The following is a 57,671-nucleotide window of genomic DNA, read 5'->3' on the forward strand; positions in this document are numbered from 1 at the left end:
TTTTTTTTTTTTTTATCTCTTCTCGTGTTGTTTGTCGCGTTGTGTTTCTCCCCGGGGGGGCGCCCTGACTCGGCGCCCCCCCGCCACTGTTTTCCGGAGTTTCGTGCAGCTCGGGTCAAGCTGCGCGGGCGCGGCTCACGATGCCCAGGCAGAGCGCGCACCCGGCGGCGAGGACGCCGAACATGGCCGGGTAGCCGATGCCGGTGCTGTCGTGGCAGACCGCCATGACGGCCGGGACACCGAAGCCGAGGTAGCTGACCGCGTAGAACACCGCGGTCAGTCCCGCGAGGTCGTCGGGCCGCGCCATGCGCTCGATCTCGAGCAGGCCCGCGACCAGGCCGCTGCCGAAGCCCATACCCAATGCGATGGCGGTCAGCACGGTCAGCCACATGGTGAGGGTGGCGGAAGCCGCTGCGGCCAGCACCATTCCGCTGATCACCAGGCTCAGCGCCAGGACCGGCAGGCGCAGCGAGCCCGGCCGGTCGATGCGGCGGGCGACGGACTGGATGCCGAACCCGCAGCCCAGCGTGATGACCGTGATGAGGGCCGAGAAGGCGATGGGCGCGCCGTGGACCTTGGGCATCATGAGGGTCGGCATGATGGCGTAGGCCGCCGCCGACGAGGTGAACAGCCACAGGCACACCGGCAGCGCCACGGTGCGGAAGCGGTGGTGCGCAGCGGCGGGGACCTTCAGATCGTCCAGCAGCCGACCCGGATTCGCCTGCGGGGCAGTGGTTTCCGGGGTGCGGAACAGCAGCACGGCCGCCAGCACGCACAGCGTCGCATTGATCAGGTAGGCGAGGGTGTCCGGCCACGGCGCCCACTGGGCCAGCACTCCGGCCACGCCCGCGCCCACGCCGAAGCCGCCGGTGAGGCTCATGGCCGAGCGTCGCGCCCCGGTGCCCGAGGCGGTCTCGGCCGTGAACGGCGGCTGCGAGAGTTCCTTGAGCCAGCTGCTGCCCACTGCCATGGCCAGGCCCAGCGCGATGCCACACAGCACGCGTCCGGCGGAAAGCATGGGGACGGAAGCGGATCCGAAGGCCAGCAGGGTCGAGCCGGTGGCCGCGATGAAGGGCGCGGGCCGCATGAGCGGGCGGCGGCCGTAGCGGTCGGAGAGCGGGCCGCCGATGAGCAGCGCGGGGACGATGCCCAGCACGTATTCGAACAGCAGCAGATCCACGGTGGTGACGGGCAGCCCGTCCCGCTTGTACATGACCAGTAGCGGCGTGAATTCATTGCCGCCCCAGGCGATCGCGAAGATCGCCGCGGCCACGCCGAGCCACGCCCTGGGATGGGTGCCGATACCGGTGGTGTGGGTGCCGACGGCTGTCAGCGTCGCCATCACAGTCCTCTCAGGGTCACGCCGTGCACGTCGGTGAGGTGCTCGGCGAGTGCTTCGGCGAAACCGGCGGCGTCGGCGGCTTCGATCAGATCGGCGAGCCGGGTGTGCTGCTCGATGATCCGGTGCGGATGGGTCTCGCCCCGGTGCAGTGCAACGCTGTTCATCCGGCGCTGGCGCTCGCGCAGCGAGTCGTAGAAGCCGATGAGCAGTGGATTGTCGGCGGCCACCACGTACTCGCGATGGAAATCGGCGTCCACGATGGCGAATTCGTCGAGGTCGCCCGCGCCGGCGAGTTCGCCCTGGCGGTCCAGGGATTCGCGCAGCCGGGGGATCAGCCCCGCGCGGGCGATGCGGGTGAGTGCGTCCACCGCGCCGGTTTCCACGATGTAGCGGGCATGGATCACATGCTCGGCCTCGCGTGAGGGCACCGGCACCACCAGGGCACCGCGCTTGGGGTAGAGCCGCATCCAGCCCTCGGTCTCGAGCCGGAGGAAGGCCTCGCGGACCGGGGTGCGGGAGGTGCCCAGCTCCCCGGCCATCTCGTTCTCGCTGACCAGCTCCCCGCCCGGCAGGTCGCCGCTCAGGATACGTTCCTTGATTTCGCGGTAGGCCCGCTCGGCGGCGGAGAAGGTCTTGGACACAACTTGCATACTAGGGGTGCCATGGGATGATTTGCCCGAATGTGGCGGGCTTCACCCGTGGGCTGAAAGAGTTGCGCCACAACCCTCTCACCCATAATGATTCACGTTGTTGGCAATACGTCAGTAAGTTGCCCTATTTCCGGGACGAGGAGGTCCGCATGGGGAACGATGCCCCGCCGCTGAACGAGGTCGTGAACGGTGGTCTGGAGTTCACGATTCCGATCGCGCACAAGATGGGGGTGCGTGCCGACGAGGTGCGCCCCGGTTTCGCCGCCACCACGGTGCCGGTCGAGGGCAATGGCAATCACTTCGGCGTCATGTACGCCGGCGTGCTGTTCACCGTCGCGGAGATCCTGGGCGGCGCGCTCGCCATCGCCAGCTTCGACACCGCCAAGTACTTCCCCCTGGTGAAGGATCTGCACATCTTCTTCCGCAAGCCCGCCGCCACCGATGTGCGCGCCGAGGCCACGCTGTCGGAGGCGGAGATCGCGCGCATCACCGAGGAGGTCGAGGCCAAGGGCAAGGCCGACTTCACCCTCGAGGCCGTGGTGACCGATGCCAATGGCGTGGTGGTGGCCGAGACCAAGGGTCTGTACCAGTTGCGCGCCCACGGCAAGTGAGCCGGAACGACCGAGCCCCGGAGGAAAACCTCCGGGGCTCGGTCGTTCTCGCGGGCGTGTCAGGCGATGATGATCCAGCCCTTGCAGCCGGTGCCGGCGCTGCCCGGCCACTCCGAGCCGGAGACCTCGAAGGGGATGACCCCGGGCATCGGGGTGCCCAGGTCGATCCGGGTGGTCTGGGCGCCGTAGGTGTCGGGCAGCGGGGTGCGCTGTCCGTTCATGTCGATCTTGGCGTCGTCGGTGAAGTTGTTGGAGGTGGTGATCTCCAGCGTGGTCGGCGTGAACGAGTGGGCCAGCAGGGTGGTCTGGGCGCAGCGGCCCTTGGAGTAGTCGAGCGTGATCTGCTGCGGGGCCGCGTCGGCGGACGCGGGGGCGGCGAAGGCGCCGGAGGCGGCGCAGGCGAGCGTGGCCAGGGCGATGCGGCGGAGGTACACGGTCTTCACGAACAGAACCCCTTTTCCTGTGGTCACGACGGTGAATCCCCCCGATCGACGACGATCATGCCGTGACCGACCCGCCGGCACGCGGCGGACGCGCGGAAGAATCCGCGCGGATCAGCGGATGCGCAGCGGCAGGTTGCGGTGACGGCGCACGAAGATGCTCGGAAACCACTGCGGCGGGGCGTCTTCGACGAGGGTGAATCCGGTGGTGCGGTCCAGCAGCGCGGTCAGGGCCGTGGTGGCCTCCAGTTTGGCCAGCGCCGAGCCGATGCAGAAGTGGATGCCGCGCCCGAAGGCGAGATTGTTGGCCCCGCTGCGGCGGTCCAGGTCGATGGCGTCGGGATGCTCGAAGCGGGCCGGATCCCGATTGGCCGCACCCCACAGCAGCAGCACGTGGCTGCCCGCGGGAATCTCGGTGCCGCCCAGGGCGGTATCGGAGGTGACGTGCCGATGATGGCCGCGGAAGGGTGATTCCAGCCGCAGCGCCTCGTCGAGGAACGCGGGCAGCAGCGCGGGTTCGCGGCGCAGCTCGTCCTGGAGTTCGGGGCGGGTGGCGAGCAGGCGCGCGGCGTTGGCGATCAGCCCGGCGGTGGATTCGCCGCCCGCGCCGACGAGTTGGACCAGGATCAGCACCGCCACCGCCTCGGTGATGTCGCCGGCCGTGCAGGCGCGGGCCAGTACGCCGAGCAGGTCGTCGCCCGGATCCTGTCGGGCGGCGGCGAATCTGGTGTGCAGATGGGCGGCCAGCTCGGTGGCGGCGGTGACCAGCTGTCCGAAGCGTTCGGCCTCGACGACTCCGCTCAGCATCTCGGTGCTGTCGTAGGCCCACATGAGCAGGTGCGGCACATCCGCATCCGGCAGCCCGATGATGTCGGCGACCAGCGCCAGCGGCAGCCGGTCGGCCATGCCGGTCGCCCAGTCGATGCGATCGTCGTGCAGCTGCTCGGCCCACAACCGGTCCACCAGCTCGGCGGCGGTGGGTCCGAGCCCGCGAATCCGCTTGGCCAGCAAGGGCTGGACCAGTTTCCGCTGTGCCTGGTGGCTGGGATCGTCCTCGGTGGCCAGCACGTGGATGGCCTGGCCGCCGCCGTCCATGTCGAAGGTGGCGGGCGGCCGACCCTCCTGCCGCAGCAGCGCGCCGGTGAGGTGCGAGGAGAACTCGGCGGGCCGATTCACCGCCTCGGTCACCAGATCCCACGAGGTCACCAGGTAGAAGTCGGTGCCCGGGATGCGGTACACCGGCGATTCCTCGCGCAGTCGCCGGTACAGCGGATAGGGATCGTCGAGGTGCGCGGGGTCGAACAGGTCGAGGGCGTGGGGTGAGGTCCGGGTCATGCGCCCACGGTTTCCGGCCCTGTACGGACTGTCAACGGCCGTCTCGCCGTGAGACGGCCGCCGCGCGGTGACCCACTCGTATGCAGGGGTTTTGCGCGCGTCTCGAGACTCCGGGCCTCCGTACCGGACAGCCGATTAGTATCGAACGGTTACGCGATAACGCTGCTGGCCCAGGAGGCTCGGGTGATCGTGCGCGACCGGAAGTGGATGGGATGGGGAGCCGGGGCGGTGCTCTCGGTGGTCGCCCTGCTGGTGACGGTTCTCGCGGTGAACGGACCGGTGGCGCGGGCCCTGCCGGCTGCCCCCGACACCGTCGCCATCGACAGCGGCAGCCTGCACGGCGTGCTCGCCCCGGACTACCGGCTCTTCAATGGAATCCCTTACGCCGCACCGCCGGTGGGCGCGCTGCGCTGGCGGCCGCCCACACCCGTGCCGCCATGGCCGGGCGTCCGCGAGGCCCGCGACGCCGGGCCGAAATGCGCGCAGGCCACGGGCGCGGGCGGGCTGCGCTCGACCGATGAGGACTGCCTCTACCTGAACGTCTGGACGCCGCCCACCCTGCCCGCCGACGGCCGCAGGCTGCCGGTCATGGTGTGGATTCACGGCGGCGGCCTGCAGACGGGCACCGGAAGCATGTACGGCGCAGCGCCTCTGGTGTCGCAGCCCGATGGCGACAGCATCGTGGTCACCATCAACTACCGGCTCGGGACGTTCGGCTTCCTGGCCGCCTCGGCACTGGACGAGGGCGACGGCTCGGGGGACTACGGGCTGATGGATCAGCAGGCCGCGCTGCGCTGGGTGCAGCGCAATATCGCGGCGTTCGGCGGCGACCCGAGCCGGGTGACGGTGGATGGTGAATCGGCAGGCGGGGTTTCGATCTGCGCGCAGCTGGCCACGCCCTCCTCGGCCGGGCTGTTCCACGCGGCCATGATGCAGAGCGGACTGTGCGCCGGGCAGGCCCTCGCCGCCGCCGAGGCCGAGGGTGATGCCTGGGCAGCCGGAGCCGGATGCCCGGGAGCGGACGCGGCCTGTCTGCGCAGTCTTCCGGCAGACGTGCTCGTCGATCGCGCACCCGAGTCGGCGAATGTGGTGTACGGCAACGACTATCTCCCGCGCGATCCCATTGCCGTGCTGAAAGCCGGTGGGATGAACCATGTTCCGACCTTCATCGGCTCCAACCATGACGAGATGGCGCTGTGGGTGTGGATGGATTACGGCATCCCGCTCGGCGCCAGGATGACCGCCGCGGACTATCCCACCCTGCTCGCTACCCGGTTGGGCGGCATGGACCGGGCGCAGGTCGATCGGATCATGGCGGAGTACCCCCTCGGCGACTACGCGCAGCCCACGCTGGCGCTCGTCCGGGCCTGGACCGACAAGTTCGTCTGCGGGATGGCCGACCAGCTCGGCGACTTCGGCCGCCAGAATCCCACCTACGTCTACGAATTCGACGACCGGACCGCCCTGGCCCCGCCCAGCACCTTCCCGATGGGCGCCTACCACGCCGCGGAACTCCCCTCCCTCTTCGACCTCGTGCAGGCCGGCCCGCTCCTGCACGTCGCCATGACCCCCGGCCAGCAGCGCCTGCAGGACGAAATGCGCCGCTACTGGACCCGCTTCATCACCGCGGGCACCGCGGATCCGCAAGGATTGCCCGCCATCCCGCAATACACCACGGCCGCACCGTCATTCCTCTCCTTCCGTCCCGGCGGCAACCAGTTCTCCGATGCCTTCTACGCCGACCACCGCTGCGAGTTCTGGAGCGACCTGGTGCGGTAGGCGGGGCGCCGATGGAAGGCGGCTCAGTGGCGACCGCCGGCCGAGGTCGGGCGGCCCGGCGCCTGGGAGGTGGCCGAGGTGTGCGGACCGGTGGCGGGTGTGTGGTCGAAAGCGACGACCACCCCACCGAGGACCGCCAGCACCGCGGCGGCGACGGCAGCCGCCCACAGGGCGGGCCTGGACGTCCGGCGTCCCGGCTGCGATCGGTCGTCGCCGGCGTCTCCGGGTCGGGGCGGCGGCGAGGTCGGGAGTCGTTTCGCCACCATCGGCTCCGGCTGGGGTGCAGCGGATCTCGGCTGTGGCACGGATGCGTGCTCGGGTGATGGTGCGGCGGCCGCGGCCGATATGCCCGGCGGCAGGACGCGTGCCGCGGAGTCGGGGCGGGAACGGGCACGCAGCGTGCGGGCGGCGAGCAGGGTGGCGCCGCGGATCACCGTGTGTGCCGGATCGGTGGCGGTGATGATCGGGACTTCGGTTGCGGCGGAGAGGTTCTCGGTGAGGAGCGGAATCGCCGAGCTGCCACCGGTGAGGACGATGCAGTCGACGGCGTGGCCGGTTCGGAGCGCGCTGTCGAGTGATTGCGTGATGCGCTGCACAGCCTGCCATACCGGATCGGCGATCACGGACTCCAGCTCCGATCGCACGATGCGCAGATTGTCGCGGATGCCGGGCAGATTCACCTCGATGGTGGCGGAGACATTGCTCGACAGCTGATGTTTGGCGCGCGTGACTCCGGTGCGCAGCTCGCGCAGCGCGGGCCAATTGCGGCGATCGGCGGGATCGAATCCGGGGTGCGCGGCGGCCACCTGGTCCAGCACGTGCGCCACGAACAGGGAATCCACCAGGTCACCACCGAATTCGTGGCAGTGGACGGCCTGATCGACTCGGAGGCTGTCACCGATCGCCGTCACCACGGCCACGTCCATACCCGACCTGCCGACATTGCACAGCAGCAGTGTGGCTTCCGGATCCATCTCGCCGGACGCCCGCAGCGCGGCGACGGCGGACTCGGCCTCGCTGACGAGTGTTGCGTGAGTATGATTCTGCGCCAATGACTCTCGGAGCTCGCGCACGGCCTGCTCGGTCCACGTCGCCGGGTGCGCGACGACGGCGGTGCATCCCGGCTCGAGCAGCAGGGCGATCGCGGTGGCGACCAGTTGGGCCCCGGTCCGGGCGGTGCCGTCGCCCGCGACCACGGGAATCGGATCACCCACCCGTGTGGTGAAATCCCGGAATTCGCACTTCGAGTCGGAATGCGCGTAGGTGCCGGCCAGCGTGCCGAGTACCGGGCGGTCGGCGGATTCGAAACGAATTACGGCGGGAATTCGGGCACTCCGCCGGTTACTGTTCGAGGCGCGCACGAATGCGTCGGATCCGATGACTATGCCCAGCGCCTCTGCCATGCTGCGGCTCCATTCCGTCGTCGGGGATATTCGCTCGTGCGAAAACAGTAGGAACCCGAACTGGTAACCCGCTGTGTACCGGCTGTGCGTGCGCTGTCCGGATGCTCAGGGCCACTTGCCTCGAATCCACAGCCCGCTCCGAGCGTTCTCCCAGATCAGAGTCATAGCCTCCTCTTCAACTGACCACGAGGAACGCCCCCACGGTATCGAGAGGAAAAGGCAATGGCTGTCGACGCGGAGTCAAACGGTTCGGCCCAGATCGGACCGATCGGCCTGGGAATCAGCGGTGACGTATTCCACGAATCGCCGGCCGTGGAATTCGGAAGCATCGGTGAATCATCGGCGTCGAGTGAGGTGAACATCTCACTCGACCATTCCGAGGCCATCGGCCCGGGCTTCGACGTGCAATCCATCGACCAGTCGGAATCGGTCGCGCAGAGCTCGAGTTTCGACATCGGCCCGCACGGCAGTGATGTCGGAATTGCGAACACGGACCTCGCCGATCACCAGCACCACGCCTTCCGGGGGCAAACCGCCTTCGCCGAACACGAGAGCTTCAGCGAACACCAGAGCTTCGGTGAGCGTGAGCATTTCCAGGGTCGCGAGGGCTTCGGTGAGCGTGAGCATTTCCAGGGTCGCGAGGGCTTCGGTGAGCGCGATGGAATCGGCGCGCGTGAGGGTGCTGGGTGGGGCGAAAACCACAGCGCCCGACCGGTATTCGATGACCATGCCCGCTTCGACGACCATGCCCGCTTCGATGACCGGGAGCGTTTCGACACCCGTGCGACGTTGAGCGATCACGAGCGTATGGACGCCAGCGAGCGATTCGACCAGCGTGAGCACTTCGACGTCCACGAGGGTCTTCACACCCGCGGCGAATTCGGCGAGCACAGCAACTTCGACACATGTGCTGATTTCGGTGAGCGTGGTGATTTCGGCGACCACCGTGATTTCGGCGACCGCGGTGACTTCGGCCGCCCGGCCTTCGGCAACCCCGCAAACATTCGTGGCGACCTCGGATCCCACGACCACGACCGATCCGGCGACCACAACGGCTTCGGTGACCACCCCGGCCACGGCCAGCCCGCCAACTGGGGCGGCCACCCGAACCCCGGCGGCCCCGACCACCGGGGCGACGGCCGACCAGGTGAGCCCGATCGCTCCCACGATCATGGCCGCCCCGGTGGGCATGGTGGTCCCGGTGAGCAGGGTGGATCTGGCGAGCATGGCGGGTCGGGGCTGCGTGGTGGCTCGGATGGGCATGGGGGTTCCGGTGAGCATGGGCAGCATGGTGGGCCTGGTGGGACGGGGCAGGCTGGGGCGCACGGGGGTTCGGATGGGCACCGTGGTGTGAGCGGGCACGGGGATGTTGGCGGGCATGTGGCCGGTGGGGGCGGGACGGGTGCGTCTGCGGGGGTTGGGGCGCATGCCGGGAACGGGGCGCAGCATCCGGATCAGGGGCAGCGGGGTGCGGGAACGGCGGGGGAGCGGTTCGGGGGGAATGGGGTTGGCGGGGGTGAGGGGAACGCGGGCGGTGGTTTGCAGGAGCGGAGTGGACTGTCGGTTGGAGCTTCGGGGGCGAGTGGCGGCGGCGTTTCCGGTGAGTTGGGTGCATCGCACGGAGCGGGGTTGTCGTCGTCGTTGTCGTCGGGGGGCTCGCTCGGGGCGTCCGGGGTGGGTGGCAGCGTCGGTGGGTTCAATTCCTCCGGTGTGAGCGGTCTTCATGCGGGGCAGGGGATTTCGGCTGGTATGGGCTCCACGGCGGCCGTGTCGAATGCCGCTGTGCCGGGCGCGGCCGTGTCGGGTGCGGCGGTGGCGAATGCGGTGGCGCCGGTGGCGGTGACGCCGGTGTCGACGGCCGTGCCGTCCAATGCCGCGGCACAGCCCATTTCGGACACGCTGTCGAAGGCGGCCGCGGTGCCGACGCCGGGTGCGGTGGCGAATTCCTTCGCGCTGACCAGCGCCTCGGTGCACCCGGCGGCCACCGCGCCGGCCGCCGATCTGGGCGCCGTCGGGAGCTCTTCGCTCGGGCAGACGGCAACCCCGGGCGCGGATGCGGCTGGGATCCCCGCCCATTCGACGATCCCGGCCACGCCCGGCGGCGCGCCTGCGCCGACCACGTCGGGAGGCGGGACCGGACAGGTCGGCGTGTCTGCCAATGGCGCTGGAACGGCGACGCCCCCGAGCACGCACCCCACCGCCGGGGCGACCGCGCCCGGTGCTGATCTGGGCGGGAGCGCCACCGGAGGTGCGGACGCGCACGCCGGCACCAACGCCGATGCGCTGCTGGCCGGCGGCGGGTCCACTCCCGCCCCCGCGCCCACGCCGGTGACGGCGGACTCCTCGCATGTGGCAACGACTTCCGTCGTACCGACCACCGCGCCCGCCACCCCCGCGCCCGCCGCCGTGACCACGGTGCCCGACCACACCGCGGTCACGACGGCGCCGCATCCGGTCGACCTCACCGCGACGGATTCGGGGGCGGTCGATCACAGCGGGTTGTCGGCATCCGGGAGCGGGCTGTCGACGGGGTTGACCTCGGACCCCGGAACCTCGTTGTCGCACAGTGCCGTCGACACCTCGCACCCGACGTCCACCGGCGACATGCACCACTGAAAACACCGTGACCGGTCCGCCGCGCCCGCATCCGGCGCGGCGGACCACCCGGCAATCCTCCCATCGCATCGAAGGAGTAGGCAGTGACCGCGATCAGCACGGTCTTCGCGGCGAAGACCACCGCGGCGACCGACCCCATGGCAGCGCTGCTGGGCGAGCTGCGGTCGATGACCGACGGTCTCGGCCGGTCCGACCTGTCGAATCGCCTGATGTCGGCGCGGCAGCGGATCACCGACGCCCGCCTGCGCATCCTCGTGACGGGGGAGTCGAAGAAGGGCATCAGCTCGGTGGTCAACGCGCTCGTCGCGGCCGACGTCTGCCCGACCGGCGCCGCGCGGCCGGGGCGCGTCACACACCGGCCGATCGTCATCGAATTCGGTGAAACCCGGACCGGCCGGTCCGGTGGCCCGGGCGATCCGGACGAGGTCACCGTGCCCGCGTCACTGCTCGCCGACGGCGTCGTCCTGATCGACACCCCCGGCGTGACCGGAACCGATTCCCGGCAGGCCGCCGCCCTGCTCGAGTTGCTGCCCACCGTGGACGCGGTCCTGTTCGTCTCCGACGCCAGCCAGGAATACACCGCGCCGGAAATCCGCCTCCTGCAACAGATTCACCAGCTGTGCCCGATGGTCGCCTGCGTGATCAACAAGATCGACAGTTATGTGCGGTGGGCGGACATCCAGCAGGCGAACCGCAAACACCTCACCGATGCCGGCCTCGGCCTGCCGATTCTGCCCGTCTCCGCGAAGCTGCACATGATGTCGAGCCGGCTGGCCGATCCGGCTCTCGAGGTCGAATCCGGGATACCGCAACTGGCCGACTTCCTGCGCACCCATGTCGTCGCCCAGGCCGAAGCGGTGGTCCGTGACTCGTTCGCCAATGACGTCCGCGTCGTCTCCGATCACGTTGCACTGACCCTGAACACCGAGATCGAGGCTCTGCAGGATCCCGCCCGCGGCGCGGAACTGGTGGACCGTATCCGGGTCGCCCGCACCGCCGCCGAGGCGCTCCGCAAGCGCACCGCCAACTGGCAGTACGCGCTCGGCGACGGCATCACCGAACTCACCGTCGCCGTCGACCACGACCTGCGAAACCGTCTGCGCGCCTTGATTCGTGAGACCGACGAGGAGATCGCGAAGTCCGATCCGGCCCGGCACTGGGATGCCTTCGCGACGCGGCTCGACGACCGGATCACCGAGCAGGTCAACGAGAATTTCCTGCTGGCGCACAAACTTTCGGCCGATCTCGCCGCAAAGGTGGCCGAGAGATTCGCCGAAGAGGGCCGCACCCAGCTGCCGTCCCTGCCCGCCGCCGACGCGGGCATCCGCGCCGACCAGTGGGGTTCGCTGGAGGCATTGGAGAGCGGTAGAGCCGGCTTCGTCCAGCGCACCATCACCAGTGTGCGCGGCTCCTACGGCGGCGTGCTGATGGTCGGCCTGGCCACCAGCCTGCTCGGCCTGGCACTGGTCAACCCGTGGTCCATCGGCGCGGGCGTGCTGTTGGGCGCCAACACGTTCCGCGAGGACCACAGGTCACTGCAGGCGCGCCGGAAGGCGGAGGCCAAGGTGGCGGTCGCCAAGCTGATGGACGAGGTCGTCTTCCACGTCAACGACGAATCCAAGCAGCGGCTGCGCGAAGTACAGCGCATCCTGCGCGACCACTTCACCGCCCTGGCCGATGAATTGCTGCTGTCGGCCAACGAAGCCTTGATGGCGGCCCAGGAGGCCGCCACCCTGCACGACGGTCAGCGTGCCGAACGGATCCGGCGGCTGGGGGCCGCCGCCGAGCGGCTGCGCGAATTGCGGGTCCGGGCCGGGAATCTGGCCCTGACGCCGGGTGGCGCCTGATGGCCGGGCGGGAAATCACCGAGGCGCGGCAGCTGATCCGCGCGGCTCGTGGACAGGTCGATCCGAGGTCGAAGTGGGCGGGCGAACTGGCCGCCTGTGAACAGCGGCTGGACGAACCCTTGCGGGTGGCGTTGACGGGCACCCTGAAGTCCGGCAAATCAACCCTGCTCAATGCCCTGATCGGCGACGAGATCGCCCCGACCGACGCGACCGAGTGCACCCGGGTGGTCACCTGGTTCCAGCAGTCGGCCGCGCCTCGCATCGATCTCGTCACTCGCGGGCAGCACCGGCGGATACCGGTGCTGCGCACCGACGGTCGCCTCACCATGGACCTGGGCGTGGCCGCCGACGCCGTCGAACGCCTGACCGTGAGCTGGCCGTCCGCCCTGCTCGATGACTACACGCTCATCGACACCCCCGGCACCTCCTCGAACTCACGTGATGTCTCCGAACGCACGCTCGCCCTGCTGGCACCCGAGGAGGGGCCGTGCGAGGCCGATGCCGTGCTGTACCTCATGCGCGATCTGCGGGACGCGGATGTGCAACTGCTGCAATCCATTCACCATCGGATGACGCTGGGCACCGGGCCGCTCGGCGTGCTCGGCGTCCTGTCGGGCGCCGATGAGATCGCCGGCGGCCACGGCGATTTGCTGGCCGACGCCCACCGGCTCAGCGCGACCCTCGCCGAGGCGCCGGAGCTGCGTGGCCTGCACCAGAGCTTCCTGCCGGTCTCCGGTCTGCTCGCCCTGCGCGGACAGACCCTGCGCCAGCACGAGTTCCAGGCTCTGCGCGCCCTGGCGTCGATACCGCAGCACGGGCTGGAGGCGGCCCTGGTCTCGGTCGCCCGTTTCGCCGCGCCCGAGACTCCGCTGCCCGTGCCCGCCGCCGACCGTCGTCGCCTGGCCGAGGCGTTCGGCCTGTTCGGTATTCGGCTGTCGGTCGCATTGATTCGTTCGGGCTGCCCCGATGCTCCCGCCCTGTCGGCGGAACTGATCCGCCGCAGTGGTCTCGGCGAGCTGCGCCGCACCCTCGAGATCCGGTTCGGCGAACGCAACGAACAGTTGCGCGCGCATTCCGCGCTCGCGCGGCTCGCGCACATACTGGCGCGCTATCGGACGGCCGGGACGGCGGAGCTGGCAGGCCGGGTATCGCGCTGTCTCGCCGACACCCACACGTTCACCGAACTGCGGTTGCTGTCGACCATTCGCTCGAATCGGCTCAGCGAGCCCGACCGCGCCCGTGCCGGCCGGGTACTGGGCGGGGAAGGCATTGCGGCGCACCGTCGTCTCGGGCTCGCTCCCGACGCGAGTCCGGCCCAGTGCCGCGGCGTCGCCCTGCAGGCCATCCGCCACTGGCGCAACCAGCTGGAGAATCCGCTGTTGGATCCCCGCACCGCCGCCACCTGCCGCGCGGCCGCCCGCAGCTGTGAAGCCATTGTGGCCGCGAACAATTGAGCGCGGGCCGCGCGCGTCCGTGGCGCTGACCACGCGGTGCCGTGCAGGTACATTCGAGTCGTGACGCTCGGTAAGGGGGAGCCGCGGGCGGGGCTGGGGCGGGTGGGTCCCGAGCCGTCGGCGCGGTGGGCGGGATTGGCCGCGCGGCTGCGGGCGGCGGTACTGGACGCGCACGCCGAGGCGGTGCGCGCGATGGACTCCACGGAAGGCGCAGTGGCGCCGGGGAATCGGGACCTGATCGAACTACTCGCCCTGCAACGCCGGATCGCCGTGATCGCCGAACAGCTGGATGCGGATTCGGCAATCTCGTTCTCGCGCAGCGAGGTGGCTTCGGCCTCGCTGCGCGAGGACGATTGGGCGTGGAGGTACCGCTCGCGGAGGGAAGGTAATGCGATGAGTGTCAGTTTGGCCAAAGGCGGCAATGTCTCGCTGTCGAAGCAGGCGCCGAATCTGACGAAGGTGGCCGTCGCCCTGGGGTGGGACGTGCGCAGCACCACCGGAGCCGATTTCGATCTCGATGCCAGTGCCCTCGCCTGCGGGCCGAATCAGCGTGTCGTCTCGGACGGGCATTTCGTGTTCTACAACAACCTGCGGTCCCCGGAGGGCACCATCGAGCACACCGGCGACAACCTCACCGGTGAGGGCGACGGCGACGACGAGGTGGTCACCGTGGATCTGGCGGCCATGCCGCCGAGCATCACCAATATCTTCTTCCCCGTATCGATCTACGAGGCCGAGACCCGGCGCCAGGCCTTCGGACAGGTGCGCAATGCCTACATCCGGGTCGTGGACGCCGTCACCGGGTCGGAGCTGACCCGCTTCGACCTCACCGAGGACGCCTCGACCGAGACCGCCATGGTGTTCGGCGAGCTGTACCGGCACGGCGCCGAGTGGAAGTTCCGGGCCATCGGGCAGGGCTACGCCTCCGGATTGGCCGGTATCGCACGGGATTACGGGGTCAACGTCTAGAGGCGCACCGGGAGCGGCACCGGGCGCTTGGGTGCTCGCCGGTCACCGGAGGAGATGCCGCGCAGGCGGCGCATCACCCACGGCCCCAGCGCGGTTGCCGCCCACTGGAATTCGGCCGCGATCGAGCGCAGCGCCCCGTGCTCGGGCAGATCCGGGATCAGCGGACGGGTCCAGGCGTCGTTCGCGCCGGGCAGCCGCAGGGCCTCGGCCACGGCGTCGGCGATGCGCTGGTGCCCGAGCGGGCTGGCGTGCAGCCGGTCCGCGTCCCACAGGCGGGGATCGGTCACCACGGCATGGTGGCCGGTCTCGGCCACCAGTACCCCGTGCCGCTGGGCCGCCGACCGCAGCCGGTCGTTGATCGCCGCGATCCGGCCGCGAATCGGCCGGGCCAGCGGAATCGTCTCGGCCACATCGGGAAAGGTCAGCGTCGCCACCACCGCGCCGGTGGCGGTGAGCGCGGCGAACATGGCCTCGACGTGCCCGGCGATCTCGTCCGGGTCGAAGTTCGGGCGCAGCAGATCGTTCATGCCGGCCAGCACGGTGGCCAGATCCGGGCGCAGCGCCAGCGCCGCGTCCAGCTGGTCGTCGCGGATCTGGTGGGCCAGCTTGCCGCGCACCGCCAGATTGGCATAGCGCAGTTCGGGATTGGTGAGGGCGAGACGCTCGGCCAGCCGGTCCGCCCACCCGCGCAGGCCGGTCAGGTCGTCGCCGTCGCCCACGCCCTCGGTCTGACTGTCGCCCAGGGCGACGTATCGGGTGAAGCTGCCATCGGTCATGGCGGATCGGCCTTTCGGTGACTGTTCGTGGATCATCCCAGGAAATCGACCGGCACGGGAGGCGGGCCGGACTCGTTCACGAGCCCGCCGCTTGGCGTTCGGCCGCTGCTGCCTCCTGTTCGATTTGCGCAATCGCCTCGGCCTGGATTCGCTCGAACTGCGCGGCCATCGCCTCGGCGAGCGCCTGCGCGCCGGAGAGCGGACGCACCATCACCATGAACTCGTCGATCCGGCCGTCGGCGTCGAAATGCAGGAAGTCGCATCCGGTGATGCGCTTGCCCGCGACCGTGGTCTCGAAGACCAGCGCGTGATCGCTGCTGTCCGCCGCGCCGATCTCCTTGATGTAGCGGAAGTCCTCGAACACCCGCATGACACCGCGCAGGATGGCCGCGGTGATGGCCTTGCCCGGGTAGGGCTTGAAGGCGACCGGACTGGTGAACACCACATTGTCGGCGAGCAGGGCCGCCATGGCCGCCTCGTCACGGGCCTCGACGGCCTTGCGGAAGGGGTGCATGATTCCCTCGTTTCCTGTAGTCAAATCATTGTCTACTATCTTCGAACAGTAGCGCGCAGCTCCTGACGATGTCCAGGTAGAACGTATTCAATAAATTGACTATCAAACAGCTGTCGATCCCGCGCCCGCAGCAGCCGCGCATCACCGGGCCAATAGACTCGCCGGGTGCGACATAGGCAGGCCGATGGCTCCATGGACCTGACGCAGCTGCGGACCTTCCTGGCCGTCTACCGGGCCGGGTCGATCACCGCCGCCGCGGGTCAGGTCGGCCTCTCGCAGCCGACGGTGACCACCCAGCTGCAGGCGCTGGAACGCCAGGTGGGACGGCCGCTGTTCGAGCGAGCCTGCGCGCCAATGACTTCGGCGGGGTGCCCCTGGTGACCTACGCCCCGGATCTGCCGATCGTCCGCCGCTACTGGCGGCACGTCTTCGACACCCGGTTGGAAGCCGACCCCGGCCTGGTGATCCCGGACCTGCGCGCCGTCCTCGCCGCGGTGGTGGCGGGCGCGGGCGTCTCGGTGCTCCCGAGCTACCTGTGCACCCGCGAATTGGCCTCGGGCGCCATCGAAAAGCTCTGGGACCCGCAGGATGCGCCGATCAATACCGTCTTCCTGGCCCGCCGGGTGGGCGGTTCCGTCCGCCCGCACGTGGACCGGGTGCGCGCTCGCCTGCTCGCGGCCGCGCGCGAATGGCACGACTGCGCGGACTGACGACCACGGCCCGGTCCCCCAGGGAACCGGGCCGTGGTGGCACGTCGGACCGAATCCGTACCGTCTACTTCTCGATGAGACCGTACTGGGTGAGCAGTTCGCCGATCTCGTTGTTGCCGAGGCGCTTCGCGAGCGCGCGCCAGAGCAGGTCCGGGCCCGGGAGGTCGATGGGATCGCCGTCGCGGAGGCGGCTCATGGCGGCCAGCAGGGTGCGGACGTCGTAGGTGGAGTTGAAGACCTCCGGGACGCCGCGTTCGATATCGAGCAGCTGGTACGCCGCCTCCATGCCGGTGCGCACCGAGTACTCGGTGGTGAAGATGCAGTCGCGGCTGGTCTCGGCGAACTGGCCGATGAAGGCGAAGTTGACCGAACCCTCCGGGACCACGTCCGGGCGGTCACCCCCCTTGCGGGGCATGAAGAAGGCGGTCACGTAGGGCATCATGACCGGCACGCACTTGGCGCCGCTCGCGGCCAGCTCGGGGATGTCCGCTTCGGGAACGCCCAGGTGGTACAGCCACTCCTGGGTGATCTCCTCGCCGGTGCACTCCTGCATGGTCTTCTTCACGTAGTCGCCGGGCTTGTCGACGAACAGCGAGTACACCCAGACCACGATCTGGTCCGCGGGCTGCTGCTTGAAGTGCGGCTGCCGGTTGACCGTCCAGCTCATCAGCCAGTTGGAGTCCTTCACGGTGACGATGCCGCCGGTGACGACCTTGCCGCTGAAGGGATCCCGCTTGCAGATCTTCTGAATGTATTCGGGGATGCGCTGATCCAGCGTGGTGACGGTGGCCGATTCCCACTTGGTCTCGGGAATGTGCGAACCGAACACGTCCGGATGGCCGAAGGCCTTGTCCTTGGCGGCGATTCGGCGCCACAGATCCCACGCCGGGGCCGGACCCTCGTCGACCTTGGCGGGCGTGTGGTGGTCGCCCTCGTCGGAGTTCTCGGTGAGCGAGCCGATGGTCATCAGCAGCAGGTCGTCCGGCCCCAGATCGACGCCGCCCTCGACGCCGTCCGAGACCCAGTGGATCCGGGTGGCCTGCTTGCGATCCGCGGTGAGGTCGAAGTCGACATCGGTGACCGTGGTGTCGAACTTGAAGGTGACGCCCTGGTCCAATAGCCAGCGGTAGAGCGGCAGCACCAGCGACTCGTACTGGTTGTACTTGGTGAACTTCAGGGCCGAGAAGTCCGGCAGGCCGCCGATGTGGTGGATGAACCGGTGTAGGTACAGCTTCATCTCGAGTGCGCTGTGCCACTCCTCGAAGGCGAACATGGTGCGCCAGTACATCCAGAAGTTGCTCTCGAAGAAGTCCTTCGAGAACGCCTCGTCGATGCGCTTGCCCTCCATCTCCTCACGGGTGGCGAGGAAGATCTTGGTGATGTCCTGCTGCGCCTTGTCGTTCAGCGTGAAGAGGTTCTTGGTCTGGGCGCTCTGACCGCGGTTGACGGTGGCGCGCTCGAGGGAGAAGTTCGGGTCGTCCTTGTTGAGCCAGTAGAACTCGTCGAGCACGCTCGCGTCCTCGACCTCCATGGACGGGATGGTCCGGAAGAGGTCCCACAGGCACTCGAAGTGGTTCTCCATCTCGCGGCCACCGCGAATGACGAAGCCCTTCTCGGGTTCCCGAATGCCGTCGAGTGCGCCGCCCGGCAACTTCAGCTCTTCCAGAATGGTGATCTTGCTACCGGGCATCTGGCCATCACGGATGAGGAAGGCCGCCCCGGAGAGCGAGGCCAGGCCCGACCCCACGAACCAGGCCGTCTTCTCCTCGACGCCTGCGGGCTTGCGCGGCCGCGCGAAGGCTTCGTAATTGCCACTGCTGTAGAACATGAGAACTCCTGTCCGTGAGGTTGGTCTGGAAGGAAACCCAACTCGCGGAGGCTTTCAGGGGCTGACGCCCCTGAAACCCCCTGCTCGAATCACGCCGTGTACTTGTAGAACCCTTCCCCGGCGGCGATGCCCAACTTGCCCTGGTCGATGTAGTTCTCCTTGAGCCACTTGGCGATTCGCTGGGCGTCCTCGTCGCCGTGGGCCATGATGTTGTAGGGCGTGGTCAGGCCGATGATGTCGAGGATCTGGAAGGGTCCGGCCGGCGCGCCGGTGCCGATGCGCCAGGTGTTGTCCACCGCCTCGGGCTCGGCGTAGCCGCCCTCGGCCAGGTTCATGGCCGCGTTCAGCAGCGGCACCAGCAGCGAGTTCAGGACGTAGCCGGCCTTCTCCTTGTGCAGCTCGATGGGCACCATGCCGATGGCGGTGGCGAAGTCCACGACGGCCTGGAAGACGGCCGGATCGGTGTCGGGGGTGCCCATGATCTCGGCGGTGTTGAAGTGCCACACCTGATTCGCGAAGTGCAGCGCCAGGAACCGGTCCGGGCGGCCGGTGAAGTCCTTCATGGCGCTGGGCAGCAGCGTGGAGGAGTTGGTGGCGAAGATGGTGCGCTCGGGCGCGAGCTTGCCCAGCTTCTCGTAGGTGTCCTGCTTGATGGCGAGCACCTCGGGAACCGCCTCGATCACCAGGTCGGCGTCGGCGACCGCCGCGGCCAGATCGGAGCTCAGCGCGATGCCCGCCGCGGTCGTCTCGGCCTTGCCGTCGCCCGCGCCCGGCACCTGCTCGCGGTAGGTGGCGGCCAGCTTGTCGAAGCGGCCGCGCGCGGCGGTCAGCACCTCGTCGGTGATGTCGTACGCGGTGACGTCGTATCCGCGGAACGCGGTCTGGAACGCGATCTGGGAACCGAGAACTCCGGTGCCGAGCACGGTGACCTTGCGGATGTCGATGCTCATTGTCATTGCCTCCCTGGCGATGTGAAGAATCCAGCGATTATCTGTGCGATCTGCGCCCGCAGATCCGCCATGGCGTCGTGGCCGGGATGCGCCCCGGTGGACGGTTGCACCAGCGCCAGGTGCAGGACCGCGAAGATGCTGCGCCCCGCCAGCCTGGCCTGCTCTTCCCAACGCGCCGAAGCGGTTTCGTCGCCGGGCGGCGTGCCGATCCCGTGGTGGCGCGCGTCGGCGATGAGCCGCTCGGCGATCATGGACTCCAGCCCGGCCACCAGCGCCAGGCCCTCGGCGCGGTAGGTGTCGGTGGGGGAGCCGAACAGCAGCTCACGCTGATAGACGATGGTGTTCTCGGGCCGCTGCTCGGCCGCGCGCAGGAGCGGGAGCAGCAGGGCCGTCACCGCCTCGACCGCATCGGTCTGCGTGCGGGCCGCGGCGGCGCCGTCCGCCAGCGCGGTGCGTAATTCCTCGTTGTAGACCATCAGCAACAACTCACCCTTGGTGGCGGCGTAGCGGAACAGCGTCCCAGCGGCGATATCCGCCCGATCGGAGATTTGCTGAGTGGTAACTCTATCGAATCCGTGCTCAGCGAACAGGGTGGCGGCGGCCTCGAAGATGCGTGACTGCTTGTCGTGCATCTTGCGCTGGCGTCGGCCGACGTGCACTGGACTGGCCTGTGTGACCATCGGACACCTCCAACCTGAATCAAAAAACTGAGTGGACTCGAAAATGAGCGTACTCCGAGTTATCGATTGCGCAACCCGGCTGGGCTGCCGAATCCGCCTGGGCCGCCCGCCGGTAGTCGCGGCACAGCTCATCGGTCGCGTAATCCGTTACCGCGCAGTGTTTTCGGCATGGCTGTGCAATTGTTCCCGGGCCGCACCGGGGCGTCGCCGAACGAGCCGGCCGGGTCTGCCGGGCGTATGTTGGTCGGATGGCCACGCATCTCACCCACTGGGGCGTTTTCGAGGCGAGCAGCGACGGGGACCGGCTCACCGCGGTGCGACCCTGGCGAGGTGATCCGGAACCCACCCCGCTGATCGAGAATGTGGCCTCGGCTCAACATCATCCGGCGCGCATCGCACAGCCCTACGTGCGAAAGGGCTGGCTCGAGAACGGCCCGGGACCCGCGGCGCGCGGCGCCGACGAGTTCGTGCCGGTGTCCTGGGACACCGCGCTGGATCTGCTGGCCGGTGAATTGTCCAGGGTGTACCGCGAATTCGGACCGACGGCGGTGTACGGCGGTTCCTACGGCTGGGCCAGCGCCGGGCGATTCCACCACGCGCAGAGTCAGGTTCACCGCTTCCTGAACTGCCTCGGCGGGTATGTCTCGCACCGCAACAGCTACAGCCTGGGCGCGTCGACGGTGTTGCTGCCGCACATCCTCGCGGACATGGGCACGATCATGTCGCACGCAACGACGAAATCGGTGCTGGCCGCGCATTCGAGGCTGGTGGTCTCGTTCGGGGGACTGTCGCCGAAGAACACAGCGGTGTCGCCGGGCGGAGTCTCGCGGCACAACGGTCGCGGGTGGATCGAGACGGCGCGGAAGAACGGCTGCCGGTTCGTCACCGTCTCGCCGCTGCGCGACGATATTCCGGCCGAAGCGGACGCCGAATGGATTGCCGCCCGGCCCGGCAGCGATACCGCCCTGATGCTCGCGCTCGCCCAGGTGCTGGACGCGGAAGGGTTGGCGGACAACGCTTTCCTGGACGGCTACACCGTCGGCTACGAGCGCTTCTCCGACTATCTGCGCGGTGCGGTCGACGGCGTCGTGAAGGATCCGGAGTGGGCCGAGCCGATCACCGGCATTGCCGCGGAACGGATTCGCACGCTGGCCCGGGAGATGGCGGGCACGCGCACGCTGGTCACGGTGAGCTGGTCGCTGCAACGCGCCCGATACGGCGAGCAGCCGCTGTGGCTCGGCGTGGTTCTCGCCGCCATGCTCGGCCAGATCGGTTTGCCCGGAGGCGGATTCGGCCACGGCTACGGGTCGGCCGCGAATGTCGGTCTGGCCGTGCGACTCACCTCGCCGCCGCGCCTGCCCCAGGGCGTCAACGGCGTCGATGACTTCATTCCGGTCGCGCGCATCGCGGACATGCTGCTGAACCCCGGCGCGCCTTACGAATACGACGGCGAGCACCGGACGTATCCGACTATCCGGCTGGTCTACTGGGCCGGCGGCAATCCTTTCCATCACCACCAGAACCTGGCCCGGCTGCGCACCGCGTTCGGCCGTCCGGACACCGTGGTGGTGCACGATCCGTTCTGGACGGCCACCGCCCGGCACGCCGACATCGTGCTCCCGTCGACCATGACGATCGAACGCGACGACTACGGCTCCGGCGAGGGCGACCGCTTCCTGTTCCCGATGCCGGCCCTGACCCGCCCGCACGGCGAGGCCCGTGACGACTACTGGATGTTCGGCGAGCTAGCCGAAAGATTGGGCGTTGGAAAGGAATTCACCGAGGGCCGGACAACGCGGGAGTGGCTGCGCCACCTCTACGACGAATGGCGCGAGCGGCTGCACGACCGCGGTCACGAGGTGCCGGACTACGACTCGTTCTGGGCCGGGGAGTCGATAGACCTGCCCATCGAGGCCGAGGAGCACATCGCGTTCGCGGACTTCCGGGCCGACCCGTCGGCGCACCCGCTCCGCACCCCGAGCGGCCGGATCGAGATCTTCTCCGAGACCATCGCGGGCTTCGGCTACGACGATTGCCCGGGACATCCGGTCTGGCTCGAGCCCGACGAGTGGCTGGGCAGCCCGCTCGCGGCGCGGTTTCCGCTGCAGCTGGTGGCCAACCAGCCCCGCACCAAGCTGCACAGTCAGCTGGATATCGGCGCGCACAGCCAGTCCACGAAAATCTCCGGCCGCGAACCGGTCCGGCTGCATCCCGACGACGCCGCCGCCCGCGGCCTCGCCGCGGGTGACATCGTCCGGATCTTCAATGACCGCGGCAGCTGTCTGGCCGGACTGGATATCAGCGACGCGGTACGTCCCGGAGTCGCACAGCTGTCGACCGGCGCCTGGTACGACCCGGACCCGGCCGACCCGGCCTGCTGCCGTCACGGAAACCCGAACGCGCTGACCGACGATCGCGGCACCTCCCGCCTGAGTCAGGGCTGCACCGGTCAGCTGTCCCTGGTGGAGATCGAGCCGCATACCGGCCCGGTCCCGCCGCTGACCGTCACCGGCCCGCCCGCGATCACCGGCTCCTGAGCCCGCTGTCCGCCGTGAGGGCATCGATCACGGTGCGAGCCGCATTGGACGGCGTGCGCTGGACGGCATGGCCGACGCACAGTTTCCAGGGCAGCGGCCAGGGTGCGAATTCGGAGTGGGGCACGCCGGGGGAGAGCAGCGCGACTGACTTCGGGATGAGGACCATCCCGAAGTCCTTGGCGGCCAATTCCAGTGCGAAGGCCTGGTCGGCCACCTCGATCACGGGAACGCGGCCCGGAAACAGCTCGTCGGCGATGGTGCGGATGCCCCAGCCCGGCGGGAAGTCGATGTAGCGCACGCCGTCCAGGTCGGCGGCCCGGAACGGACGCCCCGCCAGCGGATGGTCCGGCCCGGTGCAGAGCACGAGGGTCTCCTCGGCGATGAGATGCGTGGTGATGCCCGGAAATTCGCTGCTCATCCCGGCCAGCAGCGCCAGCTCGAGCGAATTGTCGCGCAGCCCGGCCACATTCCCCGCGACGCCGGAGATGCTCTGCCGCATCTGCAGGGTCACCGCCGGAAACCGCCGGTGCAGTTGGGCGATGATGCCCGCCAGGTCGAAATTGTGGATGTTCATGAGATTGCCGACGACCACCTCGCCGCGGATCTCGCCGCGGGCGGCGTCGATGGCGTCCACGATGTCGCGCCGGGCACGCAGCAGCGTCCGGGCGGGAGCGACCATGGCGCGGCCCGCCTCGGTGAGTTCCAGGGTGCGCGGCGTGCGGTCGAACAGGCGTACCCCGAGTTCGTGTTCGAGCTTGCCGACGCTGGTGGAGACCGCCGATTGGACCAGGTTGAGGGCGCGGGCCGCGGCGGTGAAGGACCGATGGTCGCAGCAGGCCAGGAAGCATTCGATCTGACGCAACTCCATCCTCCGAGCCTACCGATGCCATCTACTTCAGAGATGGCAGTATCGAAAACCATCGCTTTTGTTGATCCATTGCCGCACCCACCATGAACGGGTGACTGATTCGATGACCGTGGCCCCCGCCCGGCCCGCGCCCGACACCGCGACAGCGCCCGGCGCAGCGCTGACCCGGACGACGGTGCTGGTGTTCGCGGTGACCGCGGGCTCCTCCGCGGCCGGCAACTACTATCTACAACCCCTGCTGCATCAGGTCGCCGGGGATCTGAGCATCTCCACCGCGACCGCGGCCCTGCTGGTCAGCGCCGCGCAGATCGGCTATCTGTGCGGCCTGGCCCTGCTGGTGCCGCTGGGTGACTTCCTGCGCCGCCACCGTATGGTCCCGGTGCTGCTGCTGGCCTCGGTTGCGGCCCTGCTGGTTTCGGCCTTCGCACCCGATTTCGCGGTGCTGTTCGCGGGGGTGGTGGCCACCGGTGTCGCGGCCTCGGCCGCACAGGTGGTGGTGCCGTGGGCCTCGGCGCTGGCCGATCCGGCCCGGCGCGGGCAGGTGGTCGGCACGGTGATGAGCGGACTGCTGCTGGGAATCCTGTTGTCGCGGGTGCTGTCCGGGGCGGTGGCGCAGCTGGGCGGCTGGCGGGCGGTGCTGCTGGTGGCGGCCGGACTGCAGGTAGTGATGGCGGTGAGCGTGTACCTGCTCGCGCCCGCCACGCCGCGGGCGGCCACGGGTGAGAGCTACCCGCAGGTGCTGGCGTCGATCCTGGGGCTGATCCACCGGCACGCGGTGCTGCGGCAGCGCATGATGCTGGGTTTCATCCTCATGGCCTGCTTCTCGGCAGTGTGGACGGCCATCGCGTTCCTGCTGTCCGGGTCGCACGGAAGTGCTTACCACTACGGCGAATTCACCATCGGCCTGTTCGGTCTGGCGGGTGTGGTCGGGGCGCTGGGCGCGCCGGTGGTCGGGCGGATGGCCGATCGCGGGCACCTGCGCCGCGTCACCACGCTGACCTGGCTGGTGCTGCTGGCGAGCTGGGCGCTGATGGCCTGGGGCGGGCACAGCGTGGTCGCGTTGATCGCCGCGCTGGTGATCTTCGACTTCGGCATCCAGGGTGCGCATCTGACCAATCAGAGCGCCATCTACACCCTCGATCCGGCCGCGCGCAGCCGCCTGACGACCGCGTACATGGTCACCTACTTCCTGGGCGGTGTAGCCGGTTCGGTGACCGCCGGGGTGGCCTACGAGGCGGGCGGCTGGGCGCTGGTGTGCGAGATCGGTGTCGCCGCAACCATGCTGGGCCTGTTGCTGTGGGCGGTGTTCGCACTCCGCCCACAGCGTGCGGGGGTGCGTCAGCCCGTCATGTCGGCGGGCAGCTGACCGGACATGGCAATCGCCTCGGCGAGCAGGTCCGCCGTCGAGAGCAGTTGCTGCCGCGTGTGTTCCGAGGTGATGAAGAAGCGAAGCCGCTCCTTGCCCACCGGGACCGCCGGGGCCGAAATGGCCCCGGTGTACACGCCGTGCTGGAGCAGGTGGGCCGAGACGAATCCGGCCCGGATCTCGCCCGGCACGATCACCGGCAGGATCGGGGTGCCCTGGGAGTCACCGAGATTCAGCTCCCGCTCGCGCAGCGCGGCATCGAACAGGCGCGCGTTCCCCCACAGCCGGGTGACCCGTTCCGGCTCGGCCTCCAGCACCTCCAGCCCGGCCATCGCCGCGGCGATGCCCGAGGGCACGGGCCCGCCGGTCAGCATGGCCACGCCGGGCGCGCTCGACTTCATCGCCCCGATGAGATCGGCGTCGGCGGCGATGAACCCGCCGACGCTGCCCAGCGCCTTGGACAGCGTGCCCATCCAGATGTCCACATCCGCGCCGGCCATGCCGTAGTGCTCGCGAATGCCGTGCCCGGTGGGTCCGAGGACGCCGAGCGAATGGGCCTCGTCCACCATGACCGCACAGTCGAATTCCCGTGCGACGGCGGCCAGTTCGGCGACGCGGCCGACGGTGCCGTCCATGGAGTAGTGGCCTTCGATGACCACCAGCGCCCGGTCGAATCCGGAGCGCGACATCTTCAGCATCGACCGCAGCGAGTCCGGGTCATTGTGCCGGAAGTTGATCCGGCGGCAACCCGCCCACTGCGTGCCCGACACCACGCTGCCGTGAATCAGGCTGTCGCAGACGGCCACATCGCCCTCGCGCAGCAGGAAGCCGATGACCCCGGCATTGGTCAGATAGCCGCTGGTGGTCACCATGGCGTCGCCCACGTCGTAGATCCCGGCCAGCCGCTGTTCGAGTTCGCCGTAGAGCGGGATCTCGCCGGAGACGATCCGGCTGGCCGCCGCGGACGCGCCGTACTGGTCGAGCGCATCCTTGGCGGCTCGCACCACCCGGGGGTGGCTGGACAGCCCCAGGTAGTTGTAGGCGCTGAAGTTCACCAGGTCGGTGTCCAGGGCCCGGATCACGGTGTCGTTCGGGCTGGTTCGCGGCAGGAACATCGGGTTCGGCATCCCCGACTGCCCGTAGAGCGCGCCGATGGCGGCCCGCTTCACCACGGCCGCGGCGACGTCAGGGTGATCGGCGAACTGACGGCCGGGACCGCGCGGGGTGCGCGCGGCCGCGGTCCGGCCCGGCGGTGCGATCCCGGTGGACACCGGGTGCGGCACCGCGGTGCCCGTGGCCGTCGTCTCCTTTATCCCATTGCCCGCCAATAGTTTCCGGGCCAGATCGCGTGCGGACTCGGTCATGCCGGCACCGCCTGGCCGCTGGTCGCCGCGTCGCCGCCGACCAGGAGTTCGGCCGCCCGGGCGCCGGCCTGCTGGAGGGTGAAGGACCGGCCGACCTTCATCGACATCAGGTCCACGCCGAGCGTCTTGCTCACCAGCGCACCGAATTCCACCGCCATCAGCGAGTCCAGGCCCAGTTCGGGTACCGGTACGGTCAGATCGATGGAGTCGGCGTCGACGCCCATGACCACCGCCAGCTGTTCGGCCAGCATGTGCGCCACCACGTCGGCGCGCTTCTGCTCGTCGAGCTCGCGCAGCGCCGCCACCAGATGTGATGCGGCCGAATTGTCCTCGACCGCGGCGGCGATGCGCTCGGCGGTGCGCCCGGTCATGGCATACCAGGACACCGTGGCGGCCACCCGCGACCAGTCGATGGGAATGATGGACGCATGGTGGTGGATGCCGAGTTCCAGTGCCTTCTCCAGGTATTCGGCGCCCTCCTCCATGCTGATCGGGTCGAATCCAGCGGTGCGCAGGTAGCGGGACACGTACTCGTCCTCGGCCATCCCGCCGCCGGACATGTGGCCCCAGCCGACCGACAGCGCGGTGCCGCCCTGCCGCGCCACCACGTCCGCGGTGGCATCGAGTGCGAGATTGGCCGCGGTGTAGGCGTATTGGCCGATGCTGCCGAAAATGGTGCTGCCGGAGGAGAACAGCACGAACATGTCGAGGTCGGCCCCGGCGGCCTCGATACCGCGCCGGAGCGCGATCACGCCCTCGGCCTTGGGCCGGTACACGGTGGCGAGGCTGTCCCGGCTCATATCGGGTACGCGCTTGTCGTCGAGGCTGCCCGCGGTGTGGAACACGCCGCGCAGCGGGTGGTCGGCGGTGTGCGCCCGCGCGATCACCGCGGTCATGGCGTAGGCGTCGGTGACGTCCACCCGCTCCTCGACCACCTCGACGCCCTGTTCCTGCCAGAGTGCGAGCTGGGTCCGGGCGGCCTCGGTCCGCGGGCCGCCGCGCCCGAGCAGGGTGAGCCGCCGGGCGCCCAGCCCGACCAGCCAGCGGCCCAGGGCCAGGCCGAAGGCGCCGAAGCCGCCGGTGATCAGGTACTGCGCCGCCGGATCCACGGTGACCGCCGGAATCATCGGGCGCACCTGCGGCGCTTCGGATTCCAGGCTCACCGCGATGCGGCCGAAGTGCGCCGACCGGGCTACGTCCTCGAAGGCCTTGGCCACGTCGGCGGTGTCGTACAGCTCGTAGGGCAGGTACCGGTAGATCCCGGCGGCCAGCTTCTCGTGCACGCCCTGCACGAGTTCTCCGGTGAGCCTGCGCTTGAACGCGAGCATGCGGTCCAGGTCGAAGGAGTGGTAGGAGAGGTTCTTGTCGAAGTACCCCAGGTCGAGCACGCCGCCGGTGTAGATGTCGGCCTTGCCGATCTCCACGATGCGCCCGAACTCGGCCACCGCCTTGAAGTTCCGGTGCAGGATCTCCCCGGGCGCGGTGCTGATCACCACGTCCACGCCCCGGCCGTCGGTGAGACCGAGGACGTCGTCGGCGAAGTTGAGCGAGCGGGAGTCCAGCGCATGGTCCGCGCCCTGCGACAGGACGTGGGCCCGGCGCTCGTCACTGCTCGCGGTGCCGATCACGGTGGCCCCGTGCAGTTTCGCGATCTGCACCGCCGCCGAGCCGACGCCGCCCGCCGCGCCGTGCACCAGCACCACATCGCCGGCCCGCACCCGCGCCAGCTCCAGCAGCGAGTGCTCGGCGGTGGCGAAGGCCACGGTGCTCGTGCACTGGCCGACCTCGGCGCTGTCGGCGACCCGGGTGATCAGGTCCGCGTCGGTGGTGTGGAAGCGGGAGATCATGGCCTTGGAGGTCAGGAACACCCGATCGCCGACGGCCACAGTGTCGACATCCGCACCGACGCGGACGACGACGGCGTCGGCCTCCATGCCGGGTTCGGTGCCGTAGAAGGTGCCCGCCATCTCGCGCTCGCCGAGCACGCCGATGACCTTGAGCGGGTCCTTGTAGCCCAGGCCGATGGCCAGGATCCGCACCTCGACCTCGGCCGGCCCCGGGGCGCGCCGGTCGCAGCGCCGCCACGCCAGCCGGGACAGCACCCGCGACTTCGGCAGCTCCAGACGGAAATTCGCCTCCGGATCGGTGAGCGGTTCGGCCTGGTCCAGGGCTTCGAGCCGGTCGGGCAGGGTGGCCGCGACCACGGTCACCCAGCGCAGGCCGTTGCGCAGCACCACCTCGTCGGAATGGTCGTAGGTGAAGGCGCCCGCGATGGCGAGCTCGGCGGCCAGGTCCGCCTCGGCCACCTCGGGATTCACGTCGATCAGCCGCCAGCGCAGTCGCGACTGCTCATTGAGCAGCACCCGGCGGGCGCCGGCGAGGGCGGCGTGGGCCGGGTCGGGCGCGGCATCCTCGTCCGGGTGCGCGAAGGCGCGCTCGGTGACCAGGGAGACGTGGATGGAACCGTCACCGGTCATGGGGATCTCGTCGCCGCGCTGCTGCAGCCAGTCCTCGAGGAAGCCCTCGATCGTCACCGCGATCCGGCGCAGCGTCCAGAGCGCGTCCAGGTCGGTGTATTCCGAACCCGCCACCAGGACGACGTGCGTGCGCTCGACGCCGCTCAGTGCCACGATCTGCTGAAGCCGTTCGCGCACTGCGGCTTCCAGGTCCTCGCGGGTCGGATCGCCGACCGCGAGCACCTCACCGTGTGCCGTCGTGCCCGCGATGAATCCGGCGCGCGGACCGGCCTCGGTGGCGAGGTCGATGGCCAGGGTGTACGCCGTCTCGGGGGACGGCAGCGCGCTGATGTCCACGGGTTCCCGCATGTCCCAGCGGTCTTCGTAGAAGTAGTCCGTGAGCCGTTGCAGCGCACCGCGATCCGGGTTGATGGCCCCCAGCCGCAGCCCGATGATCCGCATGACCACGTTCCGCTCGGCGTCGAGCAGGTCGTAGTCGCAGGTCAGATTGTCACCACTGTGCAGCCGCGCCACCACGGTCACCTGGTCGGGGATGGGTGCGAACACTCGCACCCCCTCCACCGCGACCGGAACCAGCGCGCCCCGTTCGGCATTCGGCGCGGTGGCGAGGACCGCGCCGAAGCACTGCACGGCCGCGTCGACCACGGCCGGGTGGGCGAGGTGGCCGCTGTCGCGGGCGATGGCGCCGTCCAGGGTGGCGACCACGGTATTGCCGGACACCCGCAGCTCGGTGGCGCGGCGGAAGGCCGGGCCGTAGTCCAGGCCGCGTGCGGCGAAGGCGGTGTAATAGGCGTCCGGGTCGATGGCGAGCATCTCCTCGAGCGCCGGCAGGTCGGCCTTGCTCGGCTCGTACACGCCCTCGACCAGCCGGCCGGTGGCATTGATGGTCCAGTTGATGCTCGCGGGCTCGCGGGAGCGAATCGTGAACCGCCGCGTGGATTCCTCGACGTGCAGCTCCACCACCGGCGCCATGCCCTCGTCCACCACCAGCGGCGCGAGGAAGCGGACATCCTCGACGGCCACCCGGGTGGACTCGGTGCGCAGCGCCGCCGCGCTCAGCGCCGCGTCCAGATAGGCCGCGCCGGGCAGGATCCGGGAGCCGCCCACCACATGGTCGGCCAGCCACGGCAGATCGCCCACGCTGAGCTGGATGCGCCAGGCCGTGGTCGGGTCCTCGAGCATCGGATCGCCGAGCATGCGGTAGCCGCCGGGGGTGCCGTACTTGAGCTGTTGCACGCCCAGCAGCTCGACGCGCAGCCGGGTGCGCTGCCACGGATAGCGCGGCAGGTCCACGTGCGGGGTGACGAGCGCGCCGAAGAGGGCGTCGATATCGAGCACGCCCGCGGTGTAGAGGCCCGCGACGGTCTGCCGGACGCTCTCGTCGTCGGCCTGCTTGCGATTGAGGGTGGCGACGGTGGTGCCGGTCTCGCCCGCACCGATGAGGATCTCGCGAATGTTGGCTCCCAGCACCGGATGCGGGCCGACCTCCAGGAACACCCGGCTGCCCGCGCCCACCAGTTCGGTGACGGCGTCGGCGAAGCGCACCGGCTGCCGCACATTCGCGCACCAGTACTCGGCATCCCAGTCGCCCGCGCCGACGCGGGTCCCGGTCACGGTGGACCACAGGGGAATTAGCGGATCGGCGAGCGTCAGATCGGCCAGCTCCGTGCGCAGCTCGTCGAGGATGGGGTCCATCAGATAGCTGTGGTAGGGCACCTCGACCTGTAGTCGGCGCGCGAAAATGCCCTGCTCGGTGAGGGATTCGGCGATCTCGTCGAGCCGCTGCCCATGGCCGGCCAGGGTCACCGCGCTCGGGCTGTTGACCGCCGCGATGCTGACCAGCTCGTCGCCCTCGATCAGCTCCAGGGCCGCGGCCTGCGGCAGGCCGATGGCGAGCATGCCGCCCGAACCGGCCGTGGTGGCCTGCAACCGCGCCCGGTGATAGCTGACCAGCAGCGCGTCCCGCAGCGAGAGCATCCCGGTGACGTAGGCGGCGGGCACCTCACCGACACTGTGGCCGACCACGGCGGCGGGCCGGATGCCGAGCTCGTCGAGCAGCGCGACCAGCGCCACCTGGATCAGGAAGTTGGCGGGCTGGGCGACCGCCGTCGTTGTGACCCGCGACTCCTCCTCGGGCCGTAACAGTTCCTCGACGATGGACCAGCCCGAGATCTCCCGGAACACGGCGTCGATCCGCTCGGCGGCGGCGGCGAAAGTGCCACCGGCGGTGAGCAGTTGGCGGCCCATGGCCCACCACTGCGGTCCCATGCCGGTGAAGACGAAGACCGGCTCGGGCACCTTGCGGGTGACCACCTTGGCGGTACGGCCCTCACCATTGGCGAAGTCCACCAGGGCCCGCACCAGCTCGGCATCGTCACCGAAGGTCAGGCCGGCGCGCACGGGGTGATGGTGGCGGCGCGTCCAGGCCGCCTCGGCCAGCCGGGCGGGGTCGGCGCCCGCCGCGATCAGTTCGGCGAAGCCGCGTGCCAGGGCGCGAGCGGCCGTGTCGTTGCGGGCCGAAATCGGCAGCACTCCATGGTGTCCGGGCTCATGGGCGGGCGCCTCCGCCGGGATGTACTCCTGGAGGATGGCGTGCGCGTTGGTGCCGCCGTATCCGAAGCCGTTGACCGCGATGGTCATTCGCGTCTCCGGTGCGACCGGCTGGGCCTCCAGTTGCAGCGCCAGGCCGAGCTCCTCGAAGGGGATGTCGGGGTTGGGTTCGTCGAGCCAGCCCTGCGGGGCGATCGTGCGATGGGTGATGGCCAGCGCCGACTTGATGACACTGGCGATGCCGGAGGCCGCCTCGGTGTGCCCGAGCTGCGCCTTCACCGAGCCCACGCCCAGCGGTCCGGTGCGCTCCGCGACCCGTCCGTAGGCGCGGCCGATGGCCCGCAGCTCGAGCGGATCGCCGACCGGCGTGCCGGTCCCGTGCGCCTCCACGTAGGTGACCTGGTGCGGCGCGATGCCCGCCCGCTCGGTCACCGACTTCGCCAGGGCCTCCTGCAGATCGGCATTGGGCACGGTGATGGCGGTGGTGCGCCCGTCCTGATTGGACCCGGTCGCCTTGACCACCGCGTAGATCCGGTCCCCGTCGCGCTCGGCGTCGTCGAGCCGCTTCAGGACCACCATGCCCGAGCCCTCGCCGCGCCCGTAGCCGTCCGCGCTCGCGTCGAAGGGCTTGCTGCGGCCGTCGGCGGCCAGGAAGCCGCCCTTGCACATGGACACGAACGTCTCGGGCTGCAGCATCAGGGTGACCCCGCCGGCCAGCGCCACGGTGCAGTCGCCGTTCTCCAGCGCCTGGCAGGCCAGGTGGAAGGCCACCAGCGACGACGAGCACGCGGTGTCCACCGTCAGGGCGGGGCCGATCATGTTGAGCGCGTACGCGATCCGGTTGGAGATCATGGTGTACGACGCGCCCGCCGGGGTGTGCATGTCCACCCAGGGCAGCGTCGCATTGGTCAGGGACGTGCCCATCTGGTCGAGGGTGAAGGCCCCGACGTAGACGCCGATCGGCGCACCCGAGACGCGACCGGCGATGCCCGCGTCGTCCAGTGCCTCCCAGGCGACCTCGAGCACCAGCCGCTGCTGGGGGTCCATGGCGGCGGCCTCGCGCGGTGAGATGCCGAAGAACTCGGGGTCGAAAGCCCACGGATCGCCGGTCATGAAGGCGGCGCGCTTGGTGTACATGCGGCCCGGCGTGCGCTTGTCCGGGTCGTAGAAGCGGCGGTAGTCCCACCGATCGGACGGGATCTCCACGACCCCGTCGCCCTTGTTGATGATGAAGTCCCAGAACGATTCCGGTGAATCGATACCACCGGCGTAGCGGCACCCGATTCCGACAATGGCAATGTCAGACACTACGTCTCCTCGGCAAAACAGAAACGAACCTGGCGATCCCCCCCGAGGCGATGCGGAGCCGCCCGGGTCGTGATCCACGATCCGGGCGTCCGCTGCCGACGTCAGCCGGCGCTGACGCGCGTCGGCGGACGCAGCAGGAAGTTCATGTCCGGACCACTACTCCCGATTCGGGTCCGGCCGACCTGCTCGAATTTGATCGCCTCGTAGTAGGCGACGTTCTCGTCCTTGCAGATTCCGCACAGCGCGCGCCCGTGCGCGTCGGATTCGGCGGTGAGCCGGGCCAGTAGCGCGCGGCCCACACCCGCCCGCTGCGCCTGGGGTTCCGCGCCCAGATAGACCAGATAGTTGTGCGGTTCGGCGGGTGCGGTGCGGGCGATGGCGGCATCCACCTCGATGCCCCGCTTGGTCGCGCCGGCGCCCATGGCCCACAGCAGCTGGGGGCCCGAAATGGCTTCTCGCCATGCCGGATTGCGGTAGCCGTCCGGAATCCACAGCGACACGCCGACGATCCGGTCGTCCACCTCCGCCACCAGCGTGCCGTTGGCGGGCAGGTAGCGGTGTTTGATCAGAACGCGAAGCATGCCGGGCGCGCGCCGGCGGCGGACCACAGGATCGGGGAAGACGTAGTCCTCGATCGGGTCATCGGACTCGAAGGCCAGGGCGAGCACCCGGACCATGTCCTCGATGTCGGCTTCGGTGGCGCGGCGAACGACCGGTGCATCCGACTGAACCAAAACAGTCCCTTACATTTTCATGCCCGTCGGTGCCCGACCCCGATGACGGACAGTCTGCTGGTGTCCAGTGGTGCCTGCGTGTCCCCTACTGAACGGCAGCCCCGCAGGCTACTGTCGAGTAGGGTACTCGTAAGTTACTGATCATGCGACCGATTCGTGTTGTGGCATAAAACGTTTCACCGGGGGATGGCCTGACGCTGTGACATGTCCTAAGGTTCGCGCGCGTAAAAGCGATATCGCTTCGTTTCGTCCGCGTGACCCATGGTTCCCATAAAGTGGGAGCGTGGCCGCACTTCTAACCCAAGGGCAGACCGGTGAACTGGGCGTCGCGGATATCACCGTGACGGTGCACTTCAGCGCGGGTATCGATCTGGCCGCGCTGCTTCTCACCGATCGGGGCGCCGTCCGCGACGACAACGACCTGATCTTCTACAACCAACCCGCGGGCCCCGGCATCCAGCTGGTGCCCGGGCAGAACGCCGTCGCCGTCAGCCTGGCGTCGGTACCGCAGGGGGTGGCGCACATTCGCATCGTGGTCACCCTGGACGACCGCGACGGCCGCCTCGGCGACTATCCCGCACCGCACATCGGCATCGCCGATGAACGCGGAATCCCGTTGTACGAGTACGTGATCGACGGCCTCGGCAACGAGTCGGCGGTGGCGGCGGTGGATCTGGACCGCGGCGCCGACGGCTGGTATGCCCGGGCCGTCGGCTTCGGCCATCCCGGCGGCTTCGCGGCACTGCTCGCCGATCACGGCGTGTCGATCAGCACCTCGCCGCAGCCGGCGCGCTCGGCCGCGCCCGTCATCGCGCCGGTGCTGCGGGTCGGCGACACCGTCGCGCTGCGGCGGCAGGGCGCCGACCTGAGCTTCGTCAAGATGGGGCTGGGCTGGGATCCCGTCCATGTGCAGCACAAGTGGGGTTCGCGCCCGGTCGAGATCGATCTGGACGCCTCGGCCCTGGTCTACGCCGGGCACGATCTGGTGGACGCGGTGTACTACGGCCAGCTGGTGACCAAGGACGGCGCCATCCGGCACTCCGGCGACAACCTCACCGGTGAGGGCAAGGGCGACGACGAGGTCATCACGGTCGACCTGACCCGGGTCGGCTCGCACGTCACCGCCATCGTCTTCGTCATCACCTCCTACGCGGGGCATACCTTCGAGCGGGTGCGCAATGCCTTCTGGCGCTTGATCGACGGCACCAACAGCGCCGAGCTCACCCGGTCCAACCTGAGCTCGGGCGGCCCGCACACCGGGATGGTGGTGGCGAAAGTGCACCGCGAGGACGGCATCTGGAAGGTGCAGGCGCTCGGTCATCCGATCCAGGCCGGACATCCGGTCGAGGCGGCGTCACAGGTCGGTAAGTTCCTCTGAGTTCCGGGCCTCGGCCGGTTCGCCCGGCCGAGTTTTCCGGCGAGTCGCCGGTGTGCCGCGGGTGAACAGGTTCATCCGGGTCCGGCCGGATCCTGATACCGGCCATACTGTCGTAGTTTTCGTGGTTCCAATCTGTGCTGCTCTACCCCCTTCCATTGCTGAAACGAGGTAGCTCACATGTTGCGTACGTCACGACGGTTCGGAGTCGCACCGAAATCCCTGCTGCTACTGGTCTTCCTGGCCATCGTCGGCCTCGTCATCACCGCCTGCACGGGCGCGCAGGGCAGTTCGGTGGCCGCGGGCACGCTGGACACCGGGTTCGGTAACGGCGGCAAGGTCACCACGGATCTAGGGTCGCAGGCCGATCACGCGAATGCCGTTGTGGTGCAGCCCGATGGCAAGATCGTCGTCGCCGGCAGCACCCAGGATCCGGCCCAGGGCGACAACTTCGCGGTGGTCCGGTACTCCGCGGACGGCAAGCTGGACAGCGCCTTCGGCAACGGCGGCAAGGTGGTCACCGACTTCGGCGGCAAATCGGACGTGGCGAGCGCGGTCGCGCTCCAGGCCGACGGCAAGATCGTCGCGGTGGGCACCAGCCACGGTACCGCCACCGGGGACAATATCGCCGTCGCCCGCTACACCACGGATGGCAAGCTGGACAACGGTTTCGGCGTCAACGGCCAGGTGAGCGCCGACCTGGGCACCGCGGCCGATCACGGCAATGCGGTGGCGGTGCAGGCCGACGGCAAGATCGTGGTGGCCGGCAGCACGCGGGACCAGGAGCAGGGCGACAACTTCGTGGTGCTGCGGTATACGCCGGATGGCAAGCTGGACAACGGATTCGGCACCGACGGCAAGGTATCGACCGATTTCGGTGGCAGGTCGGATATTGCGAAATCCGTTGTCGTGGAATCGGATGGCAAGATCGTGGTCGCCGGGACCAGCAGCGGCACCACCACCGGCGACAATATCGCGGTCGCGCGCTACACCTCCGACGGCAAGCTGGACCCCGGGTTCGGCGTCAACGGTCAGGTGAGCTCCGATCTGGGCACCGCCGCGGATCACGGCAATGCGGTGGCGGTGCAGTCCGACGGCAAGATCGTGGTGGTGGGCAGCACCAAGGATCCGGTGCAGGGCGACAACTTCCTGGTGGTGCGGTACACGCCGGATGGCAAGCCGGACAGTGGTTTCGGTGCCGATGGCAAGGCCACCACGGACTTCGGCGGCAAGTCCGATGTGGCGGCCGCGGTCGCGCTGGCTCACGACGGCACGATCATCGCGGTCGGCACCAGCAGCGGGACCGGCACCGGGGACAATATCGCGCTGGCCCGCTACACCTCCGACGGCAAGCCCGACAGCGGCTTCGGTGCGAACGGGAAGGTGAGCACCGACCTCGGGACGGCGGCCGATCACGGGAATGCCGTGGCGCTGCAGGCGAATGGCGGGATCGTGGTAGCAGGGACCACCAAGGATTCCGCGCAGGGCGACAACTTCGTGGTGCTCCGTTACGGCGCCTGATTCCCGGTTCGGTTCGTGGGCGGGGCGCGTCCGATCCGGGCGCGCCCCGTTTCCGTCGGGCGTTGTGCTCTCAGGAGACGGTGATGAACCGGCCCAGCTGCGGGACGGCCTCGCCCGGATGCTTGGCCTGGAAGCCCTCTCCGATGGCCTGCAGCGCCCACTCGCCGTTCGCGCGGAACACCTTGGCCATGGCGATCGCCGTGAACGGCATGCCACCCGCCAGCGCGTACCGGGCCAGCTCGGCCTGCGTGGTGTCGTCCACCAGCCGGCAGTAGGCATTGCTGACCTGCTCGAAGGTGTGTCCCTGATACGAGGTGACGATGAACAGCAGCGTGTTCACCTGGCGTGGCACCCGGCTCAGGTCGACCAGGATCACCTCGTCGTCTCCGGCGGCGCCCTCACCGGTCAGGTTGTCGCCCGAATGCCGGATGGAGCCGTCCTTGGACGTCAGCTGCCCGTAGTAGGCCACGTCCACCAGGTGCCGGTCGGCGAACATGGCCACCCAGGCGTCCAGGTCGATGTTCACCGGTCGCCGCCCGAACAGACCGCCCTGCCGGGCGGGATCCCAGCCGAGCCCCATCCGAATCCGGGTCAGCGCGACACCGCCGTCCTTGCGCAGGGTGACGCGCTGGCCCTTGGACAGATTCACCGGTCGCCCGCGTGCGAGCCCGCCGTCACCGGCCGGTGGCGCGGGGTTCGGGGGCGGCGGGACCTGATAGGCCGAATTCTGCTGGGGCTGAGCGGGATACGGTGCAGGCGGCGGCGGTTGAGTGCTGTACGGCGAGTTCGGCGGCGGCTGAGAGGGATACGGCGAGTTCGGCGTGACATAGGTCGGCTCGACCGGCGGCGGGTAGGCCGTGGGGGAGGGCGGCGGGGGAGCGGTGCGGTTCTCGGCGGGCGGCGCTTCCTCGACGGTGACCCCGTGGTCGGTGACCAGGGCCGCGAAGCCGCCCGCATAGCCCTGGCCGACCGCGCGCACCTTCCAGGTGCCGTAGCGCCGGTACAGCTCGACCGCGATCACGATCGATTCGCTCTGCAGATCCTCGATCTTGTACTCGTACAGCGAGTTCCCGTGCTCATCGGAGACCAGCGCGATCGGCGGGGCGATGCGGCCGAAGGTGGACCCGGCCTCGTCGAGCGTGATCACCGCCCGGATCTGGGTGATGTCGGCGGGCACCTGGGTCAGCGCCACCGACAGTTCGGCGGGCTGCCCCGCCTCACCGTTCCGCAGCCGCACCCCGGGCCCGGCCGGCTGGTTGTAGAACACGAAATCCGCGTCCGAGCGTACCTTCCCGTGCTCGGTCACCAGCAGCGCGGACAGCGCGGCGGCCGCCGCGACCCGGACGGAAACCACCACCTCCGGCGCGGTGAGCGGTCCGTTCTGACCCTTCACAAGCGTTGTGGACAAGGCCGATCCTCCCGTATCGAGACGCCCACTTGCCACTGTAGGAGACCGGGGTGCCCTCAGCAGCCGAGCTGATCGGCCAGGTCGAGGAAATCCACGGCATTGATATCGAATTCATCCGAGAACTCCGCATCGCCGAGCTCGGGATCGCCGTACTCCAGGGGGCGCGTGACGAACGCCGTCCGGAATCCGAGCTCGCCGGCCGCCCGGATGTCGTACTTGTGGCTGGCCACCATCATGATCTCGGCGGGTTCCAGCCCCAGATACCGCGCCGCGAGCCGGTAAGTCCGCGGATCCGGCTTGAACACCCCGGCCATCTCCGCCGCGAACACGGCATGCCACGGCAGCTCCCCGTGCCGCGAAATCTCCACCACGGCACTGACATCCGCATTCGACAGCGTCGCCAGCGTGAACCGTCCCCGCAACCGCCGCAGCCCCGCCACCGTATCCGGCCACGGGTCGAGCCGAGCCCAGGCCCGGGCCAGCTCGTCCCGCTCCGGCACCCCGATCGAGATCCCCCTCGTCTCGAGCAGCGGGTCCAGCGTCTTCCGGTACACCGAGGCCACGCTCACCCAGGGCCCCTGCTCCGGCCGCTGCGACGTCGCCGCGAAATACGCGGCCCGCCACTCGTTCACGAACGCGCCCCAGTCCTCTCCCGGCCGCTCAGCCGCGAGCGCGGCCTCGGCCGCCCGCCGGATGGTCGAATGGAAATCGGTAGCGGTCCCCTGTACGTCGAACAACAGCGCCTTCGGGCTCAATACGTCCACAGCCGAAGACTAGGCGAGTTGTTTGTCATAGTTCCGACGGCCGGGGACGGCTCTAGGCTGAGCCCATGGAGACGGGTAGGGCGAGTAGGACGGCGTTGGCTACCGCGTATGCGCGGGCCCATCACCAGCTTTCGGGGGAGCCTCGGGTGTTCACCGATCCGCTGGCGGCGCGGATCCTGGGGATGACGGCGGATCGGATCGGGGATCTGGATACCGCGACCCTGGATCGGCCGGGCGGGAACGATCCGCGGCAGCGGGTGCGGCGGTATTTCCTGGCGGCGCGGGCTCGGTTCGCCGAGGATGTGGTGGCCGCTGCGGTGGCCGACGGGACCACGCAGGTGGTGATTCTGGGGGCGGGGCTGGATACGTTCGGATATCGGAATCCGTATCCCGGTCTGCGGGTGTTCGAGGTCGACCATCCGGACACGCAGGAGTGGAAGCGTGAGATGCTCGCGCAGGCCGGGATCGAGATTCCGGAGTCGCTCACCTTTGTTCCGGTGGATTTCGAAACCGGCACGCTGGCAGGGGGATTGGCTGCCGCCGGGTTCGATCGGGAGCGGTCGGCGGTGTTCGTCTGGCTCGGCGTGGTCATGTACCTGACCCGGGCCGCCATCGAGGAGACCCTGCGGTTCATCGCGGGTCAGGGGCAGCCGGCGCATGTGGTGCTCGACTACCTGAGCGGGGGGAACACGGACGAGGAGCGCGCGGAGGTGCGGGCGCGGGCCGCGCGGATCGCGGCGCTGAACGAGCCGTGGCTGAGTTACTTCGAACCGGAGGAGATCGAGAACCTGCTGCGCTCAGTGGGTTTCGATACGGTCGAGTTGCGGTCGCTGTCGGGATTGTTCGAGGAGTACCTCGGCGAACCGCTGGCCGATCTGCCGCCGGGGAGGGGGCGCGCGCCGCTGCTGCACGCGGTTCGCTTGGCGGTCGGGGACTGAAGATTGCCTGAAACTCCGCGCCGGGCCCGCTGAGCGGGCGCGCGGGCGCTCGATACTCGGGGACATGGGCAAGTCTGCGGAGTGGATGCGTACCGCGCGGGTGCTGCGCCGGACCGGGTTCGGGGCGACGGGGTCCGAGATCGACGCGGTCCCGGATGTGGCGGGCTACCTGCGCGCCGCGCTGACCGCCGACCCCGAGGCCGATCCGGGCGCGCGGGCCACCCCTGTGCCGGAGCTGGTTCCGCCCACCCCGCTCGGCAAGGGCGCGACGACCGAGGCCCGCAAGCAGTACCAGGCGCAGATCACCGGTCAGCTGGACACGCTGACCTGGTGGTGGCTGCGGCGCATGGCGGCCGTCCGGGTCCCGGTCCGGGAGAAACTGACCCTGCTGTGGCACAACCACTTCGCCACCTCGGCCACCAAGGTGCGCAATGCCGCCGAGATGGCCGCGCAGAACCGGACGCTGCGGGCCGGCGGCGCGGGTGACTTCGCCGCTCTCGCCTACGCCATGCTCACCGATCCGGCCATGCTGCGCTGGCTCGACGGTGTCGCCAATACCGCGAAGGCGCCCAACGAGAACCTGTCCCGCGAGTTCATGGAGCTCTTCGCGCTCGGCCACGGCAATGGGTACACCGAGACCGATGTCCGCGAGGGGGCCCGGGCGCTGACCGGCTGGACCATCACCGGTGGTGCGGCCACCTTCGATGTCGAGCGTCATGACACCGGCGCGAAAACCGTACTGGGCGTGACGGGTGCGCTGGACGCCCGGTCGTTCTGCGATACCGTGCTCGCCCGCCCGGAGTCCCCGCGCTTCGTGGCCGGGCGACTGTGGCAGCAGCTGGCCTCCGACGATCCGCCCTCCGATGCCGCCCTGAACCGCCTCACCGCCGCCTACGGCCCCGGCCGGGACCTGTCCGCCCTGGTGACCGCCGTCTGCACCGATCCCGAATTCACCACTGCCCGCGACACCGTCGTCCACGGGCCGGTGGAATGGCTGATCGCCGCCGTGCGGGCGTTCCGGATCCCGCTGACCGCGGACGCCGATGCCCGCGCCCTCGCCGGGACGCTGCGCAAACTCGGCCAGCTGCCCTTCTATCCGCCCACCGTCGGCGGCTGGCCGCGCGGGCAGGGCTGGATGTCGAGTGCCGCCGCGCAGATACGGCTCACGGCGGCACTGGATCTGATGAAGCAGGCCGACCTGTCGCCGATCACGCGGGCGGGCCGGGGCGACCGCCTGGACGCGACCGCCTACCTGCTCGGCGTCGGCTCCTGGTCCGACCGCAGCGCCGCCGTGCTCGCGACCGCCGTCGATCAGCCGCCCCGGCTGGCCGCGCTCGCCATCAATACGCCCGAATACCTCACCAGCTGAAAGCCACACCACCATGCCGCAATTCAGTCGCAGACAGTTCCTGGTCGGCACCGGCGTGCTGGGCGCGCTCGGCGTGGCCGGCGCCTCCGTGATCACCTGGGACGAGCTGCAGCAGCGCGCCGTCACCACCCCGCTGGCCGCCGGTTCCGGAATCCTGGTGGTGCTCACCCTCTACGGCGGCAATGACGGCATCAGCACGGTGATTCCCTACGCGGACAACGCCTATCACGACGCCCGTCCCGAGCTGTCCTACCGCCCCGAGGAAGTCCTGCACCTGGATGACCAACTGGGCCTCAACCCGGCCTTGAAGGGCCTGTCCGGCCTGTGGCGCGACCGCACCCTGGCCATTGTGCGCGGGGTCGGGTATCCCGCACCCGACCACAGCCACTTCCGTTCCATGGACATCTGGCAGACGGCCTCACCCGACGAGCCGGTGCAGACCGGATGGATCGGCCGCTGGCTGGACGCGACGGGTGACGATCCGGTCCGCGCGGTCAATATCGGGCCCGTCCTGCCCCAGCTGGCCCTGGGTGCGAAACACACTGCCGCAGCGCTGGATCCAGCGTCCGCGCCGCTGTCCGACGATCTCGCGGCGGCGCTGTCCGGCCTGGCCGCCGCCGACGCCTCCGACAGCCCGGCGCGGGCCCGGGTCTGCACCGGATACCAGGCCGAACAGACTGTCCGGCAGACCTTTTCGTCCCTGAGGTCGCCCGGGAAGACGCCCGCGAACCCGCTGACCGCCCAGCTGGACCTGGTCTCCCAGTGCGTCAAGGCCGGTGTCCCCACCCGCGTCTACTCGGTCAGCCTGGGCGGCTTCGACACCCACGCCGACGAACGGCACACCCAGGAGCAATTGCTGGGCCGCCTGGACGAGGCGGTCACCGCCTTCCTGAAGGACCTCTCCACGCATCCGCGCGGCCGCGATGTGGTGCTGATGGCCTACAGCGAGTTCGGCCGCCGGGTGGCCGCCAATGCTTCACAGGGCACCGATCACGGCACCGCCGGACCCGTCTTCCTGGCCGGGACGCCGGTGGCCGGGCGGCTTTCACGGCGACGAGCCCAGCCTCACCGACCTCGACAATGGCGACCTGAAGGTGACCGTCGACTTCCGCGACGTCTATCACGAACTGCTGCACCAGGTCCTCGCCACCGACCCCACCCCGGTGGTCGGTTCCGGTCGCCGTGACCTCGGCCTGCTGTCCGCCTGACCGCGGCGTGCCCGGAATGTCGGCTCCGCGACACCCGTAAGTGTTGCCGACCGGCCCGGAACGCGGTATTCAGTTCGCTCGTGTGGGAAGGCGAATCGAGGCTGAGAGTAGGGACCGGTGCGCGCCGATGTTTCTGCGGTGGGCCGGGCGAGAAACCCGCGTGGCCGCCGCCACCCACGGATCCGACTGCTGCCCCAGCTGCTGGCCGCGGCGGCGGAGGCTGATCCGTCCGGGATCGCACTGCGCGCGGGCGCGCAGTCGCTGACCTATGCCGAGCTCGACGAGCGATCCACCCGCCTGGCGCGGGTGCTGGCGGCTCGGGGGCTGGGTCCGGGCGACCGGGTGGTGCTGGCGCTGCCGCGTTCGCCCGAGGCGGTGGTCGCGGTCTGGGCGGTGGCCAAATCGGGGGCGGCCTTCGTGCCGGTCGACCCCGGCTATCCGCCGGATCGGGTGGCGCACATGCTCGCCGACGCGGGTGCGCGTTGCGGGCTCACCCTGGGCGCACTCCGCGACCGGCTCGGCGCTGCCCTCGACTGGCTCGAACTCGACGCGCCCGACTGCGCCACGCTCGTGGCCGACGCCTCGGCGGAATCCCTGCACTTCACCGAACGCACCCGCCGCCTGCACGGCGGGGACATCGCGTATGTCATCTACACCTCCGGCTCGACCGGGGCCCCGAAAGGCGTGGCCGTCACGCATTCCGGCCTCGCCGGGCTCTGCGCCGAGCAGTCCCGCCGCTTCGCCGTCACCGCCGAGTCCCGCACCCTGCACTTCGCCTCCCCGAGCTTCGACGCCGCCGTGCTCGAACTGCTGCTGGCGGTCGGAGCCGGCGCGACCATGGTGCTCGCGCCCGCGGACTGCTATGGCGGTGGCGAACTCGCGGACCTGCTGCGCGCCGAGCGGGTGACGCACGCCTTCCTGACCCCGGCCGCCCTGGCGGGCCTGGAGGCGAGCGGGCTGCCCGACCTGGCGGTGGTGGTCGCGGGCGGCGAGGAGTGCCCGCCGGATCTGGTCGCACGCTGGTCGCCGGGACGGTCCTTCTTCAATCTCTACGGCCCGACCGAAACCACCGTCGCCGCGACCATCAGCACCGCGCTGACCACCGCGGACACCGTCGATATCGGTGGACCGATCGCCGGGGTGACCGCGCTCGTCCTGGACGCCCGGCTCCGGCCGGTGCCGACGGCGGTGGCCGGTGAGCTGTACCTGGCCGGGCCGGGCCTGGCACGCGGGTATCACGAGCGTCCCGGGCTGACCGCCGCCCGCTTCGTGGCGCATCCGAATGCCAAGGGGGAGCGCCTCTACCGGACCGGTGATGTGGTGCGGTGGATCAGCGGCCGTGCCGGTGTCCCGGTGCTGCAATACCTGGGCCGCAACGATTCGCAGGTGCAGCTCCGGGGCATCCGGGTGGAGCTCGATGAGATCGACGCCGTCCTGTCAGCACACGAATCCGTGGCCTTCGCAATCACTCTCGTGCGCCGCCTGCGCAGCGGGGCCGATGGTGTGGTGTCGTACGTGGTGCCCGCATCGGACGCGGTCGTGGATACCGCGAGCCTGGCCGAGTATGCGCGGCAACAGCTTCCACGTCACGCCGTCCCGGCCGCCCTCACCGTGATCGACGCCGTTCCGCTGACTCCGTCCGGCAAGCTGGATCGGGCCGCCCTGCCCGAGCCCACCGTCGCCACGCGCCCGTACCGGCCGTCGTCGACCGCCACCGAGCGTGCCGTGGCCGCCGCCTTCACGGAACTGCTCGGGGTGGGCCGGATCGCCGCGGCCGACGACTTCTTCGAGCTCGGCGGAAACTCCCTGCTCGCCATCCGATTGGCCGGACGCCTGGGTGCGGATCGGGGCACCCGGGTGCCCGTGCAGTTGATCTTCGAGCATTCGACGGTGGCCGAGCTGGCGGCCGCCGTCGACGGGCTCGACGCCGGCGACCGGCCACCGCTGACCGCGCGGTCGCAGCGCGCGACCCGGGCGCCGCTGTCGCCGGCACAGCAGCGCCTGTGGTTCCTGGCGCGCCTGGAACCGGGATCGGCGGCCTACAACATCCCGTTCGCACTGCGCCTGTCCGGCGAACTCGACACGGCGGCGCTGGAACTCGCCGTGCGTGATCTGCTCGACCGGCACCAGGCGCTGCGGACGAGCTATCCCGAGCACCACGGCACCGGCTATCAGGACATCCGGCCCGCCACCGCGGTCCAGTGGGATCTGGCGCCGGTCGATATCGCGGAGTCGGGGGTGCGGCCGCAGCTGATCGCGTTGGCGGGCAAAGGATTCGACGTCACCGCCGAGGTCCCGGTGCGTGTGCGGCTGTTCCGGATCGCCGAGCACGAGCATGTGCTGGCCGTCGTGATCCACCATCTGTCCGCGGACGGCTTCTCCATGGTCCCGCTGACCCGCGACCTCATGACCGCCTACACCGCCCGCACCCGCGGCACGGCCCCCGACTGGCCGCCACTGCGCGTGCAGTACGCCGACTACGCGATCTGGCAGCGCGAATTGCTGGGCGCGGCATCGGATCCCGGCTCACTGCTGGCGACTCGACTGCGGTACTGGCGCGAGGCGCTGGCGGGCCTGCCCCCACTGCTGGACCTGCCCACCGATCGCCCGCGCCCGCCGGTGGCGTCGCATCGCGGTGCGGCCCAGCACTTCCGGGTGGACGCCACCCTGCACCGGGCGCTGGAGCAACTGGCCCGTGCGCGCGGCGTCTCGCTGTTCATGCTGCTGCACGCGGCGCTGGCGGTCGTGCTGGCCCGGCTGGCCGGGACCACGGATGTGGCGGTGGGCGCGCCGGTCGCGGGCCGCGGCGAACCCGAACTCGACGATGTGGTCGGCATGTTCGTCAATACCCTGGTCCTGCGCACCCGCATCGACCCGGCGGAGAGCTTCGCCCGCCTGCTCGACCGGGTACGCGACATCGACCTGGCCGCCCTCGCCCATGCCGAACTGCCCTTCGAGCGGCTGGTGGCCGACCTGGACCCGCCGCGCAGCCGGGCGCATCACCCGCTGTTCCAGGTGGCCCTGTCCTTCCAGGAGTTCGGCGGTCAGGCGCTGCGGCTGCCCGGGCTGACGGTCACCGCGGCCGATCTCGGTGAGACCTTCTCGCCCGTCGATCTGCAACTGACCGTCGTTCCGCAGCGCGATGCCGAAGGCGCTGCGGGACTGAACTGTTCGTGGCGGTATGCCGTCGATCTGTTCGACGATCCGACCATCGCCCGGCTCGGCCGGCGGCTGACCGGGCTGCTCGCCGCGGCGGCCGCCGACCCGGAGCGGTCGGTCGGGGACCTGCCCCTCACCGAGGCCGCCGAACTCGCGACCTTCGCGACAGCCGGGCCGAATCACGCAGTGACACACAGGTTCATGTTCGACGCGTTCACGGACCAGGCCCACCGGACACCCGACGCGATTGCGGTGACCGGAGACGGCGTGGCACTGACCTACCGTGAGCTCGCCGAGCGATCGAATCGGCTGGCACGCAAGCTGATCGGGCTGGGCGTCGGTCCCGGTGCCAGGGTCGGCGCGGCGCTGGATCCCGGCCCCGATCTGGTGGTATGCCTCTATGCCATCGTGCAGGCCGGTGGTGCGTTCATGCCGATCGACCCGGGCCAGCCCGCCGACCGGATCGAGGCCATGCTGGCCGCGGCCGCGCCCGTGTGCACGGTGACCGCCGATCTCCTGAATCCCGCTGAACTGTCCGAGTTCTCCGCCGATCCGGTGACCGACGCCGACCGGTTGCGGCCGCTGCGCGATCAGGACCTCGCCTATGTGATCTTCACATCCGGGTCCACCGGCCGCCCCAAGGCCGTCGGCATCTCGCATGCTGCCCTCACCGGCTACATCGCGTTCTTCACCGCCGAATACCGGCTGACCGAACGCGATACCTATCTCCAATTGGTGCCCGCCACCTTCGACGCGTCTCTGATCGGTGCCACTGTCCCGCTTGCCGTGGGCGCACACCTGGTGATCCCGTCGGGTCCGGGCCGCACCGATCCCGAGCACCTGGCCGATCTCATGGCCCGCCACCGGGTGTCGGCCTTCCTCGCCGTGCCGTCCCTGCTGCGCGCGCTGCTCGACCATGCTCCCGCGGGAGCCTTCGCGGCACTGCGTGTGGTGTGGGCCGGTGGTGAAGCCCTGCCCGCCGAGCTGATCGCGCGCTTCACCGCGGCCGGACCGGCCCGGCTGCACAACCTGTACGGGCCCACCGAGGCCACCATCTCCGTGACCGGCGTCGAGGTCACGAACTTGGGCGACGCACCGGTGTCCATCGGTGCGCCGCACTGGAATTCACGCGCCTACGTCCTCGATTCCCGGCTGCACCCCGTGCCCGTGGGCACGCCCGGGGAGCTCTACGTCGCGGGTGCTCAACTCGCTCGTGATTACCTCGGACAGGCCGGCACCACGGCGGATCACTTCGTAGCCGATCCCTTCACCGCCGTGGGGGAGCGCATGTACCGGACCGGCGACCTGGTCCGGCGTACCCATCACGGTGGCCTGGAATACCTGGGCCGCACGGACTTCCAGCTCGCGCTGCACGGCCTGCGCATCGAACCCGGTGAGGTGGAGGCCGCACTGCGCGCGCACCCCGCCGTCGCCGAGGCCGTTGTGGCGATCCGCCGTGACCGGCTGGTGGGATACCTGCGCACCGGTGAGGTCGACCCCGACCTTGCCGACGTGCTGGCGACAGCCCGAACGCGGCTGCCCGGTTACATGATTCCGGCCCAGCTGACCGTGGTGGAAGCCTTCCCGCTCGGACCGACGGGCAAACTGGACCGGTCCGCGCTGCCCGATCCCGAACTCCCGGTGCGGGAATACCGTGCGCCCGAGACACCCGAAGAACTGGCCATTGCGGATGTGCTCAGTGCGGAACTGGGCATCGATCGGGTCGGCCGCGAGGACGACTTCTTCGCCCTGGGTGGAAACTCTCTGTCCGCCATCCGGGTTCGCGCCGCTCTGGCCGACCGGCTCGACCTTCCCGTGCCGCTTACTTACCTCTTCGCCCATCCACAGGTCCGGGAACTCGCCGCCGCGCTGCTGTCAGGCTCGGCGCCGACCGGCGAGGAACCCGACCCGTCGGCCGACACCTCCCTGGCTCCGGAGATCACCGCCGCGGGCCTCCCCGTGCCGCGCCCCGGCGAGCCCGCCGCCATTCTGCTCACCGGCGCAACAGGATTCCTCGGCGTCTTCCTGCTGCGGGAGCTGCTCGACCGAACCTCCGCCACCATCCACTGCCTGACCCGGGCCCGCGATGCCTCCGCCGCACGCGACCGGATCTCCGCGAACGCCACCCGCTTCGGCATCGACATCTCCGCCGATATCCATCGAATCGTCGCTGTCCCCGGCGATCTCGCTCGACCCCGGCTCGGCCTCACCCCGGCGGAGTTCACCGAACTGACCCTGCGGATCGACGTGATCTACCACAACGCCGCCCTCGTCAACCACCTCGAGCCGTATGCCCGCATGCGCGACGCCAACGTCGGCGGCACCGTGGAGGTTCTGCGGCTGGCCACCGCGGGTCGTTGCAAGCCGGTCCACTACATTTCGACCGCCTCGGTCGCCGACGCCTCGCTCCCGCACGGTCTGCCGGGCTACGTCGCCACGAAATGGGTTGCCGAACACCTCGTCCGGACCGCCGCCGACCGCGGCCTGCCCGCTCGCGTCTACCGCCCCGGCCTGATCACCGGCGATTCCCGCACCGGCGTCGCCGGCACCGACGACGCCTGGTGGACCATGCTGCGCGCCATGCTGGTCCTCGGCCTCGCACCCGAGCTACCGGACGCCGAGGTCGCCATGCTGCCCGTCGACCAGGCGGCCGCGGCCATCGTCGGCGCAGCAGCCGAGCCCTCGGGGCCCCGCACCGTCGGCTTGCTGCCGGGAAGGACCCTGTCCCTGAAGGCCATTCGCGACGAACTCCTGAGCCGGGGCTATCGGATCGACCTCGTCGACCCGGCCGAATTCGCGACCGCGCTGCTGACCGCGGCCGAACAACCCGGAGCCGACGACCTGCTGGCGCGGGCGGCCGCGCTCACCGTCAACTATTCGGCCGAGGTGACCGGGGCCCCGAGCGATCCGGACTCCGCCTGTCCCGGCGCCGACCGGGTGACCCTGAAGCGCTACCTCGACTACTACGTCGCCACCGGCTTCCTGCCGCCGCCGCCGCTGTGACCCGGATCGCGCGCCCGGAATCAAAGCCCGCCGTCTGCGTTGGCACTGACCATGACTGCGGCACTACGGGCGATCCGCTTCTCCATCCTGGACCGCTCCCGGGTGCGCGTGGACCAACCGCACCCGGAGGCCCTGCGCGAGACCGTCGAGTTCGCCCGGCTCGCCGAGGAGTGGGGCTACCACCGCTTCTGGGTCTCCGAACACCACAGCGTGCCCGGCGTGGCCGGGTCCGCGCCGACGGTCCTGGCCGCAGCCATCGCCGCAGCCACCTCCCGCATCCGCGTCGGCACCGGCGGCGTCATGCTGCCCAACCATCAGCCGCTGATCGTCGCCGAACAGTTCGGTGTCCTGGAATCGCTGTATCCCGGCCGTATCGATATGGGCCTGGGCCGCTCGGTCGGCTTCACCGGCGGCGTGCGCCGCGCCCTCGGCCACGACCGGCGCGACGCCGAGGACTTCGACACCCAATTGTCCGAGCTGCTGGCCTATTTCGCGGGTGGCCGCCAGGGCGTGCACGCCTGGCCCGCGGAGGGCCTGCGGGTGCCCGCCTTCCTGCTCGCCACCGGTTCCGGGGCCGAGCGTGCCGCCCGCTTCGGCCTGCCCCTGGTCATTGCGCCCGTCGCCGGCGAGGACGCCATGGTCGAGGCGATCGAGCGGTACCGCACCGGCTTCCGACCGGGTTCCGGCGGCGACGAACCGTATGTCGTCCTCTCCGGCTCGGTCGTCATCGCCGACACCACCGAGCAGGCCCACCGCCTGCTCCTGCCCGAGGCCTGGTCGGCGGCCTGGTCCCGTACCCGCGGCGAATTTCCGCCCCTGAGCCCGCCCGAGCTCATCGAGCGCGAACCCATGACCGATCGCCAGCGCGAGCTGTTCGAGGAAGCCCTGCGCGGCCACATCCACGGCACCGAATCCGAGGTCCTGGCCGACCTCGACCGCCTGGTGCGCCACACCGGGGCCGACGAATTCCTGGTCCACACCAGCACTTACGACCGCACCGCGCGCCTGGAGTCGCACCGCCGGCTCGCGAACGCGGTAGGACTGCGCGCCGATGCGGAAGGTCGGCGCGCCTCAGCGTGAGCCGTGCCAGACGCCGTCATGGTCGCGGTGGGTGGACAGGTAGGCGGTGTCGGTGAGCAGCGTGTCGTAGAAGTCCAGGTCGATGTGCTGTGCCTGGAGGTAGTTCATGATCCAGACCGTCGGCACCGTGCCGGGGAACTTCCCGAACGTCTCGTCGATGTAAGTCGCTTGGAGAGAGACGAATTCGCGGAAGCGTCGGTCCCACGGCGCGGCGGCGCCGCGGACGCCCGGGGTGTCGGCGAAGGGCCCCGGCGTCGCCGGGTGGTACGGTCCGCCCGGCCCGAACTTGCGCTCGGCCAGCGCCTCCACCGCGGCGGCCATGGACTCGTGGTGCGGACGGCAGAACCCCTCGAACACCCCGGGCAGCCCGGTGGGATTGGGGAACGGCCAGTCCGGATCGGCGTCATAGCGGAACCCGAGGCCCGGGACCTCCGGATCGCCGGACGCCCCCAGCACGGTGAGCCGGTCGATGCCGTCGAAGGCCCACCCGCCCAGGCCCATTGCACCGAGCAGCAGGTGGCCGTTCACCACCGCCGCCATGAGTTCCGCGGTGGCCTCGGTCAGCGAGTACTGCTCGACGAAGCTGAGCGGAATCGGATCGGTGAAACGCAAACGGTCCCGGTACTTTTCGACGCCCGGGATCTCCCGCTTGTTGATGTCGTCGTACAGCGCGAACCCGTTCTGGACGAAGAACCCGATATTGGCCAGCAGCTGCTGGGCCACATCCGCGACCGGAATCACCAGCAGCGAGCCGGGGTGATTGGCGATCCAGGTGTTGTGACCCTCCAGGTACGGCTCCTCGCGCGGAATGTGAATGCGCTTGTCCGACAACCGGATAACCCGCGCCAGCAGCGCGTTCAGCTGGGCCTCGGCCGCACCGTCGCCCTCGGCGTAGGTCGCCGTCGGCGGGGCGTCGCGGGTCGGCAGGAAGTAGGTCCCGGAGTCGTCGGTGAAGAAGAACTCGCTGGTGTGGAATCCGGCCGCCGAGGCGAAGGTTCGTCCCGTCGCCGACCCGCTGTAGTTCGGCCACGCGGGCGCGTATCCGGGATGGTGGCTGATCCCGAAATGCCAGCCGGTCCAGCCCGCGACGGTATTGAGCACCACCGCCCGCTCCAGCTCGCTCAGCGCGCGCGGCGCGTGCTTGCTGGTGAACGCCAGCGGGCCCGCCGGGATACTCCCGCCCAGCGGAAAGCGCCGGGAGCGCCGCCCGTAGATGGCATCCAGGAGCGGGAACCGCGCCAGTTCACGCAACGCGTCCCGTTCGCCATCCCCAAGAGTCAAGGGCGGCAATCCCACAGAGCTCGTATGCGGCATAGTTCTCCTAAGGTGAACGGAAGGTTAACGGAACTTGACCAAAAGGTCGCTGGTGGGCCATAATTGCCGATCTGTACCTCGCAACCCGCGAGGTTTTGTGCAATCGGTATTGCGCCGGCGCAACTCCGGAAGGAGGGCTGTCATGGCTTTCATCAACTTCTCTCGTAACCCGCTGACCGTGCTCTCGGTCCTCGCAGAGCGTTCCCGCTCGGCGTTGACCGCTCAGGAGCGGGCCAATCTGCGGTCCACCCGCGCCCGCGCCGCGATCTTCAGCGCCGCGCTGGGCGCCCACAGCACCCGCTGAGCCCGGGCTGCGCAAGGTCACCGGGCCGACGCCCGCCGTCTCGAATCATTCGGGGCGGCGGGCGTTTTCGTTATTTCGCCGGCCGCCGGCGGGCGCCATCCGGGCTCGCAGCCAGGCCGGCGGTTTGGCTCGCGCGCTCCCCGGCGTGCCACCTGCCGACACCCAATCGACTGTCATAGCAGAAAAGTATCAGGTCGCGATCGGGAATTTGTGACCGGGCTCACGCTTGAAACCAACGCAACGTCAGGTTTTAGCGTGAGTGGAGCACACCGAAAGGGAGGCGCGATGGGTGAGCGGACCTGGCGGGTCGGGGAATTGGCCCGGGAGACCGGGGTGACCGTGCGGACGCTGCATCACTACGACCGGCTCGGGCTGGTGACGGCGTCCTCGCGCACCGGTGGCGGGCATCGCTGCTACGGCGCGGCGGACGTGCGGCGGCTGCACCGCGTGATCGCGTTGCGGGACTTCGGGTTCACGCTCGAGGAGATCGCGGGCGTACTCGCCGATGCCCCGGATCAGGACCCCCGGGACCTGGTCCGTCAGCAGCTCGAGGTGCTCGACCGCCGGATCGCACAGGCCCTGCGCCTGCGCGCCCGCCTGCTCGGTGTGTACGACGGCCTCGACCGCATGGCCGAGCCGTCGGCACTGGAGTTCCTGCGATTGATCGAGGAGATGGTGGCCATGAATCAGCCCATGACACTGGAGGAATTCACCCGGCTCGCCCGGCAGCGCGAGGCCCGCGTGCGAGAGCTCACCGAGGAACAGCGCGCCGAGTTGTTCCAGCGCCGCGAGGCCGCCTTCGCCGCATTGGGCGCCGAAGACGTCGAGCGCATGCAGGAGGAGCGGCGACGCTACCTGCCGCCCGGCTTCGAACCCGGTGGCGCGCAAGGGTAGTCGCGTCGGCGAGTGTGGCCCCGGTGTCCCCGCCGGGGCCACACCCGTATCGGCGCAATCCGAACTCGGCGCGTACCTGGAGGCAGCCGCCCGCCGCCGTGCGCGGGACTGATCAGCGCAGAACCGTATTGATCAGCGGAGGGCGGCGCGGGCCCCGGCGGCCTCGAGCCTGATCCGGGCCGTCTCGGCGGCATCCTTGTCGACCTTCTCCAGGACCGCCTTGGGGGCCGCCTCGACCAGGTCCTTGGCCTCCTTGAGGCCGAGGCCGGGAATGATCTCCCGCATGGCCTTGATGACCTGAATCTTCTTGTCCCCGAAAGACTCCAGGACGAGATCGAATTCGCTCTGCTCGTCCGCGGCCTCGGCCGGCGGCGCGTCCGCCACGGCCTGGACGGCCACAGGCGGCGCGGCGGTGACACCGAACTCTTCCTCGAACGCCTTCAGGAACTCCGAAAGCTCCAGCAGCGTCATACCTTTGAAAACGTCGAGCAACTCGACAATGGTCATCTTGGCCATGATGTACCCCTTGCAACGCTGACCAGGCGATACGAACAAGTCTAAGCGTGCGGGGCCGCCATGGTCATCAGATATTCGCGTTCCCCGCGTGTCAGCGGGCGTGGCGCGCCGTCGTCGACGGCGACCAGCGTGGAAGTGGCGGAGAGATACAGGTATTCGGCGTCGCTGACCTCGTGCGCCAGGGTGAACGAGGTGGTGCCGATGCGCTCCACGATCGAGGTCACGGTGACCGGCGCGGCCCGGAAGAGCAGCGGCATGCGATAGGACAGGCGCTGACCGGCGACCACCACCCGCCACGGGACGCCGCCGGGTTCGTGTCTACCTGCCAGAGATTCATTGCTACCCGGCAGAGATTCGTGACCAACCGCGAGAGACTCGTAGCGGCCCAGCAGATCCGAGCGGGCCTCGTCCAGGTACTGGGCGAACACCACATTGTTGAGGTGCTGCTGCGCGTCGATGTCGGTGCGGCGCAGCTGGATGTCGTAGGTGTGCATCAGGCTTCCAGGTCCTTCAGCAGGTGGCGCTGATCCTCGGGCAGCGGGCGCGACCTCTGGGTGGCCTGGTCGAAGGCGACCATGGTGCATACGGCCGTGGAGTACACCACCTCCTCGTCCCGGATCTCCTGCTGCAGCGCGAACGACGAGGTGCCGATCTTGGTCACCCAGGTCTCCACCCGCACCGGCTCCTGGCGGTAGCGCAGCGGCGTCAGGTAGTCGATGTCCATCTGCGCGACCACATTGGCGCCGCCGAAACCCCGCGTCCAGAACAGGTCGATGCGGGATTCCTCCAGGTAGCGCAGGTGCGCCGCATTGTGCACATGCCCGTCGGCGTCCATGTCGGACCACCGCGGGGGGCACAGGAAAAGGTGTCGGGCCACCCCGCATTCATATCAAGCGGGCCGGGGTGAGTCAGCTCATGCCAGTTGGGGGCGGCAACCTCCGGGCTAGTGCCGGATGGCCGAATCTGCAAGAGTCGTGTCATTGACGCCATCGGGGTGCAGACCGCAGGCTGAAGGTATGCGGGTGGTGCTGATCGTGGTCTTCGACGGGTTCCAGCTGACCGATCTCGCCGGGCCCGCCGACGTGTTCACCGGGGCGGCCGCGCTCGGCGCGACTCCGGGCTACCGGGTCGAACTGGCCGCCGCGCAGGCCGGTCCGGTGCGTTCCTCGTGCGGCATCGAGGTGACCGCGGCGCACGGGCTCGACACCTGGGACGGGCCGCTGGACACGCTGCTCGTGGTGGGTGGGCTGACCGTTTGGGCCGCGGCCGGGGACGTCGATCTGGTGACCGGCATCCGGCGGCTGGCCGCCGGCTCGGATCGGGTGGGCTCGGTCTGCTCGGGCACCTTCCTGCTGGCCCGGGCCGGACTGCTGGACGGCCGCCGCGCCACCACGCACTGGGCGGGCGGCGAGCTGCTGGCCGAGCAGTTCCCGGCCATCACCACCGAACCCGACCGCATCTACGTGCGTGACGGGCCGATGTGGACCTCGGCCGGGGTGACCGCGGGCATCGACCTGGCGCTGGCCATCGTGGCCGCCGACCACGGGCCGGACCTGGCGCGCGAGGTGGCGCGCTGGATGGTGGTGTACCTGCACCGGCCGGGCGGGCAGAGCCAGTTCAGCGCACCGCTCGCGGCCAACCCGCCCAAGCGGAATTCGCTGCGGGCGCTGCAGGTCTGGATGGAGGAGAATCCGGAGGCGGATCTCTCGCTGCCCGCGCTGGCCGAGCGGGTCGGCATGAGCATCCGGCATTTCTCCCGAGTCTTCGCGGGCGAGACCGGGACCACCCCCGCCCGCTATGTCGAGCAGGTCCGCGTGGCCGCGGCCCGGCGCCTGCTGGAGACCACCGACCAGCCCATGGACCGGATCGCCGCCGCCGTCGGGCTCGGGAGCCCCGAGACCCTGTACCGAATCTTCCACCGCCAGCTGGGCATACCGCCGGGCGAGTACCGCGCCCGGTTCACCACATTCTGAAAGGGGGAGTGTCCCATGACATTCCAGATCGCCATCGTGCTCTACCCGGGCATGACCGTGCTGGACGCGATCGGGCCGTACGAAGTGCTGCGGATGATTCCGGACAGCGAATTGCGATTCGTCTCCAATGAAGTCGGCCCCATCGTCTCCGACAGCGGAGTGCTGGCGCTGGGCGCGACCCACACCTTCGCCGAGACGCCCGCGCCGGATCTGGTGCTGGTCGGCGGATCCGAGGCCGCGACCACCGAGGCCATGGCCAACCGCGAGCTCATCGACTGGCTGCGGGCCGTGCACCCGAACACGCAATGGACCACCTCGGTCTGTTCCGGTGCGCTGATCCTGGCCGCCGCCGACATCCTGCGCGGTCATCCCGCCACCACGCACTGGGCCGCCCAGCCCGCCCTGGCCGCGTTCGGGGCCGAGTCGCGTCCGCACGACCGGATCGTGCACAGCGGCAAGATCGTCACCGCCGCCGGGGTCTCGGCCGGAATCGACCTCGGGCTGTGGCTGGTCGGCCGGATCGCGGGGGAACAGGTCGCGCAGATAACTCAGCTCTACATCGAATACGACCCGCACCCGCCGTTCGACACCGGTCACCCGGACAAGGCGCCCGCCGAGATCATGCGCAAGGCCCGAGTGGAGATGACCAAACGCGCCGCCACACCCCGCCTTCCGGTCGACCTGGCCACCACCTTCTGGCGGCTGACCCTCAACCGCATGCGGGAACGCGCCGCCGCCAAGCGCTGACTTCCCGTACCGTCGGAAGGGTGACCGAGCTGCTCGGCGACCACTTCTTCGCCAATCCGCATGCGTACTACCGGCTTTGGCGCGAGCAGGGCCCGGTCCACCGGGTGCATTTCGGCGACGGCGTGGACCGCTGGCTCATCATCGGCTACGAGGAGGCGCGCGCGGCGCTGGCGGATCCGCGGCTGTGCAAGGACATCGACCGGCTGGAAGCGGTGATCGAGCGCAAGTACGCCGGGACCTGGGCGGGGCCGCGCACCCACGACGGCCTGCGGCACATGCTCAATGCCGATCCGCCCACCCACACCCGGCTGCGCAAGGCGGTCTCCCAGGCGTTCACCGCGCGCCGGGTGGCCGCGCTGCGGCCGGTCATCGAACGGACGGCGAACGACCTGCTCGACGCCATGGCCGGGCACGAGCAGGTGGATCTGCTGCAGGCCTTCGCGGTGCCGCTGCCGGTGGCGGTGATCTGTCACCTGCTGGATGTGGACATCGAGGATCACGGCACCTTCCGCGAGTGGACCAAGGCTCTCGTCGGCACCCTGGAGCCGGATGTCGACCGGGCTCGGGCGCACGACGAGATGGTGGCGTTCCTGCGGAAGATGCTGCAGCGCAAGCGGGCCGAGCCCGGTGCGGACGTGCTGTCGGCGCTCGTCGCCGACGAGGCCGAGCTCGACGAGGGCGAGCTCATCGGCATGGCACTGCTGCTCCTGGTCGCCGGGCACGAGACCACGGTGAACCTGGTCGGCAATGGCATGCTCGCCCTGCTGCGCGACCGTCCCTGGCTGGAACGGCTGCGCGACGACCCGGAACTGATCCCCGCCGCCGTCGAGGAATTCCTCCGCTTCGACGGCCCGGTCGACATGGCCACCCTGCGCTTCACGAGCGAGCCGATCAGGGTGGGCGGCACCGTCATTCCCGAGGGGGAGATGGTCCTGGTCGCCCTGGCCGCCGCCAATCGCGACCCGCGCCACTTCACCGATCCGCACCGCGTCGACCCGACGGCCGACCGCACCGCTCACCTGGGCTTCGGCTACGGCATCCACTACTGTGTCGGTGCGCCTCTGGCCCGCCTCGAGGGCCGGGTGGCTTTCACCGCACTGCTGCGACGCTTTCCGGACATCACGCTGGCCGTCGACGACTCCGAGCTGCGGTGGTATCCGAATGCCGTGATCCACGGCCTGAAGCGATTGCCCGTGCGCCTGCGTTCCTGACCTGGCTCCGGGGTGCGGAGATCGGGGAATCGAAATTCCCCGGCGACGAGCGATGACTTTTCGTCGGCGCGGCGGTCTATATACGTGAACTGACGTTCGAATTGTCCGTCGAGTCAAGAGAGTTGATCTTTCATGACCGTATACGCCATCTACGGAGCCACCGGTCACACCGGTCGCCTGGTCGCCGCTGATCTCACCGCACGGGGAAAAGAGGTGGTGGTGTCCGGGCGGGATCCGGATGCTCTGGCTGCCCTGGGTTATTCGCGGGTGATGCCCGCCGCGCTGGATGATCCGGCGGCACTGCGGGCGCTGGCCGAGGCCGCCGACGTGATCATCCACTGCGCGGGGCCCTTCGCCACCACCGGACTGCCGGTCGCCACCGCCGCGGTCGAGGGCGGTTGCCACTATGTCGATCACGCGGTGGAGGTGCACCACGTCAAGCGGCTGTTCGACAGCTTCACCGAACCCGCGCAGCGCGCCGGGATCACCATGCTGCCGAGCGTGAGTTTCTATGGGGGACTGGGTGATCTACTGGCCGCTGCGGTCGCACGCGGGATCGCCGACATCGACCGGATCACGGTGGCCTACAACGTCACCAACTGGATGATGACCCACGGCGCGGTGGAGACCGCGCGGCTGCTGTTCGCCGACACCGATCGCATCGGCTACGAGGACGGCGAACAGCGGTACGGATTCGTCGAACCGCGACAGGCGATCTTCGCGTTCCCGCCGCCGGTCGGGCCGCGGCCCATGATCGCGCCGGTGCCGTTCCCGGAAGCGGTCACGGTGCCCCGGCACACCCGTGCCAGAGCGGTGGAGGCGCAGCTGACCTCGCGCACCTTCGAGGAGGAGCAGGCCTTCGCCAGTGAGCAGGTGGACGCGGCCGCCCGCGCGGCGAGCGAATTCATGATCGCCGCACAGGTTCTCGCGCCCGGCGGCTCCGCGGCCGGGACCCTGACCGGCCGGGACCTGTGGTCGGCGGCCGCGCTGGCCTCGGTGGAAGCCGCGGTGCGGCTCACCGAAGGCGACATCAAGAGCGGAGTCGCCAGTCCCGGTGAGGCTTTCGACGCCGTGGACTTCCTGACCGGCCTCGCCGCGCGCGGGGTCTTCGAACTGCGGTTGCCGGCGACGGCGTGAGGAGCAGAGCAATGGAACCGATCCTCGTCACCGGCGCGGCCGGCGGAAGCCAGGGCGGTACCGGGAGACTGGTCGCCGAAACCCTGATGCGCGCGGGCCTGCCGGTGCGCGCCTTCGTGCACAGCGATGACGGCCGTGCGGCCGAGCTGAAGGATCTCGGCGCGGAGGTCGTCGTCGGCGATCTGCGCGAGATCACCGCCGTGACACCCGCCCTGCAGGGCGTGCGCCGGGCCTACTTCACCTATCCGGTGACCGCCGGAATGATCGACGCCACCGCGGTTCTCGCGGCCGTCGGCCGTCAGGCCGGACTGCAGCGCGTGGTCGCGACCTCACAGCTCGGCTCCGATCCGCAGGCGGGCACCCCGCACATGCGGCGGCACTGGGTGGCCGAACAGGTGCTCGACACCGCCGGCATCGGCGCGGTGCACCTGCGCGCGGCGGTGTTCTACGAGAACCTGCGGGTGGCCATCGGCGACCGCGGCGAGCTGGCGCTGCCGCTCGGCTCGCCGGACACCGTGTTGCCGCTCATCGCGGGCGCGGATGTGGCCGGGGTCGGGGCGGGCGTGCTGCGTACCGAGGGCCCGGTGGATCCGGTGCTGTGGCTGGCGGGCGAGATCATGACCGTCGGCGAGGCCGCCGAAT

General features: G+C 69.7%; 44 protein-coding genes and 1 pseudogene (1 of these 45 running past the window's edge). 24 read left to right on the top strand and 21 right to left on the bottom strand.

Translation table 11 applies throughout. From position 1 onward, the window contains the following. Window positions 1-115: 115 nt before the first annotated feature. The gene (locus ACWEKS_RS28280; protein WP_452342884.1) at window positions 116-1,342 is read right to left on the bottom strand and encodes an MFS transporter; all 1,227 of its coding nucleotides are present in this window, start codon (window positions 1,340-1,342) and stop codon (window positions 116-118) included. Then, a complete protein-coding gene (locus tag ACWEKS_RS28285) occupies window positions 1,342-1,992 on the bottom strand; it encodes a GntR family transcriptional regulator (RefSeq protein ID WP_452342885.1) in 651 nt (216 codons plus the stop codon). The genes ACWEKS_RS28280 and ACWEKS_RS28285 overlap by 1 nt, the downstream gene beginning before the upstream one ends. Before the next feature lie 149 nt (window positions 1,993-2,141). Between ACWEKS_RS28285 and ACWEKS_RS28290 the strand changes: the two genes are divergently transcribed. Next, complete coding sequence (locus ACWEKS_RS28290; RefSeq protein ID WP_452342886.1) at window positions 2,142-2,603, top strand: PaaI family thioesterase; 462 nt, start codon at window positions 2,142-2,144, stop codon at window positions 2,601-2,603. Between the two features lie 59 nt (window positions 2,604-2,662). Here the strand turns inward: ACWEKS_RS28290 and ACWEKS_RS28295 are convergent, their stop codons facing one another. Then, a complete protein-coding gene (locus tag ACWEKS_RS28295) occupies window positions 2,663-3,073 on the bottom strand; it encodes a hypothetical protein (RefSeq protein WP_379400549.1) in 411 nt (136 codons plus the stop codon). Window positions 3,074-3,157: 84 nt separating this feature from the next. Continuing rightward, a complete protein-coding gene (locus ACWEKS_RS28300) occupies window positions 3,158-4,378 on the bottom strand; it encodes a cytochrome P450 (RefSeq protein WP_452342887.1) in 1,221 nt (406 codons plus the stop codon). Between the two features lie 183 nt (window positions 4,379-4,561). Here ACWEKS_RS28300 and ACWEKS_RS28305 point away from each other — a divergent pair, with 183 nt between their 5' ends. Further along, window positions 4,562-6,157, top strand: coding sequence for a carboxylesterase/lipase family protein (locus ACWEKS_RS28305; RefSeq protein ID WP_452342888.1), 1,596 nt, complete (start codon window positions 4,562-4,564; stop codon window positions 6,155-6,157). Between the two features lie 23 nt (window positions 6,158-6,180). Here the strand turns inward: ACWEKS_RS28305 and ACWEKS_RS28310 are convergent, their stop codons facing one another. Further along, window positions 6,181-7,560 (bottom strand): Hsp70 family protein, encoded by a 1,380-nt coding sequence (locus ACWEKS_RS28310; RefSeq protein WP_452342889.1) that lies wholly within the window; start codon window positions 7,558-7,560, stop codon window positions 6,181-6,183. Window positions 7,561-7,923: 363 nt separating this feature from the next. Continuing rightward, window positions 7,924-9,009 carry a hypothetical protein gene (locus tag ACWEKS_RS28315; protein WP_452342890.1) on the bottom strand — a complete coding sequence of 362 codons (1,086 nt, stop codon included), beginning with the start codon at window positions 9,007-9,009 and terminating at the stop codon, window positions 7,924-7,926. 300 nt (window positions 9,010-9,309) lie between these two features. Between ACWEKS_RS28315 and ACWEKS_RS28320 the strand changes: the two genes are divergently transcribed. The 4 genes from ACWEKS_RS28320 to ACWEKS_RS28335 all read left to right on the top strand — a co-directional run bounded on the left by ACWEKS_RS28320 (window position 9,310) and on the right by ACWEKS_RS28335 (window position 14,446). Then, window positions 9,310-10,176: a hypothetical protein gene (locus ACWEKS_RS28320; protein WP_452342891.1), complete on the top strand. Its 867-nt coding sequence runs from the start codon at window positions 9,310-9,312 to the stop codon at window positions 10,174-10,176. Window positions 10,177-10,259: 83 nt separating this feature from the next. Then, the gene (locus ACWEKS_RS28325; RefSeq protein WP_452342892.1) at window positions 10,260-12,023 is read left to right on the top strand and encodes a dynamin family protein; all 1,764 of its coding nucleotides are present in this window, start codon (window positions 10,260-10,262) and stop codon (window positions 12,021-12,023) included. Beyond that, window positions 12,023-13,477: a dynamin family protein gene (locus ACWEKS_RS28330; RefSeq protein WP_452342893.1), complete on the top strand. Its 1,455-nt coding sequence runs from the start codon at window positions 12,023-12,025 to the stop codon at window positions 13,475-13,477. Before ACWEKS_RS28325 ends, ACWEKS_RS28330 begins: the two co-directional genes overlap by 1 nt. A 393-nt stretch (window positions 13,478-13,870) precedes the next feature. Then, window positions 13,871-14,446, top strand: coding sequence for a TerD family protein (locus tag ACWEKS_RS28335; protein WP_452342972.1), 576 nt, complete (start codon window positions 13,871-13,873; stop codon window positions 14,444-14,446). Here the strand turns inward: ACWEKS_RS28335 and ACWEKS_RS28340 are convergent. Further along, the gene (locus ACWEKS_RS28340; RefSeq protein WP_452342894.1) at window positions 14,443-15,222 is read right to left on the bottom strand and encodes an SGNH/GDSL hydrolase family protein; all 780 of its coding nucleotides are present in this window, start codon (window positions 15,220-15,222) and stop codon (window positions 14,443-14,445) included. The two genes, ACWEKS_RS28335 and ACWEKS_RS28340, sit on opposite strands and share 4 nt — an antisense overlap. A gap of 76 nt (window positions 15,223-15,298) precedes the next feature. Then, window positions 15,299-15,736, bottom strand: coding sequence for a nuclear transport factor 2 family protein (locus ACWEKS_RS28345; protein WP_379427891.1), 438 nt, complete (start codon window positions 15,734-15,736; stop codon window positions 15,299-15,301). A gap of 165 nt (window positions 15,737-15,901) precedes the next feature. Between ACWEKS_RS28345 and ACWEKS_RS28350 the strand changes: the two genes are divergently transcribed. Together ACWEKS_RS28350 and ACWEKS_RS28355 are read left to right on the top strand one after the other, a co-directional pair. Then, window positions 15,902-16,117: a LysR family transcriptional regulator gene (locus tag ACWEKS_RS28350; protein WP_452342895.1), complete on the top strand. Its 216-nt coding sequence runs from the start codon at window positions 15,902-15,904 to the stop codon at window positions 16,115-16,117. After that, window positions 16,114-16,446 (top strand): LysR substrate-binding domain-containing protein, encoded by a 333-nt coding sequence (locus tag ACWEKS_RS28355; protein WP_452342896.1) that lies wholly within the window; start codon window positions 16,114-16,116, stop codon window positions 16,444-16,446. Before ACWEKS_RS28350 ends, ACWEKS_RS28355 begins: the two co-directional genes overlap by 4 nt. 64 nt (window positions 16,447-16,510) lie before the next feature. On the opposite strand, the gene ACWEKS_RS28360 is transcribed toward ACWEKS_RS28355, so the two are convergent. The 3 genes from ACWEKS_RS28360 to ACWEKS_RS28370 all read right to left on the bottom strand — a co-directional run bounded on the left by ACWEKS_RS28360 (window position 16,511) and on the right by ACWEKS_RS28370 (window position 19,904). Next, window positions 16,511-18,274 (bottom strand): oleate hydratase, encoded by a 1,764-nt coding sequence (locus tag ACWEKS_RS28360; RefSeq protein WP_452342897.1) that lies wholly within the window; start codon window positions 18,272-18,274, stop codon window positions 16,511-16,513. Between the two features lie 89 nt (window positions 18,275-18,363). Beyond that, window positions 18,364-19,224 carry a 3-hydroxyacyl-CoA dehydrogenase gene (locus ACWEKS_RS28365; RefSeq protein ID WP_452342898.1) on the bottom strand — a complete coding sequence of 287 codons (861 nt, stop codon included), beginning with the start codon at window positions 19,222-19,224 and terminating at the stop codon, window positions 18,364-18,366. A 2-nt stretch (window positions 19,225-19,226) separates the two neighbouring features. Further along, a complete protein-coding gene (locus ACWEKS_RS28370) occupies window positions 19,227-19,904 on the bottom strand; it encodes a TetR/AcrR family transcriptional regulator (RefSeq protein WP_452342899.1) in 678 nt (225 codons plus the stop codon). 248 nt (window positions 19,905-20,152) lie between these two features. On the opposite strand from ACWEKS_RS28370, the gene ACWEKS_RS28375 reads away from it, so the two are divergent. Further along, window positions 20,153-22,441, top strand: coding sequence for a molybdopterin-dependent oxidoreductase (locus tag ACWEKS_RS28375; RefSeq protein ID WP_452342900.1), 2,289 nt, complete (start codon window positions 20,153-20,155; stop codon window positions 22,439-22,441). On the opposite strand, the gene ACWEKS_RS28380 is transcribed toward ACWEKS_RS28375, so the two are convergent. After that, window positions 22,428-23,309, bottom strand: coding sequence for a LysR family transcriptional regulator (locus ACWEKS_RS28380; protein ID WP_452342901.1), 882 nt, complete (start codon window positions 23,307-23,309; stop codon window positions 22,428-22,430). The genes ACWEKS_RS28375 and ACWEKS_RS28380 overlap by 14 nt on opposite strands. A 103-nt stretch (window positions 23,310-23,412) precedes the next feature. Between ACWEKS_RS28380 and ACWEKS_RS28385 the strand changes: the two genes are divergently transcribed. After that, a complete protein-coding gene (locus tag ACWEKS_RS28385) occupies window positions 23,413-24,675 on the top strand; it encodes an MFS transporter (protein WP_452342973.1) in 1,263 nt (420 codons plus the stop codon). Here the strand turns inward: ACWEKS_RS28385 and ACWEKS_RS28390 are convergent. From ACWEKS_RS28390 to ACWEKS_RS28400, 3 genes are all read right to left on the bottom strand, one after another. Continuing rightward, window positions 24,648-26,039 carry an aminotransferase class I/II-fold pyridoxal phosphate-dependent enzyme gene (locus ACWEKS_RS28390; RefSeq protein WP_452342902.1) on the bottom strand — a complete coding sequence of 464 codons (1,392 nt, stop codon included), beginning with the start codon at window positions 26,037-26,039 and terminating at the stop codon, window positions 24,648-24,650. The genes ACWEKS_RS28385 and ACWEKS_RS28390 overlap by 28 nt on opposite strands. After that, window positions 26,036-32,374, bottom strand: a complete 6,339-nt coding sequence (locus tag ACWEKS_RS28395) for a beta-ketoacyl synthase N-terminal-like domain-containing protein (protein ID WP_452342903.1) — start codon at window positions 32,372-32,374, stop codon at window positions 26,036-26,038. Before ACWEKS_RS28395 ends, ACWEKS_RS28390 begins: the two co-directional genes overlap by 4 nt. Window positions 32,375-32,475: 101 nt before the next feature. Continuing rightward, window positions 32,476-33,108 (bottom strand): N-acetyltransferase family protein, encoded by a 633-nt coding sequence (locus ACWEKS_RS28400; RefSeq protein WP_452342904.1) that lies wholly within the window; start codon window positions 33,106-33,108, stop codon window positions 32,476-32,478. Between the two features lie 283 nt (window positions 33,109-33,391). Between ACWEKS_RS28400 and ACWEKS_RS28405 the strand changes: the two genes are divergently transcribed. Together ACWEKS_RS28405 and ACWEKS_RS28410 are read left to right on the top strand one after the other, a co-directional pair. Beyond that, window positions 33,392-34,486 carry a TerD family protein gene (locus ACWEKS_RS28405; RefSeq protein WP_452342905.1) on the top strand — a complete coding sequence of 365 codons (1,095 nt, stop codon included), beginning with the start codon at window positions 33,392-33,394 and terminating at the stop codon, window positions 34,484-34,486. Between the two features lie 177 nt (window positions 34,487-34,663). After that, entirely contained in the window at window positions 34,664-36,004 is a 1,341-nt protein-coding gene (locus tag ACWEKS_RS28410; protein WP_452342906.1) for a hypothetical protein, read from the top strand. Between the two features lie 70 nt (window positions 36,005-36,074). Here the strand turns inward: ACWEKS_RS28410 and ACWEKS_RS28415 are convergent, their stop codons facing one another. Beyond that, a complete protein-coding gene (locus tag ACWEKS_RS28415; protein ID WP_452342907.1) occupies window positions 36,075-37,412 on the bottom strand; it encodes a TerD family protein in 1,338 nt (445 codons plus the stop codon). 56 nt (window positions 37,413-37,468) lie between these two features. Beyond that, complete coding sequence (locus ACWEKS_RS28420) at window positions 37,469-38,176, bottom strand: haloacid dehalogenase type II (protein ID WP_452342908.1); 708 nt, start codon at window positions 38,174-38,176, stop codon at window positions 37,469-37,471. A 65-nt stretch (window positions 38,177-38,241) separates the two neighbouring features. Between ACWEKS_RS28420 and ACWEKS_RS28425 the strand changes: the two genes are divergently transcribed. From ACWEKS_RS28425 to ACWEKS_RS28445, 5 genes and pseudogenes are all read left to right on the top strand, one after another. Next, window positions 38,242-39,114, top strand: a complete 873-nt coding sequence (locus tag ACWEKS_RS28425; RefSeq protein ID WP_452342909.1) for a class I SAM-dependent methyltransferase — start codon at window positions 38,242-38,244, stop codon at window positions 39,112-39,114. 64 nt (window positions 39,115-39,178) lie between these two features. Further along, the gene (locus tag ACWEKS_RS28430; protein ID WP_452342910.1) at window positions 39,179-40,483 is read left to right on the top strand and encodes a DUF1800 domain-containing protein; all 1,305 of its coding nucleotides are present in this window, start codon (window positions 39,179-39,181) and stop codon (window positions 40,481-40,483) included. 13 nt (window positions 40,484-40,496) lie between these two features. Next, a pseudogene (locus ACWEKS_RS28435) lies at window positions 40,497-41,691 on the top strand (DUF1501 domain-containing protein). Between the two features lie 138 nt (window positions 41,692-41,829). After that, window positions 41,830-47,853: an amino acid adenylation domain-containing protein gene (locus ACWEKS_RS28440; RefSeq protein WP_452342911.1), complete on the top strand. Its 6,024-nt coding sequence runs from the start codon at window positions 41,830-41,832 to the stop codon at window positions 47,851-47,853. Window positions 47,854-47,904: 51 nt separating this feature from the next. Beyond that, on the top strand, window positions 47,905-48,933 hold the full coding sequence (locus ACWEKS_RS28445) for an LLM class flavin-dependent oxidoreductase (RefSeq protein WP_452342912.1): 1,029 nt from the start codon (window positions 47,905-47,907) through the stop codon (window positions 48,931-48,933). Here the strand turns inward: ACWEKS_RS28445 and ACWEKS_RS28450 are convergent. Beyond that, window positions 48,925-50,247 (bottom strand): hypothetical protein, encoded by a 1,323-nt coding sequence (locus ACWEKS_RS28450; protein ID WP_452342913.1) that lies wholly within the window; start codon window positions 50,245-50,247, stop codon window positions 48,925-48,927. The two genes, ACWEKS_RS28445 and ACWEKS_RS28450, sit on opposite strands and share 9 nt — an antisense overlap. 142 nt (window positions 50,248-50,389) lie before the next feature. Here ACWEKS_RS28450 and ACWEKS_RS28455 point away from each other — a divergent pair, with 142 nt between their 5' ends. Continuing rightward, window positions 50,390-50,551, top strand: coding sequence for a hypothetical protein (locus tag ACWEKS_RS28455; protein WP_354841596.1), 162 nt, complete (start codon window positions 50,390-50,392; stop codon window positions 50,549-50,551). A 285-nt stretch (window positions 50,552-50,836) separates the two neighbouring features. Next, window positions 50,837-51,445 carry a MerR family transcriptional regulator gene (locus ACWEKS_RS28460; RefSeq protein ID WP_452342914.1) on the top strand — a complete coding sequence of 203 codons (609 nt, stop codon included), beginning with the start codon at window positions 50,837-50,839 and terminating at the stop codon, window positions 51,443-51,445. A 132-nt stretch (window positions 51,446-51,577) separates the two neighbouring features. On the opposite strand, the gene rplL is transcribed toward ACWEKS_RS28460, so the two are convergent. From rplL to ACWEKS_RS28475, 3 genes are read right to left on the bottom strand one after another with little or no spacing between them, the layout of a single operon-like run. Next, window positions 51,578-51,961, bottom strand: coding sequence for a 50S ribosomal protein L7/L12 (gene rplL / locus ACWEKS_RS28465; RefSeq protein ID WP_452342915.1), 384 nt, complete (start codon window positions 51,959-51,961; stop codon window positions 51,578-51,580). Window positions 51,962-52,002: 41 nt separating this feature from the next. Continuing rightward, window positions 52,003-52,455 carry an acyl-CoA thioesterase gene (locus tag ACWEKS_RS28470; protein WP_452342916.1) on the bottom strand — a complete coding sequence of 151 codons (453 nt, stop codon included), beginning with the start codon at window positions 52,453-52,455 and terminating at the stop codon, window positions 52,003-52,005. Next, window positions 52,455-52,796 (bottom strand): acyl-CoA thioesterase, encoded by a 342-nt coding sequence (locus ACWEKS_RS28475; RefSeq protein ID WP_452342917.1) that lies wholly within the window; start codon window positions 52,794-52,796, stop codon window positions 52,455-52,457. The genes ACWEKS_RS28470 and ACWEKS_RS28475 overlap by 1 nt, the downstream gene beginning before the upstream one ends. Before the next feature lie 181 nt (window positions 52,797-52,977). Here ACWEKS_RS28475 and ACWEKS_RS28480 point away from each other — a divergent pair, with 181 nt between their 5' ends. The 5 genes from ACWEKS_RS28480 to ACWEKS_RS28500 form a co-directional block, all read left to right on the top strand. After that, the gene (locus ACWEKS_RS28480) at window positions 52,978-53,934 is read left to right on the top strand and encodes a GlxA family transcriptional regulator (RefSeq protein ID WP_452342918.1); all 957 of its coding nucleotides are present in this window, start codon (window positions 52,978-52,980) and stop codon (window positions 53,932-53,934) included. Between the two features lie 15 nt (window positions 53,935-53,949). Further along, complete coding sequence (locus ACWEKS_RS28485) at window positions 53,950-54,681, top strand: DJ-1/PfpI family protein (protein ID WP_452342919.1); 732 nt, start codon at window positions 53,950-53,952, stop codon at window positions 54,679-54,681. A gap of 20 nt (window positions 54,682-54,701) precedes the next feature. After that, entirely contained in the window at window positions 54,702-55,892 is a 1,191-nt protein-coding gene (locus ACWEKS_RS28490; protein ID WP_452342920.1) for a cytochrome P450 family protein, read from the top strand. 132 nt (window positions 55,893-56,024) lie between these two features. Then, window positions 56,025-57,029 (top strand): saccharopine dehydrogenase NADP-binding domain-containing protein, encoded by a 1,005-nt coding sequence (locus ACWEKS_RS28495; protein ID WP_452342921.1) that lies wholly within the window; start codon window positions 56,025-56,027, stop codon window positions 57,027-57,029. Between the two features lie 11 nt (window positions 57,030-57,040). After that, window positions 57,041-57,671 carry the 5' portion of an NmrA family NAD(P)-binding protein gene (locus tag ACWEKS_RS28500; protein WP_452342922.1) on the top strand. 218 nt of this gene lie beyond the right edge of the window, so only the first 631 of its 849 coding nucleotides appear in the window; it begins with the start codon at window positions 57,041-57,043; its stop codon lies off the right edge, out of view.

It is taken from the genome of Nocardia sp. NPDC004711, from assembly GCF_053601595.1.

What these genes read in the sequence shown, in the direction of transcription:
- ACWEKS_RS28280 (WP_452342884.1), bottom strand. Translation starts at nt 1,342, where the DNA reads ATGGCGACGCTGACAGCCGTCGGCACCCACACCACCGGTATCGGCACC.
- ACWEKS_RS28285 (WP_452342885.1), bottom strand. Translation starts at nt 1,992, where the DNA reads ATGCAAGTTGTGTCCAAGACCTTCTCCGCCGCCGAGCGGGCCTACCGC.
- ACWEKS_RS28290 (WP_452342886.1), top strand. Translation starts at nt 2,142, where the DNA reads ATGGGGAACGATGCCCCGCCGCTGAACGAGGTCGTGAACGGTGGTCTG.
- ACWEKS_RS28300 (WP_452342887.1), bottom strand. Translation starts at nt 4,378, where the DNA reads ATGACCCGGACCTCACCCCACGCCCTCGACCTGTTCGACCCCGCGCAC.
- ACWEKS_RS28310 (WP_452342889.1), bottom strand. Translation starts at nt 7,560, where the DNA reads ATGGCAGAGGCGCTGGGCATAGTCATCGGATCCGACGCATTCGTGCGC.
- ACWEKS_RS28315 (WP_452342890.1), bottom strand. Translation starts at nt 9,009, where the DNA reads ATGCTGCGCCCCGTTCCCGGCATGCGCCCCAACCCCCGCAGACGCACC.
- ACWEKS_RS28320 (WP_452342891.1), top strand. Translation starts at nt 9,310, where the DNA reads ATGGGCTCCACGGCGGCCGTGTCGAATGCCGCTGTGCCGGGCGCGGCC.
- ACWEKS_RS28330 (WP_452342893.1), top strand. Translation starts at nt 12,023, where the DNA reads ATGGCCGGGCGGGAAATCACCGAGGCGCGGCAGCTGATCCGCGCGGCT.
- ACWEKS_RS28335 (WP_452342972.1), top strand. Translation starts at nt 13,871, where the DNA reads ATGAGTGTCAGTTTGGCCAAAGGCGGCAATGTCTCGCTGTCGAAGCAG.
- ACWEKS_RS28340 (WP_452342894.1), bottom strand. Translation starts at nt 15,222, where the DNA reads ATGACCGATGGCAGCTTCACCCGATACGTCGCCCTGGGCGACAGTCAG.
- ACWEKS_RS28345 (WP_379427891.1), bottom strand. Translation starts at nt 15,736, where the DNA reads ATGCACCCCTTCCGCAAGGCCGTCGAGGCCCGTGACGAGGCGGCCATG.
- ACWEKS_RS28360 (WP_452342897.1), bottom strand. Translation starts at nt 18,274, where the DNA reads ATGTTCTACAGCAGTGGCAATTACGAAGCCTTCGCGCGGCCGCGCAAG.
- ACWEKS_RS28365 (WP_452342898.1), bottom strand. Translation starts at nt 19,224, where the DNA reads ATGAGCATCGACATCCGCAAGGTCACCGTGCTCGGCACCGGAGTTCTC.
- ACWEKS_RS28370 (WP_452342899.1), bottom strand. Translation starts at nt 19,904, where the DNA reads ATGGTCACACAGGCCAGTCCAGTGCACGTCGGCCGACGCCAGCGCAAG.
- ACWEKS_RS28375 (WP_452342900.1), top strand. Translation starts at nt 20,153, where the DNA reads ATGGCCACGCATCTCACCCACTGGGGCGTTTTCGAGGCGAGCAGCGAC.
- ACWEKS_RS28380 (WP_452342901.1), bottom strand. Translation starts at nt 23,309, where the DNA reads ATGGAGTTGCGTCAGATCGAATGCTTCCTGGCCTGCTGCGACCATCGG.
- ACWEKS_RS28385 (WP_452342973.1), top strand. Translation starts at nt 23,413, where the DNA reads ATGACCGTGGCCCCCGCCCGGCCCGCGCCCGACACCGCGACAGCGCCC.
- ACWEKS_RS28390 (WP_452342902.1), bottom strand. Translation starts at nt 26,039, where the DNA reads ATGACCGAGTCCGCACGCGATCTGGCCCGGAAACTATTGGCGGGCAAT.
- ACWEKS_RS28410 (WP_452342906.1), top strand. Translation starts at nt 34,664, where the DNA reads ATGTTGCGTACGTCACGACGGTTCGGAGTCGCACCGAAATCCCTGCTG.
- ACWEKS_RS28425 (WP_452342909.1), top strand. Translation starts at nt 38,242, where the DNA reads ATGGAGACGGGTAGGGCGAGTAGGACGGCGTTGGCTACCGCGTATGCG.
- ACWEKS_RS28430 (WP_452342910.1), top strand. Translation starts at nt 39,179, where the DNA reads ATGGGCAAGTCTGCGGAGTGGATGCGTACCGCGCGGGTGCTGCGCCGG.
- ACWEKS_RS28445 (WP_452342912.1), top strand. Translation starts at nt 47,905, where the DNA reads ATGACTGCGGCACTACGGGCGATCCGCTTCTCCATCCTGGACCGCTCC.
- ACWEKS_RS28450 (WP_452342913.1), bottom strand. Translation starts at nt 50,247, where the DNA reads ATGCCGCATACGAGCTCTGTGGGATTGCCGCCCTTGACTCTTGGGGAT.
- ACWEKS_RS28455 (WP_354841596.1), top strand. Translation starts at nt 50,390, where the DNA reads ATGGCTTTCATCAACTTCTCTCGTAACCCGCTGACCGTGCTCTCGGTC.
- ACWEKS_RS28460 (WP_452342914.1), top strand. Translation starts at nt 50,837, where the DNA reads ATGGGTGAGCGGACCTGGCGGGTCGGGGAATTGGCCCGGGAGACCGGG.
- rplL (WP_452342915.1), bottom strand. Translation starts at nt 51,961, where the DNA reads ATGGCCAAGATGACCATTGTCGAGTTGCTCGACGTTTTCAAAGGTATG.
- ACWEKS_RS28470 (WP_452342916.1), bottom strand. Translation starts at nt 52,455, where the DNA reads ATGCACACCTACGACATCCAGCTGCGCCGCACCGACATCGACGCGCAG.
- ACWEKS_RS28475 (WP_452342917.1), bottom strand. Translation starts at nt 52,796, where the DNA reads ATGGACGCCGACGGGCATGTGCACAATGCGGCGCACCTGCGCTACCTG.
- ACWEKS_RS28480 (WP_452342918.1), top strand. Translation starts at nt 52,978, where the DNA reads ATGCGGGTGGTGCTGATCGTGGTCTTCGACGGGTTCCAGCTGACCGAT.
- ACWEKS_RS28485 (WP_452342919.1), top strand. Translation starts at nt 53,950, where the DNA reads ATGACATTCCAGATCGCCATCGTGCTCTACCCGGGCATGACCGTGCTG.
- ACWEKS_RS28495 (WP_452342921.1), top strand. Translation starts at nt 56,025, where the DNA reads ATGACCGTATACGCCATCTACGGAGCCACCGGTCACACCGGTCGCCTG.